The 57,334-nt window shown below is 54.3% G+C and carries 55 protein-coding genes (1 of these 55 cut by a window edge); 25 read left to right on the top strand and 30 right to left on the bottom strand.

What is annotated here, in order from left to right; all coding sequences use genetic code 11:
• The 3 genes from WFN87_RS02395 to clcB all read left to right on the top strand — a co-directional run.
• Positions 1–101 carry the 3' portion of a hypothetical protein gene (locus WFN87_RS02395; RefSeq protein ID WP_008459237.1) on the top strand. Its footprint begins 97 nt before the window's first position, so only the last 101 of its 198 coding nucleotides appear in the window; its start codon lies off the left edge, out of view; its stop codon occupies positions 99–101.
• Positions 102–134: 33 nt separating this feature from the next.
• Complete coding sequence (gene osmV, locus WFN87_RS02390) at positions 135–1,280, top strand: osmoprotectant ABC transporter ATP-binding protein OsmV (RefSeq protein WP_166992781.1); 1,146 nt, start codon at positions 135–137, stop codon at positions 1,278–1,280.
• 96 nt (positions 1,281–1,376) lie between these two features.
• Positions 1,377–2,669, top strand: coding sequence for a voltage-gated ClC-type chloride channel ClcB (clcB, locus tag WFN87_RS02385; RefSeq protein WP_336989460.1), 1,293 nt, complete (start codon positions 1,377–1,379; stop codon positions 2,667–2,669).
• Here the strand turns inward: clcB and bioD are convergent.
• The 3 genes from bioD to WFN87_RS02370 all read right to left on the bottom strand — a co-directional run bounded on the left by bioD (position 2,622) and on the right by WFN87_RS02370 (position 5,686).
• Entirely contained in the window at positions 2,622–3,317 is a 696-nt protein-coding gene (gene bioD / locus WFN87_RS02380) for a dethiobiotin synthase (RefSeq protein ID WP_008459243.1), read from the bottom strand. The two genes, clcB and bioD, sit on opposite strands and share 48 nt — an antisense overlap.
• Before the next feature lie 123 nt (positions 3,318–3,440).
• Positions 3,441–4,658, bottom strand: a complete 1,218-nt coding sequence (mlc, locus tag WFN87_RS02375; protein ID WP_008459245.1) for a sugar metabolism global transcriptional regulator Mlc — start codon at positions 4,656–4,658, stop codon at positions 3,441–3,443.
• Between the two features lie 125 nt (positions 4,659–4,783).
• Positions 4,784–5,686, bottom strand: a complete 903-nt coding sequence (locus tag WFN87_RS02370) for a LysR family transcriptional regulator (RefSeq protein WP_336980983.1) — start codon at positions 5,684–5,686, stop codon at positions 4,784–4,786.
• Positions 5,687–5,785: 99 nt separating this feature from the next.
• Here WFN87_RS02370 and WFN87_RS02365 point away from each other — a divergent pair, with 99 nt between their 5' ends.
• From WFN87_RS02365 to WFN87_RS02350, 4 genes are all read left to right on the top strand, one after another.
• Positions 5,786–7,036, top strand: a complete 1,251-nt coding sequence (locus tag WFN87_RS02365) for an MFS transporter (protein ID WP_008459250.1) — start codon at positions 5,786–5,788, stop codon at positions 7,034–7,036.
• Positions 7,037–7,110: 74 nt separating this feature from the next.
• Positions 7,111–8,595: a carboxypeptidase M32 gene (locus WFN87_RS02360; protein WP_336980981.1), complete on the top strand. Its 1,485-nt coding sequence runs from the start codon at positions 7,111–7,113 to the stop codon at positions 8,593–8,595.
• Positions 8,596–8,747: 152 nt separating this feature from the next.
• Positions 8,748–9,173 carry an acid resistance repetitive basic protein Asr gene (asr, locus tag WFN87_RS02355; RefSeq protein ID WP_008459254.1) on the top strand — a complete coding sequence of 142 codons (426 nt, stop codon included), beginning with the start codon at positions 8,748–8,750 and terminating at the stop codon, positions 9,171–9,173.
• A 294-nt stretch (positions 9,174–9,467) separates the two neighbouring features.
• The gene (locus WFN87_RS02350) at positions 9,468–10,274 is read left to right on the top strand and encodes a trypsin-like serine peptidase (protein ID WP_008459256.1); all 807 of its coding nucleotides are present in this window, start codon (positions 9,468–9,470) and stop codon (positions 10,272–10,274) included.
• A gap of 51 nt (positions 10,275–10,325) precedes the next feature.
• Here the strand turns inward: WFN87_RS02350 and mrdB are convergent, their stop codons facing one another.
• From mrdB to WFN87_RS24125, 6 genes are all read right to left on the bottom strand, one after another.
• Positions 10,326–11,438 carry a peptidoglycan glycosyltransferase MrdB gene (gene mrdB, locus WFN87_RS02345; RefSeq protein WP_336980979.1) on the bottom strand — a complete coding sequence of 371 codons (1,113 nt, stop codon included), beginning with the start codon at positions 11,436–11,438 and terminating at the stop codon, positions 10,326–10,328.
• A gap of 134 nt (positions 11,439–11,572) precedes the next feature.
• Positions 11,573–12,214 carry an ATP-dependent Clp protease proteolytic subunit gene (locus WFN87_RS02340; RefSeq protein WP_336980977.1) on the bottom strand — a complete coding sequence of 214 codons (642 nt, stop codon included), beginning with the start codon at positions 12,212–12,214 and terminating at the stop codon, positions 11,573–11,575.
• A gap of 192 nt (positions 12,215–12,406) precedes the next feature.
• Positions 12,407–14,560: a bifunctional diguanylate cyclase/phosphodiesterase gene (locus tag WFN87_RS02335; protein WP_336980975.1), complete on the bottom strand. Its 2,154-nt coding sequence runs from the start codon at positions 14,558–14,560 to the stop codon at positions 12,407–12,409.
• Positions 14,561–14,694: 134 nt separating this feature from the next.
• Positions 14,695–15,024, bottom strand: a complete 330-nt coding sequence (gene mdtI, locus WFN87_RS02330; protein ID WP_008459264.1) for a multidrug/spermidine efflux SMR transporter subunit MdtI — start codon at positions 15,022–15,024, stop codon at positions 14,695–14,697.
• Positions 15,011–15,388: a multidrug/spermidine efflux SMR transporter subunit MdtJ gene (gene mdtJ / locus WFN87_RS02325; RefSeq protein ID WP_157141423.1), complete on the bottom strand. Its 378-nt coding sequence runs from the start codon at positions 15,386–15,388 to the stop codon at positions 15,011–15,013. Before mdtJ ends, mdtI begins: the two co-directional genes overlap by 14 nt.
• 106 nt (positions 15,389–15,494) lie before the next feature.
• A complete protein-coding gene (locus tag WFN87_RS24125; protein ID WP_442892170.1) occupies positions 15,495–15,593 on the bottom strand; it encodes a protein YdgV in 99 nt (32 codons plus the stop codon).
• 253 nt (positions 15,594–15,846) lie between these two features.
• Between WFN87_RS24125 and WFN87_RS02320 the strand changes: the two genes are divergently transcribed.
• The gene (locus WFN87_RS02320; protein WP_008459267.1) at positions 15,847–16,881 is read left to right on the top strand and encodes an AI-2E family transporter; all 1,035 of its coding nucleotides are present in this window, start codon (positions 15,847–15,849) and stop codon (positions 16,879–16,881) included.
• A gap of 97 nt (positions 16,882–16,978) precedes the next feature.
• Here the strand turns inward: WFN87_RS02320 and WFN87_RS02315 are convergent, their stop codons facing one another.
• Positions 16,979–17,593 carry an alpha/beta hydrolase gene (locus WFN87_RS02315; RefSeq protein ID WP_336980972.1) on the bottom strand — a complete coding sequence of 205 codons (615 nt, stop codon included), beginning with the start codon at positions 17,591–17,593 and terminating at the stop codon, positions 16,979–16,981.
• A 189-nt stretch (positions 17,594–17,782) separates the two neighbouring features.
• Here WFN87_RS02315 and WFN87_RS02310 point away from each other — a divergent pair, with 189 nt between their 5' ends.
• Positions 17,783–19,288, top strand: a complete 1,506-nt coding sequence (locus tag WFN87_RS02310; protein WP_336980970.1) for an MFS transporter — start codon at positions 17,783–17,785, stop codon at positions 19,286–19,288.
• Positions 19,289–19,329: 41 nt separating this feature from the next.
• Entirely contained in the window at positions 19,330–19,911 is a 582-nt protein-coding gene (locus WFN87_RS02305; protein ID WP_008459273.1) for a TetR/AcrR family transcriptional regulator, read from the top strand.
• Here the strand turns inward: WFN87_RS02305 and WFN87_RS02300 are convergent.
• The 4 genes from WFN87_RS02300 to budA form a co-directional block, all read right to left on the bottom strand.
• Complete coding sequence (locus tag WFN87_RS02300; RefSeq protein ID WP_008459275.1) at positions 19,908–21,800, bottom strand: potassium transporter Kup; 1,893 nt, start codon at positions 21,798–21,800, stop codon at positions 19,908–19,910. The two genes, WFN87_RS02305 and WFN87_RS02300, sit on opposite strands and share 4 nt — an antisense overlap.
• Positions 21,801–21,943: 143 nt before the next feature.
• Positions 21,944–22,714: a (S)-acetoin forming diacetyl reductase gene (locus WFN87_RS02295; RefSeq protein ID WP_008459277.1), complete on the bottom strand. Its 771-nt coding sequence runs from the start codon at positions 22,712–22,714 to the stop codon at positions 21,944–21,946.
• 19 nt (positions 22,715–22,733) lie between these two features.
• Positions 22,734–24,413: an acetolactate synthase AlsS gene (gene alsS, locus WFN87_RS02290; protein ID WP_336980967.1), complete on the bottom strand. Its 1,680-nt coding sequence runs from the start codon at positions 24,411–24,413 to the stop codon at positions 22,734–22,736.
• Positions 24,414–24,436: 23 nt separating this feature from the next.
• On the bottom strand, positions 24,437–25,216 hold the full coding sequence (gene budA / locus WFN87_RS02285) for an acetolactate decarboxylase (protein WP_034809472.1): 780 nt from the start codon (positions 25,214–25,216) through the stop codon (positions 24,437–24,439).
• Positions 25,217–25,323: 107 nt separating this feature from the next.
• Here budA and WFN87_RS02280 point away from each other — a divergent pair, with 107 nt between their 5' ends.
• From WFN87_RS02280 to WFN87_RS02245, 8 genes are all read left to right on the top strand, one after another.
• Positions 25,324–26,202 carry a LysR family transcriptional regulator gene (locus WFN87_RS02280; protein WP_008459283.1) on the top strand — a complete coding sequence of 293 codons (879 nt, stop codon included), beginning with the start codon at positions 25,324–25,326 and terminating at the stop codon, positions 26,200–26,202.
• Positions 26,203–26,284: 82 nt separating this feature from the next.
• The gene (locus WFN87_RS02275) at positions 26,285–26,902 is read left to right on the top strand and encodes a TetR/AcrR family transcriptional regulator (RefSeq protein ID WP_008459285.1); all 618 of its coding nucleotides are present in this window, start codon (positions 26,285–26,287) and stop codon (positions 26,900–26,902) included.
• A 78-nt stretch (positions 26,903–26,980) separates the two neighbouring features.
• Complete coding sequence (locus WFN87_RS02270; protein ID WP_336980964.1) at positions 26,981–28,093, top strand: efflux RND transporter periplasmic adaptor subunit; 1,113 nt, start codon at positions 26,981–26,983, stop codon at positions 28,091–28,093.
• Positions 28,093–31,161 (top strand): efflux RND transporter permease subunit, encoded by a 3,069-nt coding sequence (locus WFN87_RS02265; RefSeq protein WP_336980962.1) that lies wholly within the window; start codon positions 28,093–28,095, stop codon positions 31,159–31,161. Before WFN87_RS02270 ends, WFN87_RS02265 begins: the two co-directional genes overlap by 1 nt.
• 243 nt (positions 31,162–31,404) lie before the next feature.
• A complete protein-coding gene (locus tag WFN87_RS02260; protein WP_008459291.1) occupies positions 31,405–32,382 on the top strand; it encodes a DUF1852 domain-containing protein in 978 nt (325 codons plus the stop codon).
• A 25-nt stretch (positions 32,383–32,407) separates the two neighbouring features.
• Positions 32,408–33,439, top strand: coding sequence for a methionine synthase (locus WFN87_RS02255; RefSeq protein WP_008459294.1), 1,032 nt, complete (start codon positions 32,408–32,410; stop codon positions 33,437–33,439).
• A 555-nt stretch (positions 33,440–33,994) separates the two neighbouring features.
• Positions 33,995–35,170 (top strand): hypothetical protein, encoded by a 1,176-nt coding sequence (locus tag WFN87_RS02250; RefSeq protein ID WP_336980959.1) that lies wholly within the window; start codon positions 33,995–33,997, stop codon positions 35,168–35,170.
• Between the two features lie 50 nt (positions 35,171–35,220).
• Positions 35,221–35,454, top strand: a complete 234-nt coding sequence (locus WFN87_RS02245) for a hypothetical protein (RefSeq protein WP_336980957.1) — start codon at positions 35,221–35,223, stop codon at positions 35,452–35,454.
• Between the two features lie 160 nt (positions 35,455–35,614).
• Here WFN87_RS02245 and WFN87_RS02240 read toward each other — a convergent pair whose 3' ends face one another.
• Both WFN87_RS02240 and WFN87_RS02235 read right to left on the bottom strand, forming a co-directional pair.
• Complete coding sequence (locus tag WFN87_RS02240; RefSeq protein ID WP_336980956.1) at positions 35,615–36,097, bottom strand: glutathione peroxidase; 483 nt, start codon at positions 36,095–36,097, stop codon at positions 35,615–35,617.
• 10 nt (positions 36,098–36,107) lie between these two features.
• The gene (locus WFN87_RS02235) at positions 36,108–36,983 is read right to left on the bottom strand and encodes an aminoglycoside phosphotransferase family protein (RefSeq protein ID WP_286180210.1); all 876 of its coding nucleotides are present in this window, start codon (positions 36,981–36,983) and stop codon (positions 36,108–36,110) included.
• Between the two features lie 165 nt (positions 36,984–37,148).
• On the opposite strand from WFN87_RS02235, the gene WFN87_RS02230 reads away from it, so the two are divergent.
• Together WFN87_RS02230 and WFN87_RS02225 are read left to right on the top strand one after the other, a co-directional pair.
• Entirely contained in the window at positions 37,149–37,373 is a 225-nt protein-coding gene (locus WFN87_RS02230; RefSeq protein WP_336981391.1) for a hypothetical protein, read from the top strand.
• Positions 37,279–37,629 carry a GFA family protein gene (locus WFN87_RS02225; protein WP_336981363.1) on the top strand — a complete coding sequence of 117 codons (351 nt, stop codon included), beginning with the start codon at positions 37,279–37,281 and terminating at the stop codon, positions 37,627–37,629. Before WFN87_RS02230 ends, WFN87_RS02225 begins: the two co-directional genes overlap by 95 nt.
• Positions 37,630–37,980: 351 nt before the next feature.
• Here the strand turns inward: WFN87_RS02225 and WFN87_RS02220 are convergent.
• From WFN87_RS02220 to WFN87_RS02200, 5 genes are all read right to left on the bottom strand, one after another.
• Positions 37,981–39,092 (bottom strand): IS3 family transposase gene (locus tag WFN87_RS02220; RefSeq protein ID WP_336980954.1). Its coding sequence is split into 2 segments (ribosomal slippage): positions 37,981–38,831 and positions 38,831–39,092, totalling 1,113 coding nucleotides; the frame shifts between segments, so codons are not numbered across the junction.
• A 74-nt stretch (positions 39,093–39,166) separates the two neighbouring features.
• On the bottom strand, positions 39,167–39,484 hold the full coding sequence (locus WFN87_RS02215; protein WP_336989459.1) for a hypothetical protein: 318 nt from the start codon (positions 39,482–39,484) through the stop codon (positions 39,167–39,169).
• Between the two features lie 360 nt (positions 39,485–39,844).
• A complete protein-coding gene (locus WFN87_RS02210) occupies positions 39,845–40,639 on the bottom strand; it encodes a hypothetical protein (protein WP_014831329.1) in 795 nt (264 codons plus the stop codon).
• 222 nt (positions 40,640–40,861) lie between these two features.
• On the bottom strand, positions 40,862–41,266 hold the full coding sequence (locus WFN87_RS02205) for a cell envelope integrity TolA C-terminal domain-containing protein (RefSeq protein WP_336980952.1): 405 nt from the start codon (positions 41,264–41,266) through the stop codon (positions 40,862–40,864).
• Between the two features lie 100 nt (positions 41,267–41,366).
• Complete coding sequence (locus tag WFN87_RS02200; RefSeq protein ID WP_336980950.1) at positions 41,367–42,275, bottom strand: LysR family transcriptional regulator; 909 nt, start codon at positions 42,273–42,275, stop codon at positions 41,367–41,369.
• A gap of 93 nt (positions 42,276–42,368) precedes the next feature.
• On the opposite strand from WFN87_RS02200, the gene WFN87_RS02195 reads away from it, so the two are divergent.
• The 3 genes from WFN87_RS02195 to WFN87_RS02185 all read left to right on the top strand — a co-directional run bounded on the left by WFN87_RS02195 (position 42,369) and on the right by WFN87_RS02185 (position 44,969).
• A complete protein-coding gene (locus WFN87_RS02195; protein ID WP_336980948.1) occupies positions 42,369–43,508 on the top strand; it encodes a DSD1 family PLP-dependent enzyme in 1,140 nt (379 codons plus the stop codon).
• A gap of 357 nt (positions 43,509–43,865) precedes the next feature.
• The gene (locus tag WFN87_RS02190; protein ID WP_008459313.1) at positions 43,866–44,543 is read left to right on the top strand and encodes a hypothetical protein; all 678 of its coding nucleotides are present in this window, start codon (positions 43,866–43,868) and stop codon (positions 44,541–44,543) included.
• 105 nt (positions 44,544–44,648) lie between these two features.
• Complete coding sequence (locus tag WFN87_RS02185; RefSeq protein WP_336980946.1) at positions 44,649–44,969, top strand: hypothetical protein; 321 nt, start codon at positions 44,649–44,651, stop codon at positions 44,967–44,969.
• 57 nt (positions 44,970–45,026) lie between these two features.
• Here WFN87_RS02185 and WFN87_RS02180 read toward each other — a convergent pair whose 3' ends face one another.
• Entirely contained in the window at positions 45,027–45,659 is a 633-nt protein-coding gene (locus WFN87_RS02180; RefSeq protein WP_336707371.1) for a TetR/AcrR family transcriptional regulator, read from the bottom strand.
• 191 nt (positions 45,660–45,850) lie between these two features.
• Here WFN87_RS02180 and WFN87_RS02175 point away from each other — a divergent pair, with 191 nt between their 5' ends.
• Positions 45,851–46,939 carry an AbrB family transcriptional regulator gene (locus WFN87_RS02175; RefSeq protein WP_336980944.1) on the top strand — a complete coding sequence of 363 codons (1,089 nt, stop codon included), beginning with the start codon at positions 45,851–45,853 and terminating at the stop codon, positions 46,937–46,939.
• 3 nt (positions 46,940–46,942) lie between these two features.
• On the opposite strand, the gene WFN87_RS02170 is transcribed toward WFN87_RS02175, so the two are convergent.
• From WFN87_RS02170 to pgaA, 5 genes are all read right to left on the bottom strand, one after another.
• Positions 46,943–47,329: a hypothetical protein gene (locus tag WFN87_RS02170; protein WP_336980942.1), complete on the bottom strand. Its 387-nt coding sequence runs from the start codon at positions 47,327–47,329 to the stop codon at positions 46,943–46,945.
• A 169-nt stretch (positions 47,330–47,498) separates the two neighbouring features.
• Positions 47,499–47,933: a poly-beta-1,6-N-acetyl-D-glucosamine biosynthesis protein PgaD gene (pgaD, locus tag WFN87_RS02165; protein ID WP_166993004.1), complete on the bottom strand. Its 435-nt coding sequence runs from the start codon at positions 47,931–47,933 to the stop codon at positions 47,499–47,501.
• On the bottom strand, positions 47,933–49,261 hold the full coding sequence (gene pgaC, locus WFN87_RS02160) for a poly-beta-1,6-N-acetyl-D-glucosamine synthase (RefSeq protein ID WP_336980940.1): 1,329 nt from the start codon (positions 49,259–49,261) through the stop codon (positions 47,933–47,935). The genes pgaD and pgaC overlap by 1 nt, the downstream gene beginning before the upstream one ends.
• On the bottom strand, positions 49,254–51,269 hold the full coding sequence (gene pgaB, locus WFN87_RS02155; RefSeq protein WP_336980937.1) for a poly-beta-1,6-N-acetyl-D-glucosamine N-deacetylase PgaB: 2,016 nt from the start codon (positions 51,267–51,269) through the stop codon (positions 49,254–49,256). The genes pgaC and pgaB overlap by 8 nt, the downstream gene beginning before the upstream one ends.
• Before the next feature lie 8 nt (positions 51,270–51,277).
• On the bottom strand, positions 51,278–53,719 hold the full coding sequence (gene pgaA, locus WFN87_RS02150; protein ID WP_442892742.1) for a poly-beta-1,6 N-acetyl-D-glucosamine export porin PgaA: 2,442 nt from the start codon (positions 53,717–53,719) through the stop codon (positions 51,278–51,280).
• A 698-nt stretch (positions 53,720–54,417) separates the two neighbouring features.
• On the opposite strand from pgaA, the gene WFN87_RS02145 reads away from it, so the two are divergent.
• The gene (locus tag WFN87_RS02145) at positions 54,418–54,981 is read left to right on the top strand and encodes a helix-turn-helix transcriptional regulator (protein WP_336707363.1); all 564 of its coding nucleotides are present in this window, start codon (positions 54,418–54,420) and stop codon (positions 54,979–54,981) included.
• A 37-nt stretch (positions 54,982–55,018) separates the two neighbouring features.
• Here the strand turns inward: WFN87_RS02145 and cueP are convergent, their stop codons facing one another.
• The 3 genes from cueP to WFN87_RS02130 all read right to left on the bottom strand — a co-directional run.
• A complete protein-coding gene (cueP, locus tag WFN87_RS02140; protein WP_336980935.1) occupies positions 55,019–55,567 on the bottom strand; it encodes a copper-binding periplasmic metallochaperone CueP in 549 nt (182 codons plus the stop codon).
• A 153-nt stretch (positions 55,568–55,720) separates the two neighbouring features.
• A complete protein-coding gene (locus WFN87_RS02135; protein WP_336980932.1) occupies positions 55,721–56,977 on the bottom strand; it encodes a hypothetical protein in 1,257 nt (418 codons plus the stop codon).
• Positions 56,977–57,334 (bottom strand): CS1-pili formation C-terminal domain-containing protein (locus WFN87_RS02130; RefSeq protein ID WP_336980930.1); only part of this gene is annotated, 358 nt, incomplete at its 5' end. The genes WFN87_RS02130 and WFN87_RS02135, both read right to left, overlap by 1 nt.

The following is a 57,334-nucleotide window of genomic DNA, read 5'->3' as shown; positions in this document are numbered from 1 at the left end:
GCATGAACTATCGCCATATGATGACCGCACCTATGCTGCCGGACGCGGTACAGCGTCTGAAACAAAAGTGTGAAGACTCCCGCCGCAAGCTTATGAATTAAGGCGCTGAGACCAGCGCCAAAGAGGATCCGATAATGATAAAACTTGAAAACCTCACGCGACAATTTGTACAGAAAAACGGGCAGACTTTTAACGCTGTCGATAACGTCAGCCTGAACGTGCCAGAAGGTGAAATGTGCGTGCTGCTCGGCCCTTCCGGCTGCGGTAAAACCACCACCCTGAAAATGATCAACCGCCTGATAAAACCCACCGGCGGCAAGATTTTAATCAACGGCCAGGACACCAACGATCTGGATTCCGTCACACTGCGCCGCAATATCGGCTACGTTATCCAGCAAATCGGCCTGTTCCCGAACATGACAATTGAAGAGAATATCACTGTTGTGCCCCGTATGCTGGGCTGGGACAAAGCGCGCTGTAAAGCACGTGCCCAGGAGTTGATGAGCATGGTCGCCCTCGATCCTAACCGCTTCCTCAACCGCTATCCGCGCGAAATGTCTGGCGGCCAGCAGCAGCGTATCGGGGTGATCCGAGCCCTGGCGGCGGATCCTCCGGTGCTGCTGATGGATGAACCTTTTGGCGCGGTTGACCCGATCAACCGCGAAACCATTCAGAACGAGTTTCTGGAGATGCAGCGCCAGTTGAAGAAAACGGTAATGCTGGTCAGCCACGATATCGACGAGGCGCTGAAGCTTGGCGACCGGATTGCCGTCTTCCGCCAGGGTAAAATTGTGCAGTGCGCCAGCCCTGACGAGCTGCTGGCGAAACCGGCCAATGACTTCGTCGGCTCGTTTGTTGGCCAGGACCGCACGCTGAAGCGCCTCCTGTTGGTGCAGGCCGGAGACGTAACCGACCAGCAGCCGACCATTACGGCTCGTGAATCCACGCCGCTGGCGGAAGCTTTCGCCACCATGGATGACAACGACATGCGTTCCATCACCGTCGTTGACGCCGGAGGTAAACCGCTGGGCTTCGTTAAGCGGCGTGAAGCGCGAGGCGCGACGGGCACTTGCACCGACCTCCTTCACCCGTTCCGCGTCACCGGCCGCGCGGAGGAAAACTTGCGCATCGTGCTTTCTAAGCTCTATGAGCACAACATGGTCTGGATGCCGATAACCGATGAAGATGGCCGCTACAGTGGCGAAATTTCGCAGGATTATATTGCCGATTATCTCAGCTCGGGCCGCACCCGTCGGGCGCTGAATATCCAACAAAGTTAATCAATCCTATGCGCTGCTTTGTGGCGGCGCATTTTCCTTTGAGCTTAGCGACGTTCTCCCCCACAATAGCGCCATTCTTTCGCCATCTTATGCGCTATGCACCGAATACAAGCCTTGCCTGACATCAGAGTGATGCTTCGCCGACTGGTGATTGCGGTCTTCATTGGCCTGGCTTCCGCGCTGGTGGTCTGGCTATTTCGGCAGGCCATGTACCTGCTTGAAAACGTCTTCCTCGGCGATCACGGCGGCAGCCTGGTTGCAGCCGCTGCGGCACTCGAACCCTGGCGACGCGTCCTGACGCCTGCCGCAGGTGGCCTGCTGGCCGGGCTTTTGCTGTGGACCTGGCAACGAGCTACTCGCCAGCGCCCTTCTGCCCCCACCGACTATATGGAAGCCATCGAAACCGGCGATGGTCGTCTGGACGTGCCGTCCAGCCTGGTGAAGTCCGCCGCTTCGCTGATAGTCGTCGCCAGCGGGAGCGCAATAGGACGCGAAGGGGCGATGATTCTGCTGGCAACGGTTTTTGCTTCGCTGTTTGCCCAGCGCTTTACTCCGGACAAAGAGTGGAAGCTGTGGGTCGCCTGCGGCGCGGCTGCGGGGATGGCGAGCGCCTATCATGCACCGCTGGCGGGCAGCCTGTTTATTGCGGAAATTCTGTTTGGCTCACTGATGCTTGCCTCGCTGGGGCCGGTGGTGATTGCCGCCGTCAGCGCCCTATTGATGACGCATTTGCTGAACGGCGGGCAGGCTCCGCTGTATATCGTCACGCTTCTTGATCCCCCTCAGCCTTCGCATTATGGGCTAATGGCGCTGCTCGGCTTAACCGCGGGCGTGCTCGGGCCGCTAATTCTCTGGCTGCTGGCGCGAAGCAGCGCGCTGTTTCGTTCACTTAAGCTGTCGCCGCCGCTGCAGCTGGCGCTCGGCGGGCTGATTGTCGGCCTGCTTTCGCTGGTCACCCCGACGGCATGGGGCAACGGCTACAGCGTGGTGCAGTCGTTTCTTTCCAGCCCGCCTGCGCTGCTGTTTGTCGGTGGCGTGCTGCTGTGCAAACTGCTGGCGGTGATGGCAAGCAGCGGCTCCGGCGCGCCGGGCGGCGTATTTACGCCCACGCTGTTTATGGGGGCGGCACTGGGCATGCTGTTTGGCCAGGTTTGTGGCCTGTGGGGCGGCGGTGAACCGCTGATGATCCTGCTGGGGCTGACGGGAATGGCGTCTTTGCTGGCGGCCACGACGCACGCGCCGATCATGGCGACGCTGATGATTTGTGAAATGACCGGGGAGTTTACGCTGCTCCCCGGCCTGCTGCTGACCTGCGTGATAGCCTCAACGCTTTCGCGCTGGCTACGCCCGCAGTCGGTCTACCGTCAGAGCGCTACGCAGCCGGGTTAGGTCGATATAGGCTCCCAGCTCACGCTGTTCGGCCCGGGGCAGGTACGGCAGTTCACCGACCAGCGGCCCCGGCAGTTTTTTGCTCAACACCTCGATAATTTCCGCGTAGTGCGCAAGGCCTGGGTTGATACGGTTCGCGACCCAACCAATAAACGGCAGCCCGTCGTTGGCAATCGCCTGCGCCGTCAGCAGCGCATGGTTGATGCACCCTTCCTGAATCCCCACCACCAGCAGCACCGGCAGCTGCTCTTGTACCACCCAGTCCGACAGCGGGCGAAGATCGTTCATCAGGCTGCGCCAGCCGCCCGTGCCTTCGACGACGACGTGGTCCATTTGGTCGGCCAGCCTTTGCAGGCCGCTCGACAGCAGCGAGTAGTTAATCGGCCCGTGATGGCTGATGCTGCTCTCTTCTTCGCTGAGCGCGATAGGATTGATCGCTTCATAGGGCAGTTTAATCGTGGAGACGCTTTGCAGTACCAGCGCATCTTTATTGCGCAGCCCGTCTGGCGTCTCTTTACTGCCCTTCGCGACCGGCTTGTAGCCAACGACGCTTTTCCCGCTGGCCGACAGCGCCTGCAGTAAGGCTCGTGACACCACCGTCTTCCCTACGGCAGTATCCGTACCCGTTATAAAGAAACGCTTAAGCATGGCTGTCTCCCGAGGTAATGCTAGCCAGATAAATAAAGAGAAAAACTAACGCGGGAAAGTCTAAAAGAATGGCGCTGTAGCCAGATTGAGATAGCGCAATTTTTGGTGAATCAGGGCCGAAGATTAGCCCTGCAGCAGACGAATTAATAAAGAGCCGTTATACATTGCATCTTTTACCAGCGCCGCGCCGGCCATGGTGCCTCGGTTATCAAACTGCGTCCCTTCAACCACCGTATGACTGCTATAGGCGGGTAATGCCTGCTGGCGAATACAGTCCGTAATCGCAGGGTGAAGGATGGCGGCGGCGCGGTTAAGCGGTGAACCGATAAGAATTTTTTGAGGATTAAACAGATTAACCATGATGGCCAGAATACGCCCCACGTTTTGCCCGACGCCGATAATAATATCTTTTGCCAGCAGATCTCCGCTTAACGCGGCGTCGCACAGGGATTCCACGCTCAGCGGCTGGCCGTGTAACATTGAGCCCATTGACTGGCTCATACGCTGCTGCGCCAGCTCCAGCACGCTTTCGACGCTGGCAATGGTTTCAAGGCAGCCGTGGTTGCCGCAGTAGCAGCGTTTTCCGTAAGGATCGACCTGCGTGTGGCCAATTTCCACCAGGCTGCTGCTGCCCGCGTGAAGCAAACGCCCATCGGTGATAACGCCTGCGCCAACGTTGTGATCAATCACCACCTGAATCACATCTCTTGCGCCCTGAGAAGCACCAAACAGCCCTTCTGCCATGGTCCAGGCGCTGATATCGTGCTGGATAAAGACCGGGACGCCGGTGTGATTGCCCAGCGCCTCGCCCAGCGGCATATCGCAGACATCGTAGAACGGCATGCGATGAATAACACCATGAACGGTATCAATGATGCCCGGTAGCGTAATGGCGATGGCGGTCAGGCGTTCAAGCTTTTGCTGATGGCGAATAAAGAACTGATCGACCTGAAAGATGATGCGTTCCAGTAAAGGCTGCGGGTCGTCCGTCGGCAAGTCTACCGTGTCTTCCACCACCAGTTTGCTGCTAAGGTCGCGCAGTCCCAGTGAAATTTCACCGCGGCTCAGGCGAATTGAGAGGTAATGCCAGGCTTCTGTTTCAAGCATTAAGCCCACCGCGGGGCGACCACGGCTGCCGGGGTCCTGAATCTCCGTTTCCTGTACCAGATGCGCCTCAAGCATTTCCCGCACAATCTTAGTGATACTGGCCGGAGCCAGCTGCGCCAGGCGGGAAAGATCGATTCGCGACACCGGACCGTGGGTATCAATCAAACGATAAACAACGCCGGCATTGGTCTGTTTAATCTGATCGATATGGCCCGGTTGACTATCAGCAACCACGTGGTACTCCCTTTATTTTCGCGCTTCGAAATAAACTTTTAGGCTATGGTGAAACACTTCAAGTGGGGTCGTCAAATATTTACGTAGGGTTGTGATTTACCGCACATATTCCCGCCACATTTGGCCTATTTTAACGCCCATGAGGCCTCAGTCAGCAGCGCCGAGATTCGCTTCGCTGCTTCCGATAATTCCCGATGCTTTGGCCAGACCAGCCACAGCTCAGACTGTGCCTCTGGCTCGTCAATGGGGAGCCAAACCACATCACTCAGGCGAATGCGCTGGAACGAAGCTGGCAGGATGGAAACCCCCAGCCCGGCAGACACCAACCCAATGATCGTCATCGCCTCGCCAACTTCCTGGGTGATGTACGGCACGATGTTATAGCGGCGGAGCAGCCCAACAATGTCGTCGTAAAGCCCGGTGCCTACGTGTGGGTCAAAGAAAACAAACGGCTCCTGAGCAAGCTGTGTCAGCGATATCGAACGGCTGCCTGCCAGCGGATGATCGCGATGCACCATCGCCAGCAGCGGTTCACGCAGGATGAGCGTCCAGTTCAGGGTATCCGGCAGACGCGTATTGCGCATCAATCCCAGCTCAAGCTCGCCCTCATTCAGGGGAGCAATTTGTTCCCGGGTGTTCACTTCCCGCATCTGAAGATGCACGTCAGGGTAGCGCTTGCGAAAGCGAGACAGGCTGTCAGAAACGGCCTTAATAAACGGTGCTGATGAGGTAAAGCCAATGCGCAGCTCGCCGGTTTCGCCCTGATGCAGCCGGGCAGCACGCGCGGCTGCGGCATCCACCTGGCCGAGAATTTGCCTGGCATCAGAGAGAAACTGCTGGCCGGCTGCGGTGAGGTTAACGCTGCGGTTGGTGCGCGCCAGCAGGCGAGCGCCGATTTGCTCTTCAAGGATCTGAATTTGCTGGCTAAGAGGCGGCTGGGAGATCCGCAGCCGTGCCGCCGCCCGGCCAAAATGCAGCTCTTCGGCAACGGCGATGAAATAGCGCAGGTGGCGCAGCTCGATATTCATATGTTTAAAGTATCATTTGAGATTATTAATATATTAGACATAACATTTACACTTTTCTACTCTGTAAAAAATAAGTTAACACCTGCGTAAGGATCTCCCTTGAGTCGTACAACTACCGTCAGCACAGCCCCGACAGAGGATGTTGACGAAAGCCGGTCTGCCCCTTCTGTCAGCTATATCAAACGCGGTACCCCTCAGTTTATGCGCGTCACGCTGGCGCTGTTTTCCGCCGGGCTGGCTACCTTTGCCCTGCTCTATTGCGTCCAGCCTATTTTACCGGTGCTCTCTCATGAATTTGGCGTCAGCCCGGCAAGCAGCAGTATTTCGCTATCGGTTTCTACCGCCATGCTGGCTATCGGGCTGCTGTTTACCGGCCCGCTGTCGGACGCCATTGGCCGTAAACAGGTCATGGTTACGGCTCTGCTGCTGGCTTCCTGCTGTACTTTGTTGTCAACGCTGATGACCAGCTGGCACGGCATTTTGATCATGCGCGCGCTCATCGGCCTTTCCCTTAGCGGCGTTGCTGCCGTGGGCATGACCTACCTCAGCGAGGAGATGCACCCGAGCGTGGTGGCGTTTTCGATGGGCCTGTACATCAGCGGGAACTCAATCGGCGGAATGAGCGGCCGCCTGATCACCGGGGTACTCACCGACTTCTTTACCTGGCGCGTGGCCGTCGCGGCTATCGGCTGTTTTGCCCTTGCCTCAGCGCTGATGTTCTGGAAGATTCTGCCGCAGTCGCAGCATTTTCGCGCCTCCAGCCTTCGCCCTAAAACGCTGTTTATTAACTTCCGCCTGCACTGGCGGGACCAGGGGTTACCGCTGCTGTTTGCGGAAGGCTTCCTGCTGATGGGGGCGTTTGTCACCCTCTTTAACTACATTGGCTACCGCATGATGGAAGCCCCATGGTTTCTGAGTCAGGCGGTGGTGGGCCTGCTGTCCGTCGCCTATCTGACCGGGACATGGAGCTCACCTAAAGCAGGCGCCATGACCGCGAAATATGGCCGCGGCCCCGTGCTGATTGGCTTCACGGCCATTATGTTCCTTGGTTTGACGCTGACCGTTTTCTCCTCGCTTATCGTTATTTTTGCCGGGATGCTGCTGTTCTCCGCCGGTTTCTTTGCCGCCCATTCGGTTGCCAGCAGCTGGATTGGGCCACGCGCACGTCGGGCCAAAGGCCAGGCTTCGTCTCTGTATTTGTTCAGCTATTACCTGGGCTCCAGCCTGGCAGGTACCCTTGGCGGCGTGTTCTGGCACCAGTTTGGCTGGAACGGCGTGGCGGCGTTTATCGGCTCGCTGCTGCTGGTCGCCCTGCTGGTTGCCACTCGTTTGCACCATAAGGCGCACTAACCTGCTGCCGCTCTCGTGTTCAGGCAAGCTTAATGCTATTTTCTTTGGCGTTAACAACCTGTTCACGAGGCCATATGGAAAAGCAAAACTATAATCACCTGACCCGTACCTTCCAGCGTCTGTCCCGGTTTGATCATCTGTCAGCCATTGCCGGCTGGGACATGTCCACCATGATGCCCGCTAACGGTAGCCAGGCGCGCGGCGAGGCTCTCGCTGAACTCAGCGTGCTTAAGCACCAGATCCTGACCGACAAGAAAATTGCCACCCTGCTCCAGGCCGCAGCTCAGGAAGATCTGAACGATGTGGAGCGTGCCAACCTGCGTGAAATGACTCGCCACTACCAGGAAGCAGTGCTGCTTCCGGATGCGTTAGTAGAAGAGAAATCGCTGGTAGGTACGCGCTGTGAGCACGGCTGGCGTACCCAGCGCCCGGCGAACGACTGGCAGGGTTTCTCCGCGAACCTGAAGGAAGTCGTTCGCGTCAGCCGCGAAGAGGCACGTCTGCGCGCAGAGGCAAAAGGCATTTCCCGCTATGATGCGCTGCTGGACATCTATGAACCCGGCATGACCAGCGCCAAGCTCGACGTATTGTTTGGCGATCTGCGCGGCTGGCTGCCGGATCTGCTCCAGAAGGTGGTTGATAAGCAATCCAAAGAAAAAATGCTGACGCCACAGGGCCCTTTCGCCACCGAAACCCAGCGTCAGCTCGGGCTGGATACTATGGCGCTGCTCGGCTTTGACTTTAACGGCGGCCGCCTTGACGTCAGCGCGCATCCCTTCTGCGGCGGCGTGCCTGAAGATGTGCGAATCACGACTCGCTATAACGAAGAAGAGATGTTCAGCTCGCTGTTTGGCGTGATTCATGAAACCGGCCACGCCCGCTATGAGCAAAACCTGCCCCGGGAATGGCTCGGCCAGCCCGTTGCGCTGGCGCGTTCTACCGCCATTCATGAATCCCAAAGCCTGTTCTTTGAAATGCAGCTTGGGCGCAGCGCGCCGTTTCTGAAACTGCTGTTACCCAAAGTGATTGAGCGTTTTGGTCCGCAGCCGGCGTTCGAGCTGAACAATTTTATCAACGTCAACCAGCAGGTAGAACGCGGCTATATTCGCGTCGATGCCGATGAAGTGAGCTACCCGGCGCACGTCGTGCTGCGGTATGAAATTGAACGGGCGCTGATCGACGGTGATATCGAGGTGGATGACATTCCGGCGCTGTGGAATGAGAAGATGCAGTCCTGGCTGGGCCTGTCCACCGAAGGCAATTACCGCCACGGCTGTATGCAGGATATTCACTGGACTGACGGCGCTTTCGGCTACTTCCCGTCCTACACTCTGGGTGCGATGTACGCGGCGCAACTCTTTAGCGCGGCATCACGCGCGCTGCCGGACCTGGAGCAGGCAACCGCCAGCGGGAATTTCACCCCCTTATTTGACTGGTTGAAGCAAAATATCTGGCAGCACGGCAGCCGTTTCACCACCTCACAGCTGATAACCAACGCCACCGGAGAAGATCTTAACCCGTTGTATTTCCGCAAACATTTAGAATCACGTTACCTGTAATCCCCTCACGCCGGGTCGTCTGTACCCGGCGTTGTACATTACGTTACATGCCGATACCAATCACTCACTGAACACTTTGATTCCCCAGCCTATAGTTCATTTCAACGGCCCCGCAGTGGGGTTGACACACAAACAAATTCGAGGATGTCGAAATGAAAAAAGTATTAGCTCTGGTTGTTGCCGCTGCTATGGGTCTGTCTTCTGCCGCTTTCGCTGCTGACACCACCGCTACCGCTCCAGCTGCTGCTCCAGCAACCACCGCTGCTGCTCCTGCTGCTAAAGCGCCAGCTGCAAAAGTAACGCATCACAAGAAACACAAAAAAGCTGCCGCTCAGAAAGCTCAGGCTGCTAAAAAGAAACACAAAAAAGCCGCTAAACCAGCCACCGAGCAGAAAGCTCAGGCTGCTAAAAAGCACCACAAAAAAGCAACCAAACCAGCGGCTCAGAAAGCCCAGGCTGCTAAAAAACACCACAAAAAAGCAGTAAAACCAGCTGCACAGAAAGCTCAGGCTGCTAAAAAACACGTGAAAAAACATCACAAAGCCGCTGCTAAACCAGCTGCACAGCCAGCAGCATAAGTTAAACGGGGCGACCCGTTAGCTTGAAGCGTTTACATAAACACCCGGCTTGCCGGGTGTTTTATTAGGAATAAGGCACAGCCTTTAGCACGTACTTATTTCTGGAGTGCGGATAATGTTGCGACGCTACAGTTTCGAGTTAATCCTCGCCCTGCTGATCATCTGCGGTATTATTACGCTGAGCTTCTGGCTCTGATAGCGTAGTCTGCTGTTTTCACTCCCACTTTCGGTCCGTTCCGACTATAGTTACTGCATCTATAAAAACCATAATTATTAGCCCCTTCAGAGAGAGCTATGCGCAAAAGTGTTGTGTTGTTTTTAGGAGCATTGATCCTTTTACCTCAACTCGTTCACGCGGACGAAGACGACAGCCCGGCGAACGTTAAAACACTGTTCTTCGGCAAAGATGACCGTATTCGCGTGACCAACCCTGAGGACGCCCCCTGGGATGCCATTGGCCAGTTGGAAACCGCCAGCGGCAACTTATGTACCGCCACCCTGATTTCACCGCATCTGGCCTTAACTGCCGGGCACTGCCTGCTGCAGCCACCGCGTGGTAAGGCAGACAAAGCCATCGCCCTGCGCTTTATTTCCCACAAAGGGCAATGGCGCTATGAGATCCATGATATCGAAGGCCGCGTGGACAAGTCCCTCGGTCGCCGCCTTAAGCCGGACGGTGACGGGTGGCTGGTTCCGTCTAACGCAGCGCCTTACGATTTTGGCCTGATTATTATCCGTAATCCGCCTTCAGGTATCACGCCACTGCCGCTGTTTACCGGCGACAAAGACGCGCTAACCGAAGCATTAAAGGCGCAGGATCGCAAAGTGACGCAGTCCGGCTATCCGCTGGATCATCTCGACGACCTGTATACCCACAGCAACTGTCTGGTGACGGGCTGGGCGCAAGCGTCCGTGCTGTCGCACCAGTGCGATACGCTCCCCGGCGATAGCGGTTCACCGCTGTTGCTGAAAACCGATCAGGGCTGGCAACTGATTGCGGTGCAAAGTTCCGCCCCGGCAGCCAAAGACAGATACAGAGCTGACAACCGCGCCATCTCAGTCACCGGCTTCCGCGACAGACTGGAAGCGCTGGCACAATAAGCGCTCAACTCGATACCGTCGGGCACCGTAGCAATAACGGTTGCCCGGCAGCTAAACATTTTTTGACATCATCTTGCGGTGCGTATGTATTGACATAATGATGCCAAACCCGGCCATTAGCACAATCAGCGCCGAGCCTCCGTAGCTTATTAACGGCAGCGGAACACCTACTACCGGCAAGATTCCGCTGACCATACCGATGTTCACAAACACATAAACGAACAAAATCAGTATCAGGCTGCCGACAACCATGCGGCCAAAAAGCGTCTGAGCCTGAGCGGCGATGATCAACCCGCGCATAATCACCAGCAGATACAGCGCCAGCAGCACTAAAATGCCGATAAAGCCCAGTTCTTCCGCCAGAACGGCAAACACAAAGTCGGTGTGCCGCTCCGGTAAAAACTCCAGCTGCGACTGTGTGCCGTGCAGCCAGCCTTTCCCTACCATACCGCCAGAACCAATAGCAATTTTTGACTGAATAATGTGATAGCCCGCCCCACGCGGATCGCGGGTCGGATCCAACAGCATCATGATGCGTTCACGCTGATAGTCATGCATAAGAAAGAACCACAGCACCGGAATGAATACCGCAATCAGCGCGGCAGCGGCGGCGATAATCCGCCAGCTAATGCCGGACAGGAACAACACGAAAAGACCGGATGTGGCCACCAGAACGGCGGTCCCGAGGTCGGGCTGCATCGCAATAAGCAAGGTGGGAACAAAAATCAGCGCCAGGGCGATGGCGGTATGTTTCAGCGATGGAGGACAGGGATTGTGATTGATAAACCGCGCCACCATCAGCGGGACGGCAATCTTTGCGATTTCAGAAGGCTGGAAGCGGATAACGCCGAGATCCAGCCAGCGCTGAGCCCCTTTACTGATTTGCCCGATGCTATCCACCATTAGCAGTAAAATCACGCACAGGGCAAAGAGCCAGGGGGCGGATCTTTCATAAAAGCGAGGAGGGATTTGCGCCATGGCGATCATCACGATGAGCCCCATCGCTATCTGCCCGGCTTTGCGCTCCATCATCCCAGGCTCCTGGCCGCTGGCGCTCCACATCACAAACGCGCTGTAGGCAAGCAGCAGCATAATCAACAGCAGCAGCGAAGCATCAAGATGAATCTTTAGCCAAAACATTCTTTTCTGATGAATATTTTCCATGTAATACCTCTGCCACCACAAGGTAATTCAGGCATGGTTCCTGATATATTCACGGGACAAACTAGCGGATTGCCCTCAGCGTTATTTCCATATCCACATCATGACCCGATAGTTTACCCGGTAATATTTGACTATTAATTTGAGCTGCTGGTGATAGCGTAGCTGTAGTTGGCCGGAATTATTTTTTTATCCACGGAGGATATTAACCCTATGGCCATTGCTTCACTGGGAGAATAGTTTGTAAGGTTATACTCGCTATGCAGTATCTCGGCTATTTTGGCATCATCAAGTTTTGTACATGCCCGATACGTTTTTTTAAACATCTCATTGAAACGACGTGTTTCTTTTTCAAGGTAAGCCACATCTGCTGGCCTGACATCTCCCTGATGTGAGATAGAGGCCGGGTGCAGGAACAGGCTGCCTTCAGGCAATGAGCGCCTGTCGTCTGCGGCGCAAAACATGATCGTTGCTGAAGAGCCGACGGTGGACATAGCCACGGTTGTTACGGGGATAGCAGAGCTTCTGACGGCAGCGGCGGCCATCAAGCCCGCATCCATATCACCGCCATAGCTATTGATGTAGAGATAAATTCTTTCTACATCATTATTTTTATTAACTTCATCAAAAGCGCTGACCAGCCTCGATACGGCGGAAGGTTGCATTTCTCCGGTATAATAAATTTTGGCTATTTTATTTTTATCTTCCACTGGCTGCGCTGCAGCAAATGAAGAATACGAAATTAACACTGTAATGATCAGGTGTATTGCGGCTTTCACATGTCTCTCCTTGATAAACTCAACTTAACATTCCATTTCTTCATAGCTTATAACATGGGATTGCAAAAGCAAGGTGATTTATAACCAGTAATTAAACAAAGAGTTAATATTGAAAAGAAAAAACCCAATAACTTAAAAAATAAAATAACCCTCTGTAATAGCAGGAATATTAACCCATAATTTAATAGACCACTACGCCGGGCGTAGCGCCAAAATGACCTCCAGCGGCTTAGGCGGGCTGAAATAATAGCCCTGCAGCCGGTCGCAGCCTGCCCGGCCAAGCAGCTTGAGCTGCTCTTCGTTTTCCACGCCCTCCGCCGTCACTGCCATCCCCAGCGCGGTGGCAATACGTACCGTTCCATTCACCAGCGCCAGCGCTTGTTCATCGCTGTCCACCAGTCCGGCCAGGGACTTGTCTATTTTGATGGTGTCAAAGTTAAAACGGCGCAAATAGCCGATGCTCGAATAACCGTTGCCGAAATCGTCCAGCGCCACCGCCGTGCCCTGAGACTTAAGATTGCGAATTGCCGTCAGGGCGCGCTCCGGGTTTTCCAGCACATAGCTTTCCGTCACTTCCAGTTCAAGCCTTTGCGCCGGGAACGCCGTTTCCTGTAGCACCCGGGCAACCTTGTCTTCAAATTCCGGGTCGCGGAACTGCGCCGGAGAAATGTTTACCGACAGCCGCAGATCCTCATGGGGAGCTAAATCACAGCACGCCTGGCGGAGCACAAACAATCCGAGCGAATAGATAAGACCGCTCGTTTCAGCCACGGGAATAAACTCATCTGGCAACAGTTCTCCTCCTGGGCGACGCGGCCAGCGTACCAGCGCTTCCACACCGGCCATCGCCTGGCTACGTGCATCCATAATCGGCTGGTACCAAACCTCAAACTCATTCCGTAGAAGGCCCGCGCGAATGTCATTTTCGATGGTTAAACGGCGCTCACGAACGTTATTCAACGCGGCATCATAATAAGTCGTGCGACCTTTTCCGGTAATTTTAGAGTGATACATAGCGATATCGGCCCGGCGGAACAGCTCCGAGCTGCTGCAATCCACCAGCGAGCCCGAAGCTATTCCGATACTGGCGCTAATATGAAGGGTACTTTCTCCCACGGGGACAGGCTGGCTAAGAAAATCCAGGACTGAACCCGCGAAGGCGGCTGAGTGTTCCCCGGCCCTCTCCCCGCCGATCATCATGGCAAATTCATCCCCTCCCATGCGCACCAGCATGCCGTTTGGTGGCACGCGATCGCGAAGAGCATGAGCAATGGTCACGATTAACTGGTCGCCTTTATCGTGCCCGTAAATATCATTCACGTCCTTAAAACCATCGAGATCGATAAATACCACGCTTTTTTCGTCGCTATCTCCCCGTTTACTGATGGTTTCCAGCCGCTCGATGAGCGCTCGTCGGTTAGGTAAATGGCTGAGCCAGTCGGTTAACGCGATATTTCTCGCCTGCTTTTCACCTCGAGCCAGCTTGTACAGCCCCAGGCTGCTGATGACGATAAAGACCAGGATTAGCACCGCCGCAAGCATCGTAATGCGCATAATATCTGCCGAAGCGGCGCGGGCCGCCTCTGCTCCAGGCTGCCGCGGCTGCCAGCTAAGGTATCCCAGCGTTTCACCGGAGGCGCTGTTCAGCGGGACACTTGAAGAATCAGATGGCGTAGGCGTCAGGCGTAGGTTTTCAATCTGAAACGTGTTTCCCAGCTCTTTTAGCATTGAGTTATTAATCTGACGGCCAATCACCAGGTAACGGCGCGTGGCGTCGTGAACCTGAAGCCGCCCCAACATGGGCCGAATCAGCCCAATGCCAATAAACGAAACGCCGCTCTCGGTTTGCGTGATCCCGGCAAAAATTTTTTTGTCGTCTTTAAGCGTTTGCGCGTTCTGGTGGACGAGGGACGCAAACCCCTTCCCAAGTTGAGAAATGTTTTGCCCCGTTACGCGTTGCCCACGAAACGAGCCCCAAAGCACATTGAACCCTTCATCCAGCACGTACACGCCATCATAGAGGTTATTGATTTTGTAACCCGCGCCCCAGGTGTTATACAGCCAGTTAACGTCCAGCTCAGGGCGATAAACTTGATTTACGGCATCGTCCCAGACCGCATTATCAATAACCAACGCCCACACGCGGTTGACCGAAGTCTGTATGGCCCCCTGTACCGACAGGGCGCTTCGGTGTTCATCTATCTCATTGGTTTTACTGCTAATAAGGTGAAGTGAAAGGTAGAGGAGCGCGATAATAGACACGATCAGCCCGATGCCTGCCATAAACACCATGGCAAACAGGGCTCCAGCAACGGGCGTGCTTTTCCAGCTAAGAGGATTACGCAATTTCAGCTCTCTTCTAAGTGAAATAACGTGAAGGTTTTTAGGCTTTTGATTTAGAGAAGTGCTTTTACCGTAAAATAAGCGTAATACACCCTGAGGAAAGCGCTGCCCGAATCATTAACGGGCAGCGTGATGGATCAGGCAATTTTGATAATAACCATCCCTACCAGCAACAAACTTAGTCCAACCCAACCTTTGCGGTTAAGGCGCTGGCCGAAGAGGATCCAGCCCGCGGCCACGGTGGCGGCGATACCAAACCCGCCCCAGAGCGCATAGGCGACGGATAACTCAATGCCTTTAACGGCCTGAGCCAGGGCGCTGAACGCGGCCAGCACGGCCAGCAGAGACAGCACACCGTAAATCGGGCGTTTGAAACCATCAGATTGTTTTAAAAAGATATTGGCGACGATTTCCAGAATAATGGCTAACGTTAGCCACAGGGCGTGTACCCACTCAAACGACTGCATGATGCTCCCCTTTCTCTGATATCACCGGGCGTGATTTTTTCTCTCGCGTACCCGATTTAATCAGCGCAATACCAATAACCAACGTAGTTAAGCCAAGTATTTTTAGCGGTGAAATGGACTCATCAAACAGCATGACGCTGAAGACGGTAATAAACAGAATACCGATGCCTTCCCACATGGCATATGCCACGCCAAGGGCGATTTTTTTCACCGAAAACGCCAGAAAAATATAGGAGATCGCGATCATGACCAGCATGAAAATATACCCCATATTACTTTCGTTTACGCTTGACCATTTCATTGACAAGGTGCCGGTAATTTCGGCAACGATGGCTAATCCCAATAAAACCCAATAAATCATGATTTCTCTCCTGACAGAGAAAATAAAGATACAAAAAACCGACAAGCCACGTCACACGACGAGCAAGCGAAAATTTGAAAACCAGAAAAAAAATGTCAGAAGAAAGGGACTATAGCGCGTTGCGCCAGTGCTGCTCACCAGAAAGTGAAGATGTAGATGTGATAAAAACAGAATGCTGATTGAATGAAGTGCTGAACGTATTGTCCATAATATTTCCAACTTACCCGCGGTGTTGCTTCTCATCAGTTGCGGATAGAAAATTGTCCTCAGTAGTTAAACACGGTGATTTTATACCATAATTCGGTATGTTAGCGGCTGACCTTTACACTCCTTTACGCAAAACGACAGCAAAAACACAATGTATCAAACTGTTTTTAACGTTTAAAATAACGTAATAAAGGGACACCTGTTTTAACGGTGGTGTATTATTCCCCCGCCCGCACATTGGAGAACCCGCCACGATGGCAAAACCAATTATTACACTCAAAGCACTGAAGGCCGTGATCATGCTGGGCATGCTGGTCATTATTTTGGTGGGTATTAAAGCGGCTGCCGACATCATTGTGCCATTTATTCTGGCGCTATTTATTGCCGTTATTCTAAACCCGCTAATTCGTCGTCTTGAACGGCTTCGGGTGCCGCGCGTGCTGGCCATCAGCCTGGTAATTGTCGTCATTATCCTGAGCATGGTGCTGCTGCTGGCCTATCTCGGCACTTCGCTAAACGAACTTGCGCGGACCCTGCCGCAGTACCGCTCTTCATTGGTGGTGCCGTTAAAAACCCTTGAACCCTGGCTGCAGCGCGCGGGAATTTCTGTTTCTGTCGATGAGTTAATGAAGTATGTCGATCCTAATGCCCTGATGACGCTGGTTACCGGTCTGCTGACGCAACTTTCCAACGCGATGACGTCTATCTTTTTACTGCTGCTGACCGTGGTGTTTATGCTGATTGAGGTCCCACAACTGCCGCGCAAGCTGCAGCAGCTGATGGCTCGCCCGGAAGAAGGTATGGGCGCCATTCAGCGTGCGCTGGACAGCGTCAGCCATTATTTGGTGCTAAAAACGGCCATCAGCATCGTCACCGGCCTTGTCGTATGGGGCATGCTTGCCGCCCTTGACGTCCGCTTTGCCTTTATCTGGGGGCTGCTGGCCTTCGCACTCAACTATATTCCAAACATCGGCTCCGTGCTGGCGGCCATCCCGCCGGTGGTGCAGGTTCTGGTATTTAACGGGTTGTACGAGGCCCTGATTGTCGTCGCGGGTTATCTTCTGATTAACCTGGTGTTTGGCAATATCCTGGAGCCGCGCATGATGGGCCGAGGGCTTGGGCTCTCTACGCTGGTGGTATTCCTGTCACTCATCTTCTGGGGCTGGCTGCTCGGTCCGGTCGGTATGCTGCTGTCCGTGCCGCTGACGATTGCGGTGAAGATTGCGCTGGAACAAACGGAAGGCGGGAAAAGTATTGCGGTGCTGCTGAGTGATATGAGCAAGTCCTGAAGATTTTGCCCTCTCCCCAAAAGGAGGGAGAGGTAAGATCACATGCAATATATTTTATCCCCTCTCCCTTTGGGAGAGGGTTAGGGTGAGGGAAAAATCACTCCGGATCTAACTCAAAACGCTCCGCAATATACCCCAGCGCCTGCGACACGCCATCCGCGCTAATGGTATGTACCACGCCGGGTTCAAACAGCGTTTCAACTTCCGCGCCAGCTTCAATTAATGCCGCGGCAGCCGCTTCACTTTCAGCCCACGGAATCACCTGATCCGCCATACCATGAATCAACAGCGCCGACGCATCTGCCGCCACGTGATACGGTTTGGGTGAAGCAAGACGCCCGGAAAATGCCACTACGCCCGCCAGTGGAAAACGGGAGGTGGCCAGAACATCCAGGGCCATGATAGATCCCTGAGAGAAGCCCAGCAGAATGACCTGATCTTTACCCGGCGCCACGTCATGCTGCTTAAAAATAGTTTCCAGCTTCGCATCAAACGCGGACCGGGCCTCTACCACTCGCTGCGGGCGGTTTTGTGCTGTCACGCCATCCAGGCTGAACCACTGCCAGGCATCGCCGCCGCCGTCAAAAGGCTCGCTGCCGTTCGGGGAGGCAAATAGCACTTCAGGCATGACCTGCTGGACGAAAAGCCCCAGCCCTTCGAGATCCGCCCCGGAACTCCCTACCCCATGTAACATCACGATCAGTTTTTTCATTTCCCTGCCCTGTGCTCAAACCTGAATGAATATCCTCGCAGGCGGCTACCTTATCGCGATCCCCCCCTTCACAACAAGTCAACCGCCGCTAAATACGCGGCAATACCGAGCTTGTTTTTGAGCAACCGCTCAAGTATATTTCGCGCTTGAGCAACCGCTCAAATTTGGATTATTTTAGAGGCATTCAACATGCGCTTCACTAACCGCTGGCTGATTCTGGCGATCCTGACCAGCACCCTTTTCCTGATCATTATAGATATGACGGTGCTTTACACGGCACTGCCCAGGCTCACCCAGGCCTTAAACGCTACGGCGTCTGAAAAACTGTGGATCATTAACGCCTACCCGCTGGTGGCGGCGGGCCTGCTACCCGGCGCGGGCATGCTGAGTGACCGCCTGGGCCACAAGCTGCTCTTTATGTCCGGGTTACCTGTTTTCGGCCTCGCTTCGCTCTGCGCGGCCTACTCGCCCACGGCTGAACTGCTGATCGCTTCACGCGTGTTTCTGGCTATAGGTGCCACGATGATGATGCCAGCCACGCTTGCCATCGTGCGTCAGGTCTTTACCAACGAGCGCGAACGGGCGCTGGCCATCGGCATTTGGTCTGCCGTGGCTTCTGCCGCCGCGGCGCTTGGCCCGGTTATTGGCGGCGTGCTGCTGGAGTACTTCTGGTGGGGATCGGTCTTCCTGATTAACGTGCCGGTCGTCTTGCTGGTTATCGTTTTTGCCTGGTTCTTGATCCCACGGGATGCGGGGAACGCCAACCGTCCCTGTGATTTCACCGCTTCACTGCTGATTATGCTTGGCCTTGTAGGCGTGATTTACGCGCTCAAGGAACTCAGCAAGATGGATGCCTCGTGGCTAACCGTAGCCGGCTCTTTGCTGGCTGGCGTCGTCTTTTTAACGCTGTTTGTTCGTCGCCAACAGCGTTCGGCCCAGCCGATGATCGATTTCTCGCTGTTCCGTAACCGCATGTTTGCCAGCGGCATTAGCCTGGCGATTATCACCATGATCGCGCTAACCGGCATTGAGCTGGTGTTGACCCAGCGCCTGCAGCTTGTCCTGGGCCTGACGCCGCTGTTAGCCGGGCTGTCGATTCTGCCTATTCCGATTGGCTCGGCCCTGGCTTCACCGCTGGCCGGCGTCGTGCTGCCACGCTGGGGCGGCGCAAAACTTATGGTCTTCGGCCTGCTGGTGACAGCGATGGGTATGACGAGTATGGCTTTGCTGGCCGATTACAGTCTGACGCCACAGCTCGCCGCGCTGTTTGTCATCGGGCTTGGGCTCGGCGTGGCGTTTACCGCCGCATCAACATCCATCATGCTCAATGCCCCGGAAGAAAAAGCCGGCATGGTCGCCGCGATTGAGGATGTCTCATGGGAAATGGGCGGCGTACTTGGCGTGACGCTGCTGGGCGGCCTGATGACCGCGGTCTACAGCGCAAGCCTGGTGTTGCCTGAAGGCCTGGTGACAGGCAACAGCGCGTACGACAGTCTGGATGAGGCTCTGCACCTTGCAGGCTCGATGAGCACGGCAAGCGCCGCCCTGCTGAAAGAGCTGGCGCGAAACGCCTTCAGCCATGCCTATCTGACGGTGATTATCTGCGCCGCCGTGCTGGTCGCCGTCAGCACCGCGATCTTGAAATATGTGCTGCGCCAGCCGGAAAAGCTGTCCAGCCAGCGAGTTAAAAACTGATAAGATGCTCCATCAGCGATTTAGATAACCGTGGAAACGTCATGAAAGAAGCACCGGACACGCTAAGAAGCAAAATCCTGAGCGGGGCCATTGAGCTGTTCATTGAGAAAGGCATTGAAAAGGTGACCACCCGCGAACTCACCGAGCGGGTGGGTATTTCACGGAGCCACATTTACCACTACTTCAGCGACTGGCAAACGCTTTGCATTGAAGCGATGACCGCGTTTTTGATGGCCGATCTGCACAAGTTTACCGCTGAAACCAACACGTTTTCCCCGGAAGATAAGCTGCAACGCTTGATCCACACGTATCTCCCTCACGCGCCGGACGCTGTCTGGCAGCTTTACGGCGCGCTGTGGCACCAGGCAGCGCACAGCAGCGTATGGGCCGAGCTCGCGCTGGTGATGACGCAAAAATGGGAAAAAGTGCTGGCCGATATCGTCGATGACGGCATTGCGGCCGGCGTGTTTAAAGCGGTGGATGCCGCCAGAGCTACGCGCCAGTTTAGCGCCCTGCTCAACGGTTATGCCGACAAACTGCTGGTCGCCTCAGCCCCTGCCGACAGGCAGCTGGCGCTGGACGATATCGACAGTTTTATTCGCCTGGTCCTGCGGGCGGGTTAAATTGCTATCCGCCGGCTGATCTCTACCACGCTGTCGCTCGGCAGGCGGTAATAGTGCGTCACGTGCGTGGCGTTTCTCACCATGAACGCGAAGCACTTACGCTGCCAGGCTGGCATCCCCTGCCCGTCCTCACGGGCCACGATGGTTTCATGGCCCAGATAGTAGGTCACGTCCTCCACGCGGAAGGCACACGCCATCTCTCCCAGTCTCGCCATAAGCTCAGGAATATGCGGTCTTTCCATAAAGCCGTACTGGGCGATACCGCGCCAGTAATTCGGTGCCTGCTCCACAATTACCAGCCGTTCTCCAGCCGGTACGCGCGGGACGTTCATGATAGAAATGGTCAGCGAAAGTACCTGCTCCTGCAGCGCGTGGTTGCGCGCCACATGCCACCGCATCACCGGCGGAATACCGTTGCGCGTTTTGGTCAGAAACACCGCTGAACCCTGCACGCGCGGCACGCCACGCTCTTTCAGCGCGGCGAAGAAGGTGTTCACATCGATCACCTTTTCGTTCACCGCCCTGGACGCCGCCGCCGCGCCACGGTGCCAGACCAGCATCGTCGTGCAGACAATCGCCGCCAGCAGCAGTGGAATATAACCGCCCTCCAGTACCTTGATCAGATTAGCGATCAGGAAGCAGGTATCGACGATCAAAAAGCCCCCCGCCACCAGCGCGCTGGTCAGCCGCCGCCACTGCCAGATGTGACGCATCGCCACGTACAGCAGCCCGGAGGTCATCAGCATGGTGAGAGATACCGCAATCCCGTAAGCCGCCGCCAGGTTCTCAGACGACCTGAAGAACACCGTCAGGAACAGCGTGACGCCCATCAGCAGCCAGTTGATCACGCCGATATAAATTTGCCCGTAGCTCTCCGCCGCCGTCTGGCGAATGCGCAGGCGCGGTAGCCAGCCCAATTGAATCGCCTGCCGGGTCATCGAAAATGCCCCGGTGATAATCGCCTGACTGGCAATAATGGTGGCCAGCGTGGCAAGGATCACCAGCGGGATCAGCAGTGCCGGCGGGCAAAGGCGGAAGAAGATATTCTGGGTGATATCGGCCCCGGAAAGGATCAGCGCCGACTGCCCCGCATAGTTCAGCAGCAGGCTCGGGAAGACCACGCCGTACCACGCCATCCAGATAGGTTTTTTCCCGAAATGCCCCATGTCGGCATACAGCGCTTCCGCCCCGGTGACGCACAGAAACACGCCGCCCAGCACCATAAAACTGACAAAACCGTTAGAGACGAGAAACTGCAGGCCGTACAAGGGATTGATAGCCAGCAGCACGGCCGGATGCTGCGCGATACCCCAAATCCCAAGCCCGGCGATAGCAATAAACCACAGCGCCATAATCGGCCCGAAAACTTTACCTATCTTAGCCGTGCCGAAAGGCTGCACTGCAAACAGCAGTACCAGAATCGTCACCGCAATTGGCAGCACCCAGGTTTCGGCCTCCGGCAGGATAATATTCAGCCCTTCAATGGCGGAGAGCACTGAAATTGCGGGCGTAATCGCTCCGTCACCGTAGATCAGCGCCGCGCCCAATAAAGCCGCCAGCACCACCCAACGCGAGCCTTTGTCTCTCGCCACCAGCAGCGACATCAGCGCCATAATGCCGCCTTCCCCGTGGTTGTCGATGCGCATCGCAAACATCGCATACTTCACCGAGGTGATGAGGATCAGCGTCCAGATAATCAGCGACAGCAGACCCAGGATAACCGACGGGGTCGGATCGTTGCCGGATAACAGCAGCACCGTTTTCAGGGTATAAAGCGGGCTGGTGCCGATATCGCCAAATACCACGCCGAGGGCGCTTCCCGCGAGGATAAATTTATGCGGCGTTGTCCCGGAGGCTTCCGCGCCGTCCGTCTGCGACAGGTTTGTCATGTCCAGTCCTTTCTGTGATTTTTCTGGCTGTTGCCATCACAAAGTATAGAGGTGGATAAAAAACTTAAGATAAACAGTGGCAAATAAAAAAGGCCCAACGGTTCCCCGCCAGGCCAAAAGGTACTCCACATTAAAACCTTTTTTTAATTAAAGACCATCCCGCCGTCGATGAGCAGCGACTGCCCGGTCATATAGTCAGAGTCCGCGCTGGCCAGGTAAGACACACAGGCAGCCACATCTTCCGGCTCGGACAAACGTCCCAGAGTGATGCGTTTGGCGAATTCTGCGGTGCCATAACCCAGCGGTTTACCCGCTGCTTCAGACACCTGACGGTCGATTTCGGCCCACATTGGGGTTTTGACGATCCCTGGGCAGTAGCCATTCACTGTGATGCCCAGCGGGGCCAGGTCGCGCGCCGCGGTCTGGGTCAGGCCGCGCACGGCAAATTTGCTGGAGCTGTAAACCGCCAGCTCGGGGTTACCCACGTGCCCAGCCTGGGAACAGGCGTTAATGATTTTCCCGCCGTGCCCTTCGGCTTTAAAGGCTTTAACCGCGGCCTGAATACCCCAAATTACGCCCTTCACGTTGATGTTATAGACCTTATCGACGATTTCCGGGGTGATGTCCTCGATAGGCGTGGAAGGGGCTACGCCAGCGTTGTTGACGATGACATCAAACCCGCCCAGTCCTTTGCGGGCAGCCTCAACGGCGGCGAAGACCTGATCGCGGTCAGACACGTCCGCAGTCACTTCCAGCGCGCGGCCGCCATTGCGGTTAATTTCGTCCGCCACTTCTTTTGCGGTTTTGGCGTTGTAGTCCGCCACGGCGACGGCAAAGCCGTCTTTAGCCAGACGCAGCGCGATAGCTTTCCCGATCCCCTGACCGGCCCCGGTAACCAATGCTACTTTTTTCATCACAATATCCTTCTGTAGTTTAAAGAATTTGGCTGAGGTGCAGCTGACTCATCAGCAAATGGTTGTCGCTGTAATCAACCGGAATGGCGACCACCGCCGGACCCTTCACATCCATGGCGGCGCGTAAAGTCGGCTCCAGCGCTTCCGCGCTTTCCACCGCAAAGCCTCGAGCGCCAAAGGCATCCGCGTAAGCCTTGAAGTCCACCGGCCCGAAGTTCACGCCGGACAGACGCTGGTATTTTTTCTCTTCCTGAATCGCCACCATGTTGTAGGCGTTATCCACCCAAATGATGTGCAGCACGTTAGCGCCCAGGCGTACCGCCGTTTCCAGCTCCATGCTGGACTGCAGGAACCCGCCGTCGCCGGACACCGAAACCACCTTGCGGCCCGGATTCACCAGCCACGCGCCAATGGCCCACGGCAGCGCTACGCCCATGGTTTGCTGGCCGTTGGAGATCATCAGCTGACGGGCGCGGAAGCTATAAAGATAGCGGGCGATCCAGATGTGGAAACTGCCCATATCGACGGTCAGGGTCACGTCGTCGTTCACGATGTCCTGCATCGCCCGGACGATGCGCAACGGGTGGAGTGCAAACTGATTCAGCTGTGCGCCCCTGCGGCTCAGCAGTTCACGCTGATGCTGCCTGTCAACAAGGATTTCTGACGCACGTGGGCTAAGGACCAGCGGTTTTTCTATACGGGCGGTGAGCTTGTCCAGCGTGCTGGCGATATCGCCCACCAGCTCGACGTCCGGCACGTAGTTACGTTCTTCATAGGCGGGCAGAACGTCGATATGCACCAGCGTGGCATCACCGGTATTCCACATCGCCGGCTCATACTCCACCGGGCTGTAGCCGATACAAACCACCAGGTCCGCAAGCTGTAACAGGCGGTCACCGGCCTGGTTATTAAAAAGCCCCACGCGCCCGGCAAAACGAGCAAAGTGCTGCTGATTCACCGCGCCTGCGGCCTGATAGGTGCTGGTGACCGGGATATGGCTTTTTTCCAGCAGATGGAACAGCGCCGCGCTGTTTTCCTGCTGGCTTGCCATCAGCCCAAGCAGGAATACAGGATTTTTAGCCTGCGAGATAAGTTTCGCCACATCGTTAATAGCGGCGTCAGGCGCTGCACCGGCTTTCACCGCCCCGTTGGCTGGCAAAATATTCCCGGTTGCCGGGCCGTCGCTGATGTCCTGCGGCAGGCTGACAAAGGCACTACCGGGGCGACCATGCTCGGCGGCGCGGAAGGCGTTTGAAACCACCTCAGCAATGGCGTCCGAAGAAGGGACTTCCACCGAGTATTTCGTCACCGGGCTGAACATCGCCACGGTGTCCATGCTTTGATGTACCAGTTTGGCTTTATCTGAACGTTTTACCGCGCCACCCAGCGCCACAACCGGGTCACCTTCGCTGTTGGCTGTTGCCATGCCGGTGATCAGGTTTGAGCAACCTGGGCCGGAGGTCACCAGCGCCACGCCCGCTTTCCCGGTGATGCGCCCCACCGCCGCCGCCATAAAGGCTGCATTGGCTTCGTGGCGGACCGGAATCAGTTCAATCGGCGAGTCGTTCAGCGAATCAAAGACCTTATCGATCTTCGCCCCGGGGATCCCAAAGACGTGCTTCACGCCCTGAGCTTCAAGCTGGCTGACCACCATGTCAGCGCCGTGCGCCCACTCGCGCAAAGGTTTTTTATTATTCATGGCTCACATCTCCTCAGGGAACGCTAGTTTTCAACCGCGCGGATAGCCGCGTCGAGATTTTCGGGGTGCAGGTTGGCGTTAAGAAATGCACTGTCTGCCGGAAGATCGATCATCAGCTTGTGGATCTCACCGAAGGTCAGCTCGCCTTGCTCCAGCTGATAATCGAGCAGATGCCCGCCGCCCTGGCGGTCATCGGTAATAAAGTGTTCGTGATAGCCCGCCACGTTGATGCCCTGCATATGCTGTGGGGTGCGGAACCCCACCAGCACGCCTTTACGGCCGTTAAAGCGGAACACCGGCTGGTCGTCCAGCACGTCTGTCATCGCGCGATATGGCGGCTTCTGGCGCGGTACCGTGCGGGTATGTGCGTGGTGGAAATGACCGTCGATGCGCAGCGCACAAAACAGGTTATCGGAGGGAATTTTTGCGTCGATAATCTCGTGCAGTTTCTGACGGCTGGTCAGGCTATTGATGCGCAAGCGGTACTGAGGTTTAAACCAGGTCATCACCGCAAACGGGGTTTTCTGCTGCGGGCTGGCCGCCCTGGCGCTGCCGTCTGACCGTAATTGATACACGTTGCTGTTGAAGGCAATCATCTCGCCGTCCAGCTCGTTAAAGGTCCCCAGGCCAAAGTCACCGTGCTTAAGCAGGTCGGCCATGGTGGTTTCCCCTTCATAGACGCCGCTCAATAATGCGCTCATCAATGAAGTCTGATATATCATGTTTTCTTTATTGGCTGCGGCGAAGGTCTCGACCATCTCTAAAAGACTTTCTTCGCAGGAACATAGAGTTAGATCGCTCATGGCGTCTGTCACCTCGGGCTGAAGGTTAAGAAACATTAATTAAATGTTGACGTGATCCAGCTCACAGTTCCAATATAAAAGCCCTTCTGGTTTGAGACGTTTTCGATATGGAACTTCGCTATCTCCGCTATTTTGTCGCCGTTGCCCAGACGCATAATTTCACCCGGGCAGCCGAGCTGTTGGGTATTTCGCAGCCTCCTCTTAGCCAGCAGATTCAGCGCCTGGAGCGTGAAGTGGGCACGCCCCTGCTGCACCGCTTGACCAGAGGTGTAGAGCTGACGGATGCGGGAGAAGCGTTTTATCAGGATGCCTGCCAGATTCTGGCCCACAGCGATGCCGCGCTGGAGAAAGCCCGCGGGATCGCCCGCGGTATTAACGGCAAGCTGTCGCTCGGGATAACCAGTTCAAACGCGTTCAATCCAAAGATTTTTTCCCTGCTGCGCCAGTTTCAGGCGCACTATCCGGCCATCGAACTGCGCCAGCGAGAAACCAATATGGCGGGCCTGATGCAGGAGCTGGATGATGGCTTGCTGGACGTGGCGTTTGTGCGCCTGCCCTGTGAAAGCAGCAAGCGGTTTACGCTCAAGCTAATTGACGAAGAGCCGATGATGATTGCCCTGCACAAGGACCATCCTCTTTCCGGCGAGAAAGAGCTGGCCCTGCAGGCGCTGGCCGATGTGCCGCCAGTGCTGTTCCCGGAAGAAGTGGCCCCCGGATTATATGAACTGATGTATAACGCCTGCCTGCGAGCGGGCATCGATCTGAAAAGTGCCTGCCAGGCTTCGCAAATTTCTTCCTCGTTAAGCATGGTCTCGGCAGGCTTCGGGTTCGCCTTAGTTCCCCAATCGATGACCTGCATCGCCTGCCCGAACGTCACCTTCCACGCGATTCGCGGTGACCAGGTGAAAACGGACATTGCGCTGGCCTGGCGGCAGTTTGAACGCTCTCCGACGGTGAAACGCTTTATCCAGCTGTTCGCCCACTGAGCCTGGCCGCAACGACATCGCTCCCTGAGTGACCCAATGCTACAATAGTCACCATTCACAAATCCGAACACAGGGAGAAAATATGTCTGAAACTCACGTTCAGGGCGGGGAAACCAGAGGGCCTGCGGAACACAGCGTCAGGGAACAGATCATCGAGGCAGCGACCGAATTCTTTGGCCACTACGGGTTTGAAAAAACGACGGTATCCGATCTCGCCAAAGCCATCGGCTATTCCAAGGCTTATATCTACAAGTTCTTCAAATCCAAGCAGGAAATCGGCGAAGTTATCTGCGACAACCGCCTGACAAAGATGATGGCAATCGTCAGTCAGTCGGTGGATGACGCCCCCGGTGCGTCGGCTAAGCTGCGGGCGATGTTCAGCGCACTCATTGCCGCAGGCAGCGATCTGTTTTTCTACGACCGTAAGCTCCACGACATCGCCATTGTTTCCTGCCTGGAAAACTGGCCCTCGGCCGAACGCTACAAGCTGCAGCTGCGGGAAGTGCTTACCGCCATTATTCATGCCGGCCGCCAGTCCGGTGAATTTGAGCGCCGCAGCCCGATGGATGAAACCGTTAACGCCGTTTTTCTCGTCATGCTGCCGTATATCAGCCCGATACAGCTGCAATACAACCTCGAACTGGCTAAGCAAGCCGAACAGCTTTTGCCCGCGCTGATCCTGAAAAGTTTAATGCCCTGATCGCATCTTGTGACCATTGACTAAATTGGTCACTTGAATAATTATCTGCGTTCCTGCTCCGCGTTTATAAGGGAACGTATGTTGCGTCTTCAGCCTTTTACAGCCGCCGTGGCGCTGCTGTGCTCGGCGCTCACCGCCTGCGGTGACTCATCTCAGCCAGAGGATCCGCGTACCGATCCTCCGCTGGTTCGCGTTGTCGCGGTTCAGTCCGCCAATGATGACGCCCGGGCTTTTACCGGCATTGTCGCCTCGCGAATCCAAAGCGACCTCGGTTTTCGCGTTCCGGGAAAAATTCTTGAGCGCCTGGTGGACAAAGGCCAGACGGTAAAAAACGGCCAGCCCCTGCTCCGACTCGATCCTCAGGATTTAAGCCTGCAGGCTAAAGCGCAGGATCAGGCCGTCGCCGCTGCCAAAGCCCGCGCTAAACAGGCCGCCGCCGATGAGGCCCGCTACAGAAGCATTGTCGGCAGCGGCGCGATTTCAGCCTCGCAGTACGATCAAATCAAAGCCCAGGCCGACAGCGCCAGAGCGGATCTGCAGGCGGCCATTGCCCAGGCCAATGTGGCTAAAAACGCCATGAATTATGCGGTGCTGACGGCTGATTCTGACGGCGTGATCGTGGATACGCTGGCCGAGCCAGGCCAGGTTGTCGCCGCCGGGCAAGGGGTGATTCGTCTCGCCCGGGCGGGCCAGCGTGAAGCGGTCGTCGATTTGCCGGAAACGCTGCGCCCGGCGCTGGGCACCGTAGCTCAGGCTCATCTTTACGGTTCAGATAGCGCTCCCGTGGCCGCTACCTTACGTCAGCTTTCCGACGCCGCCGACCCACAAACCCGCACATTTGAAGCGAAGTTTGTGCTCGCTGGCGCACTTGCCCAGGCGCCGCTCGGCAGCACGGTGACCGTCACCATTCCTGACGCAGGCACTCCCTCACAAAACGTGATTGTGCCTTTGGCCTCGCTCTATGACGCCGGGAAAGAGAAAGGCACCGGCATTTGGGTGGTAAGCGGTAAACCGGCCAAAGTGAGCTGGCACCCGGTGAGCATCCGCCGCATCACCGATGAATCCGCCATTGTTGCCACCCAAATCGACAGCCACGCCAGCATCGTTGCCCTCGGCGCACATCTGCTGCATGACGGCGAAGAAGTCAGACTGCTTGCACAGGGCGCCACCGATCTGGCGGGAGCACCGTAATGAGCGACTCTCGCTTTAACCTTTCCGCCCTCGCGGTACGTGAAAAATCAGTCACTCTGTTCCTGATCCTGCTCATTACGCTGGCCGGGATCATCGCGTTCTTTAAACTGGGCCGAGCCGAGGATCCGCCTTTTACGGTGAAACAGCTGACCGTGATCACCGCCTGGCCGGGGGCCACCGCGCAGCAAATGCAGGATCTGGTGGCCGAGCCGCTGGAAAAGAGAATGCAGGAGCTGGACGATTATGACCGCACGGAAACCTATACCCGTCCGGGTCTTGCCTACAGCGTTGTCTCCCTAAAAGACAGCACGCTGCCCGCCAACGTGCCGGAGGCGTTTTACCAGGCGCGGAAAAAAATCAGCGATGAGGCCAAAAATCTGCCGGATGGCGTTATAGGCCCGCTGGTAAATGACGAATTTTCGGACGTCACCTTCGCGCTGTTTGCCCTGAAAGCAAAAGGCGAGCCGCAGCGCCTGCTGGTGCGCGATGCCGAGAACCTGCGCCAGCAATTGCTGCACGTCCCCGGCGTGAAAAAGGTGAATATTATCGGTGAACAGGCGGAACGCATTTTTGTTTCGTTCTCTCATGACAGGCTTGCCACGCTTGGTGTTTCGCCGCTGGACATCTTTCAGGCGCTGAGTAACCAGAACCTGCTTACCCCCGCAGGCTCAATAGAAACTGCCGGCCCGCAGGTGTTTATCCGCGTGGATGGCGCGCTGGATCAGCTCTCAAAAATCCGCGATACCCCCATTGTGGCCCAGGGGAAAACGCTGAAACTGTCCGACGTAGCTGACGTCGAGCGCGGGTATGAAGACCCGGCTACGTTCCTCGTCAGAAACAACGGCGAGCCGGCCCTGCTGCTCGGCGTGGTCATGCGCGACGGCTGGAACGGGCTTGATTTGGGCAAAGCCCTGGATCAGGAAACCCGTAAAATCAACGACACGATGCCGCTCGGCATGAGCTTCAGTAAAGTCAGCGATCAGTCAGTGAACATCAGTTCCGCCGTGGATGAGTTTATGGTGAAGTTTTTTGTCGCCCTGCTGGTGGTGATGGTGGTCTGCTTTATCAGCATGGGCTGGCGAGTGGGCATCGTGGTTGCCGCCGCCGTGCCGCTAACGCTGGCAGTGGTATTTATCGTCATGGCCGCCACAGATAAAAACTTCGACAGGATAACCTTAGGCTCACTCATTCTGGCGCTGGGCCTGCTGGTGGACGACGCTATCATCGCCATTGAAATGATGGTGGTGAAAATGGAGGAAGGCTACAGCCGTGTTAAGGCCTCCGCCTACGCCTGGAGCCACACCGCCGCGCCCATGCTGGCGGGCACGCTGGTAACCGCCATCGGCTTTATGCCGAACGGCTTTGCCCACTCCACCGCCGGGGAGTACACCAGCAACATGTTCTGGATCGTCGGTATCGCGCTGATAGCATCCTGGCTGGTGGCCGTGGTATTCACGCCCTATCTCGGCGTGAAATTGCTACCCGATATGCACAAAGCCGCGCTGGCGGAACACGCGCTATACACCAGCAAAAATTACAATCGCTTCCGGGCATTGCTGAAAAAAGTCATCGTCCGCAAGTGGCTGACCGCCGGTTCAGTCGTCGGCCTGTTTGTGCTGGCGATAGCCGGAATGGCCGTGGTGAAAAAGCAGTTCTTCCCCATCTCAGATCGCCCGGAAGTGCTGGTAGAAGTTCAGCTGCCTTACGGGACGTCTATCGAGCAAACGACGAAGACTACCGAGCGCATTGAGCAATGGCTCAGCGCGCAGAAAGAGTCAAAAATCGTCACCTCCTACATTGGCCAGGGCGCGCCGCGTTTCTACCTGGCCATGGCTCCGGAGCTGCCCGACCCTTCGTTCGCAAAAATCGTGATTCTCACGCCCGATCCTGATGCGCGAGAAGCGTTGAAAATGCGGCTGCGGCAGGCCATCAGCAACGGCCTGGCACCGGAGGCTCAGGTGCGCGTCACCCAACTTGTCTTCGGGCCTTATACGCCCTACCCGGTAGCGTTTCGCGTGATGGGGCCAGACCCGGACGTGCTCAGAACGATTTCGTTACGGGTTGAAAAAGTGATGAATCAAAGCGGGCTGATGCGCACCGTGAACATCGACTGGGGCTCCCGGGTGCCTACGCTACATTTCACCCTGAACCAGGACCGGCTTTACGCCGTGGGCTTAACCACCGCCTCCGTCTCGCAGCAATTGCAATTCCTGCTTTCCGGCGCGCCGTTGACCGAAGTGCGGGAAGATATTCGCTCCGTGCAGGTCACGGGCCGGGCGCGCGGCAGCGTGCGGGACGACCCGGCACAGCTCGCCGCGCTAACGCTCATTGGCGCGAACGGGCAAAAAGTGCCGCTCTCGCAAATCGGTAAGGTTGAAGTTGTGATGGAAGATCCGGTGCTCCGACGTCGCGACAGAACGCCAACCATTACCGTGCGGGGCGATGTCGCCGATGGCCTTCAGCCGCCGGATGTGTCGACGGCGATCGTGAAACAAATTCAACCTATTGTGGCAGAGCTTCCGGCGGGGTACCGCATCGAAGAAGCGGGCGCCATTGAAGAATCCGGCAAGGCCACGGCGGCAATGGCTCCGCTGTTCCCGATCATGATCGCGCTAACGCTGCTGGTGATTATTCTTCAGGTTAGGTCGATCTCAGCCATGCTGATGGTGTTCGCCACCAGCCCGCTGGGGCTTATCGGCGTGGTACCGACGCTGCTGATTTTCAACCAGCCGTTCGGCATCAACGCCCTGGTGGGGCTGATTGCGCTTTCAGGGATTTTGATGCGCAACACGCTGATCCTCATCGGCCAGATTAAGCATAACGAGCAGGCCGGGCTGACGCCTTTTGATGCCGTGGTTGAGGCGACGATCCAACGTTCGCGCCCGGTGCTGTTGACCGCCCTGGCGGCGATTCTGGCGTTTATTCCTCTGACCCATTCCGTGTTCTGGGGAGCGCTGGCCTACACGCTTATCGGCGGGACGTTTGGCGGCACCTTTATGACGCTGCTGTTCCTGCCCGCCATGTATGCGATCTGGTTCAAAATTCGCCCGCCAAAGGTTGATAACTGACCGATTCATCAGGCCCGGAGGACTCCTCTCCGGGCCATATTCCAAATCATGAACACCGCTCATGTTCTAATGAAATTAAATCACTTTTACTAAAACTGTGACTCAGGCATAAAAGATGCAATATTGTTAACGACATGCAATGTGAAGATTACTGACAGGTAAAACCACAGCTAACCAAAGGTTATATGTGAGAAATCAAGCAGTAGATACAGGCAAAAAACAGAACTAAGGTGCCGGATTACCATGACTAAAGCGTTTACTTTTACTCTTAAGAGCATTGTTTTTGATGAGAATTACAACCCGTCAGGGAATACGCGCATCACAACCAATTTTGCTAACCTGGCCCGCGGCGAGAAGCGTCAGGAGAACCTGCGTAACGCGTTGATCATGATTGATAACCGCTTCAACTCCCTGGCGAACTGGGACAACCCCACCTCCGACCGCTACGGCGTTGAACTTGAAATTATTTCCGTTGAGCTGGATGTTGAAGGCAACGGCAAGACCTTCCCGGCGATTGAGATTTTAAAAACTCACGTGCTGGATAAGAAAACCGGCCAGCGCATCGAAGGCATTGTCGGGAACAATTTCTCTTCCTACGTTCGCGACTATGATTTCAGCGTTCTGCTGCCAGCGTACAACCAGGATCGCGCAGAATTCACCATCCCGGAAGATTACGGCGTGCTGCACGGGAACTTGTTCAGACACTTCGTTGGGTCAGACACCTACAAAGAAAATTTCAATAAAGCGCCGGTGATTTGCCTGAGCGTTTCCAGCAAAAACGTTTACCGCCAGACCGGAAACCGCCACCCGGTGCTCGGCATTGAATATGAACAAGATTCATCTTCCCTGACCGATCTCTACTTCAACAAAATGGGGCTGAAGGCTCGCTATTTCATGCCGCCCAACAGCGTGGCGCCGTTTGCCTTCTACCACACGGGCGACCTGGTGAATGACTACTCGAACCTCGAGCTTATCAGCACCATCAGCACCATGGAGACGTTCCAGAAGATCTACCGCCCTGAGATTTACAACGCGAATTCTCCGGCCGGGCTGTGCTTCCAGCCAAGCCTGAACCACCAGGATCATTCATTTACTCAAATTGTTTACGATCGTGAAGAACGCAGCCGTTTGGCCATCGAACAAGGGAAGTTTACTGAAGAGCACTTCATCAAACCGTACCAAACAATTTTAGAGCAGTGGTCTGCTAACTACCCTCTTTGAGACACCAAACACAAGGTTATTCGACATGAAAAGATTATTGCCTACGTCCACTGCCGGCAGCCTGCCAAAACCGTCCTGGCTGGCCCAGCCTGAAACGCTGTGGTCGCCGTGGAAGCTGCAGGATCAGGAACTTATTGAGGGTAAACAGGACGCCCTGCGCCTGGCGCTGCACGAACAACAGCTGGCGGATATCGACATCGTCAGCGACGGCGAGCAGACTCGCCAGCACTTCGTGACCACCTTTATCGAACACCTGGACGGCGTGGATTTCGAGAAACGCGAAACCGTGCGCATTCGTAACCGCTACGATGCCAGCGTCCCGACCGTGGTCGGTGCCGTGGCTCGTCAAAAACCGGTGTTTGTGGAAGATGCGAAGTTCCTTCGCAAACAGACCGATCGGCCAATCAAATGGGCGCTGCCTGGCCCGATGACCATGATCGACACGCTGTATGACAACCACTACAAAAGCCGTGAAAAACTGGCCTGGGAATTCGCCAAAATCCTGAACCAGGAAGCGAAAGAGCTGGAGGCCGCCGGCGTGGACATCATTCAGTTCGATGAGCCAGCCTTCAACGTGTTCTTCGACGAAGTTAACGAATGGGGCATCGCCACGCTGGAACGCGCCATCGAAGGCCTGAAGTGCGAAACCGCCGTGCATATTTGCTACGGCTACGGCATCAAAGCCAACACCGACTGGAAGAAAACGCTGGGCTCGGAGTGGCGCCAGTACGAAGAGGCGTTTCCAAAGCTGCAGACCTCAAACATCGACATCATCTCGCTGGAGTGCCACAACTCCCACGTGCCGATGGACCTGCTCGAGCTGATTCGTGGCAAGAAAGTGATGGTGGGCGCCATCGACGTGGCCAACCACGCCATTGAAACCCCGGAAGAAGTGGCCAATACCCTGCGCAAAGCGCTGCAGTTCGTTGATGCCGAAAATCTCTACCCTTCTACCAACTGCGGTATGGCTCCGCTGCCGCGCCATGTGGCCAGAGGCAAACTGCACGCGTTGAGCGCTGGGGCAGAGATCGTCCGCAGAGAGATTCTGGGTAAATAACCTAAAGTCTTTGCAACCCGCCTGGCGATTGAGAGATCGCCAGGTTTTATTCCCTGTGCCGATAGCTAATCCCTCCTTTAATGGCAGTCATTTCCTGGTCACTCAACGCACTAATACTGGGCCCATCGAATTAATCATAAGTTTATTATTAACCTGCTAATATATAGCCTTGCCTTCATGAATATATTGCGAACTAAGCAAGCAGATATTCAAAATATGATGCACTCTATATTTCGAATATTTTCCGCATTATTAAATAATAAACACCACCACCTCAAAATAAGACAAATATTATTTTTGTTTTATTAATGTCAGCATAAAAAATCAGCCAAAAATAATTTATCCCTACAAGTAGATTGCCCTGCCCACTAACGCTGTATGTCAGCATAAACTGCCCCTTGTGTTTTATAAGGAATATATTCCCACACCAAAAATGGTGGTTTTGACAAAAAAACAGCGCCACTCTAATTTTTCAACTCACACAGCAATTTTCTCACTTTTGTTATTTGCTCTGCTCGCTATTCAGTTAGCTGGCTTTTAATGAGGAGTTTAAATATGGCCTGGACTTTTTATCTGACGATAACGAATGCCACGGACAGGGTGCTTGAGGTAGACAGCAGTTCAATTGAATGGGGAACCTGGTATCGGAACTCCGTTGACGGTCGTGGCCCCATCAGCATTGAACCTAATGCAACCGTTCAGGCTTTGGGCATCCGTGCTGCAAGGGGAACCTGGACCGGCTATGAATGCCACGCGCAATGGAAAGACAAAGTGCCCCCGGGCCAAAAAGGCTACGGTGCCGTCTCTCTGATGATCGATGTCCCTTTCAGCGGATCTAACGACTCAAGTCTGTCTGCAGGCGGCGCCTTGACCGCAAGCGGATGGACAAACTTGCCGAGCGGCGGGCATGACTTTAGCCGTTCCATCACGATCCGGGCCGGGCGAGATAAAAAGCTGCTGGTTCTGGATGAGGGGATAATCCCGGTGAAAGTTAAAGAGAATGATGCGGTCGAAGAGGAGTACCGGGCCTGGCTACTCGAAGTGGCCGCCAAAAACCCGGACGTGCGCAACTGGAGCGACGTCGAAAAAGATTTACAGGCCATTGATGACTTCAACCCATTGCAGTACATCCCTGACGGCCCTTACCTGACGAAGCGCCTGCTCGCTCGCTCAGAACCCCTGGTAGTGGAACCTGCGCTTTGGGAAGGTATTGGCGATGTGGATTATCCCACGCCGTACGCGCAGGATTTGTTCATTGACGAATATTTTGCTGTGGCAATTTACAGCGTAGGTAATAACCCTCGTACCTTTATTAACGTCCCGGCCGGGTCAACGCGCAGCACCAGCGAGAAAGTCACCGTCACTTCGGCCATTAAAAACGTCCTGACGGTCAACTGGTCACTCAAAACCTCGCTGTCCGAAAAAGCCGCCGACCCAATCACCGGTTCAGAAGTGGCTTCCAGTATGGATATGGAGTTTGGCGTCACCAATGTGCTGGAAGTCAGCCGTGAGTCCGTGACTGAAAAAATTGTTGAAGAGTCCTTCACCGCGCCGCAGGACAGCGATGTGCTGATTGTTCCCTGGGTATTTAGTACGGCGGTAGTCATTTATCGCCGGACCAAAAAAGGTAACGTCAGCCTGGTCGCCGTTTCCGAATGGGCGCAAATGCAGTTCTTTAAAAGTTACAGAGTACAAACCCTGTTCAAACTTGAATCTGGAGATGCGTCATGAAAACACTCGTTATCGCAATTCTTACCGCTGTTCTGTGCCAGGGCATGGCGATGGCCGAAACGCAGCAACCGGCATCCGGGGCTTTGCCTGCCAATGAAAAGCCGCCCCTGTTGCTGACGGCCGACGAAAAAAAAGCGAGTGAGGCTAATGCCGACAGGAATGAATGCTGGTCGGCCAGAAATTGTAGCGGGAAAATCCTTAATAATAAGGATGCGCATAACTGCAAAAATTCCGGGGGTAAATCCTGGCGGGGTAAAAATTCCAGCCAGTGCACCAATCTTTAAACTTTAGACGCCAAAGCAACTATCCTGCCCGTGGTATAACGGGCGGATAGTTTCTTACGGGCGCCAGGGAAGCATCGCGAACTGAATATTCGATGAATGCCGGTAATTCCCGCGGCTTTACCTCTGACCAGGTATCGTTATGGGTAACTTCCGGGCGCACTCAGATTTTAAGTGCAGCCACAATTGCGGCTTCCATTTTCTCCGGGGTAGTGAACGGTGCAAAACGCTTCAGCGGTTTCCCGTCCCGGCCAATCAGGAACTTTGTGAAGTTCCACTTGATCCGCCTGCCCAGCACGCCAGGCAATTCTTTCTTCAGATAACGAAACACAGGATGCGCTGCGGTTCCATTGACCTCGACCTTTGCAAACATCGGAAAACTCACGCCGTAGTTAATATGGCACGTCCGGGCAATTTCGTCGGCGTCACCGGGCTCCTGCTTACCAAACTGATTGCAGGGGAAACCAAGCACCACCAACCCCTGCGCGGCGTACTTCTTATAGAGCGCCTCGAGGCCTGCGTACTGCGGCGTGAAGCCACACTGGCTGGCGGTATTGACCACCAGCACCAGCTTATCGGCGTAATCGGACAGAGCGATCTGCTGGCCAGTCAGGCTCGTGGCCGTCAGTTGATGAAAAGGCTGCATGTTGGGTTCCTCAGTGCACGTCAAAATGGCCACGCAGCGCGGGCCGTAATTCTTCTATCGCTAGCTTAGCAACGCATAATGCAGTGGGGTTAGTGCTTTCACTTTCCAATGACCACGCTGCGGACAGTCCGCCCCAGGCAATGATCCATTTGAGAAGCCGCTCTCTGTCCAGATTTGCTATCTCACTCACGGCACGCAGCCTGCGCTTAAAAATCTCCGGCACGGTAGCGACCGGCGGAGCTGGGTTATCCAAATCCGGGTTGGTGAAAATATTAGCAAAATCGAATCCTCGCTCCCCTATGACGCCTTTAGGATCGATCGCCCGCCAGCCCGATGATGCAAAATCAAGCACATTGCCGTGGTGTAAATCACCATGTAAGGCCACAACATCCTGCGGAGTGGTAAGCAGTTCTTGGGAGATATCTGAACAAAATGCCAGCAAGCCGCCCCGCTGCTGCGCCACTATTTTTAGCGAAGCAAACCAATCATCCAGCGAAGGCAACTGGGGCAAAGGCTTTTGCCGAACGCGATGCAGCCTGTTTGCCGTAGCACATAATATACGGCAGGCTTCGAGATCCTGACCTTCTCTGGACATTGTGGCTAATGACGCGGAGCCGGTGGCCCGGGCGAGAAGAATGGCTTCATCTTCATGGGCAATAACCTGCGCCGCGCCCCTGCCTGCCCACCAGACCAGCAGCGAGTTCCCCGTTTGTTCATCCCTGTCGGCAGTCACTTTCAGCATAGCCTCAGCGCCATCAGCTGCGGTTTTCACCGGCAGCAGCTGCGACGTATGGGTCTGAAAGGGAGTGCCGTCCGGAATCAGATCCCAGCGTTTCAGCCAGCAGCTTAGTTTGTCTTTATCCATAGGGCGGTTTTTATCTCCCATCATGCCAGATTGCCAGACTGGTGTTTGTCGCTAGCACAGCCAAGAAATTGCCAAACGAATATTAGGCTGCTTTGAGCGAGAGATGAAATCCTTATGCTGTCGGATTGAACTGGCGACACTGTTCATGACGCTTAATGGTTTGCAGGTTAAGCGAGGTACTGGCACATGGTGGACACCTTGCCTGAGCTGACGGTCCGCTACGAGCGAGAAGCGGTCGATGCTATCTTTGTTTCTCTGAACATTCTACAAGGGCTCGATGGATATGAAATTGTCAGGTGGATGTTTATGTGGATTCATCAGATTCACAGCGATAAATCCTTCTTCCCCTCATTCCTGTTCCTGCGATATGTGCCAGAAACATACTGGCTGTCACACCGCAGTATGGATTGAATTTGATTCCGCAGATGTTGAATGGACTGCCGAAGGGGGGGCACCATCGCTGTTCCGCTCATCAGCAGCTTCATCCAGAGCATTTTGCGCCCGGTGTGGCACCTCGGTCGGTGCTATTGATGACTCTCACGTAACTGCTTTGCTAAGCGGTATATTTGACAACAACCAACGCGACTTGTTTTCGCCATCATCCCACTCATTTCAAGATATGAAACCTGAATGGTGGAGAATAATCATGCCTGATATCGCTCAATAAACACTCAAGTCTTACATGTAGCCATCATGATGCCACTCAAAGTTGAAGGTGAATATTAATTATGGTCTTTAGCTGTCCGTAAGGAGCGAACTACGGATATTCTTTTATAGCGGCAGAAAATTTACACAATATCAGGCCTGGCGTTTCTTAAATGAAAAGTGTACTAAACTCTGTTTGATTCACTCAAATTTTAACCAGGGTATACATATGATAAATAGAGAAAAACGTACCATTAGCAGAGGCATAAATCATGTGGGGCTAACGGTTCCAAACCTGCAGCAGGCAACAGAATTTTTGCAAAAGGCATTGGATGCCAGGTTTGTTTATGACGGCCTTGTAAGCACACCCGTTTTAGTTCCACGCACTTTTTGAGATTTCCGGGTTTTCAGCCATCAGCCGGTACTCTTCTGGCGTCAGGTTATTCAGGGATTCATGGGGCCGCTCACTGTTATATTCAGCCAGCCATCGCTCAGTGATTTCCCGTGCTTCATTCAGGGTCCTGAAGAGATAAAAATCCAGAATTTCTGTCCGGTACGTCCGGTTAAACCGTTCGATAAAGGCATTCTGCGTCGGTTTACCCGGCCTGATAAACTCCAGCATCACCCCGTGTTCTTCCGCCCATTGTGCCAGCGCCAGCGACACCAGTTCTGGCCCGTTATCCATTCGCATCTTCAGTGGATATCCGCGGTTTGCTACTATCCTGTCCAGTACCCGGACTACACGCTGGGCCGGGATATTCAGGTCAATTTCTATCGCCAGCGCTTCCCGGTTAAAATCGTCCACCACATTGAAGGTACTGAAGCGTCTGCCACACGCCAGCGCGTCGTGCATAAAATCGATGGACCAGCTCTGATTAAGTGCCTCAGGGCTTGCCAGTGGCGCAGGGTTTCGTACCGGCAGACGCTGCTTGCCTTTGCGGCGAAAATTCAGCTTCAGTACGCAGTATATCCGGTGAACACGCTTATGATTCCAGGCGTTACCCTGCCTGCGCAGCACCTGAAACAGCTTCTTAAAACCGTATCGCGGATAGCGTTCTGCCAGTTCAGTCAACGCAAGGATCACCGGTTCATCACGCCGGGTATCGGGCTGATAAAAATACACCGTCCTGCTCAGCGATAATGTCCTGCACGCCTGGCGGATGCTCATGGCAAACTGTGCCGTCAGATAGCTGACGAGCTCCCGCTTTATCGCTGGTTTTAAAGCTTTTTTTCGATAACGTCTTTCAGTGCCCGACATTCAAGGCTGAGATCGGCAAACATCTGCTTCAGACGACGATTTTCGTCCTCAAGGTCTTTAATTTTTTTGATATCAGCAGCTTCCATCCCGCCATATTTCGCCTTCCAGTTGTAGTAGCTGGCTTCGGAAATAGCGGCCTCACGACACACATCTTTGACGGTCCTGCCCGCTTCGACGGACTTCAGGACGGCGATAATCTGGTGCTCGGTGAATCGGATCTTACGCATAGCGATCTCCTCAGGGGACATAATCAGTATGTCGGAAGATCTCTAAAAGTGAATGGGCCGTTTTGCAGGGATACTTACACAATCACCACTGGAGCACACTGTAATGGGTTAGAAGAAACCTTTGCTTGATTAAAAGTAATGCGCGCTGCTCTAGGGTTTCCCGCTGGGTAATGGATGATCATTACGTCACATAATTCACAACGTGGGGTTGGTCGCCCTGTACCTCGGTTAGCACTAAAATTCACTTGGTAACGATTACCATGATATTCTTGCGCCAGTGCGTTTGTACCGAGTGAATTGAAAGCGCGGATAAATGCACGGAATAGTGCAATTTCACCGCGAGCAGCCAATGACTCTATGCGAAAGGCATTTTGAAGAACTGATCCAATCATTATACTTATAGTCCCCTTATTTATGAAACGCTTAAAGATGGTAAAAATACTGTAACTAATCAGTGAGTCATTAAATGTTAACCATTGGTCTTTAGCTAATTTTAATCTTACTCCTTAGGTATCATTACAATAGCCCTGTCACACTTCCGTTTTCTCAGAGCATCGAAGAAATAGACTAATGAAGAGCCCTTAAATGAAATCCAAAAAAGGAACTACTCATCCAATATGTTTAATTGAAGAATATCCGCTTCTGGCACAGAGCATGCAGGCTCGCTGGGTAAATCCGCTATTAGCGGACATTAATGACTGAATTACGCCGCTCCACTAAGCAACTTCGGCTTGAATGAATTGTTAGACAATTCACTCTTCGGCCCAAAATTCATCTCCAGCCTCGGGGCCATCTCTTAAGCCTACAAGGCCAAGGTAGAGCATTATTGGTATCGTCTTTCGATTTGCGGCACCCTGTAAATCAAAAGCAAGCCAACTGAGACTAAGCCCCCAGACAATCGGGCCGAGCCAATTGCTCCACCAAGGAAACTTTGTTGCTAATTGTTCGATAAGCTTTTTTGCGGCTTCCTTTCCTATAAATTGAGAAATAGCTAAAACAGCTAACCCCTGAACTAAACGTGCTGTAATTTCCGGGCCAAGTACCGACATTAACAATGGTAAAAGTGCGGCCTTGTTATCTTTTAGTCTAATGAAAAATTCATTTTGTTGTTCGCAACCAATGCCAGATTCTTCGAATAGTTTTCTTTGTTGCTCTGGGCTCATGCTAAGGAATGTTTTTTCCGCTGCAAGTCTGACAAGACGCTCTAGCCTTGCTTCAATGCCTCCAAGTTGTTTTTGCTTCACCTTCAGTTTAACACTTACGTCGTCAATTATTTCTCTTATACTCACTCCCGCAGGATCTTCTTCTTTGAAGATTTTGCGGAACATATAGGCAACATCTGCACTGCCTACATAACGAATTTCTCGCTCTAAGGCTTTTGCGAGGCGAACTTTGTTGCTTGTGTTAGGATCGCTTCTATAGCAGGTCAAGAGTTCTTTGAGCTCTTTGTCAGATGAGAAGTTGACATAACTGTCAATTTGCGAAATAAGCATCGCATAATCATCTGCATCACACTTTAACAGAAGCTCGGTTGCTTCGTATCCCAAAATATTCCCCTTAATGATCTAACGCCGTGCTCAACGGCAGTTTGTTATTTGATTACCATATTAATTCCGTTCAGGTTTATAAGGCAACGCCATTTTAAAACGGGAATCTTTGAACTTCATTCATAACAGTGCTCTGCTCCATTAGTATAGGCAGAAGTTAAGAACGGCAGCACATGGCACAAACCGGACGCATAGAAACCAGTCCCATAAAAAATCAAAAACTCAGGGCTGCCCTTCCATATTCCAACGAGCCGATCCCATAACGTCGTAAACGTGTTGATCGGTAAATGCCGGGAATTTTGCGTGCCTGGAGGCTGCCAGCAAAGCGTCACAGTAGTTCTGGTCTCCACCTTTCACGATGAAATTTTGCAAGGTTCCATCTATTTTAAAATCAAGGTGCACATTGCACCTTTTTCCATTCCAGGCATGAGGCTCAGCAAGCGCGGCATCAAGTGCTTTCTTTATCCCCGAAGCCTGTTGACCATAAATATCCGTATCGGAAACTTTTCCCGTGCGATCGTAGGTGCAACTATCAAGCGCACTCTTTTTTATACACTCTTTCGGGGTTAATGGAGCACATCCTGAAAGCATTATTGCGAGCATGACCAGCATCGATACTTTAATCATCCATAAATCCTTTTATGAAGCATTGCATTACGTGGCTTTTGCCACCGCTGGATTATGCCACTTCACCCAACTTAACGATTCACTTTTTGACCTACCAATATTAATACTCAGCCCAAGGCCTCCCCGCCAGCCGCGCCTTAAGCAGCTCGATAAACTTTTGCGCCCTCGGGCTTCGTTCTGCCTGCGGAGTGCCGCTCAGCGCCACGATATCGGCATCCGGCAGCGTGTATTCCGGCAGAAGTCTCACCAGCTCGCCGCGGTGAATCTGCGGTAACACATCCCATTCGGACCGCATAATGATCCCCCTGCCCGCCAGCGCCCACTCTTTTACCACTCGCCCTTCGTTGCTCGACAATTTGGGCGAGATCCGCTGCGGGCAGTCCCCTTTGGGGCCGGAGAAGCGCCACAGCGTCACGTCTTCGCGGTTTTCCCGCAGTGCAATGCAGTCGTGATCCACCAGCTGTTCCGGCGTCAGCGGGGTGCCTTTTCGGTTCAGGTAGTCCGGGGAAGCGCAGATAAAGCGTTGGTTAGGCGCAAGCTTGATGCAGTGCATGCTGGAATCGCGTAGCTCGCCGATGAAAATCACCAGATCCCATTTGTGTAGCCTGGCCCAATGTGGGTCGTCGGAAAGTGTCAACTCCACCTCAAGGTTTTCATGCTGCGCGGCGTATTCCCCCAGCAGCGGCGCAATATAGTCGTTACCAAACCCCAGCGGGGCCAGCACGCGCAGCTTGCCTCTGACCTGTTGCCGCCTGTCGTCCAGGGCAGACTGCAGGCCAGCCAGCTCGGTGAGGATCTTCTCCGCCCGGCTCAGCAGCAGCGATCCTTCATCGGTGAGTGAAACCTGCCGCGAGGGCCGCAGAATAAGGTCGACGCCAAGCTTTTGTTCCAGCCCGCGCAGCCGCTGCGTAACGGAGGGCGGCGTGACATTCATCGCCCTTGCGCCGGCGGCCAGCGTATCGTGAGTAGCGATAGTACGGAAGAAAGCCAGATCGTCGCTGTTTATCATTAAGCCTGAACCTAATCATTAATTGATTTTATATTAATTTATACCTAATTAGCCGGATGACAAGATACAGCCTCACCCCACAGGAGACCCGCTATGTCCGCCGAATGGCTCACCACCCGTGATACCCCCTTTTTGCTGATCGAGAAAAGCAAATATTTGCGCAACATTGAGCGCCTGTACTCGCGCGTTCACGCCCTGGGCAGCGAGGTCCGGCCACATCTGAAAACCCTGCGCTCCATTGAGGCCGCCCGCTACCTGCTTAAACAAAGTGATTCCCCGGCCACGGTATCCACGCTCGCCGAAGCGGAAGCCTTTGCCGCTGCGGGTTACACCAACCTGCTTTACGCCGTCGGCATCGCGCCCCATAAACTTCCCCGCGTGGCGGCGCTGATGGCTAAAGGCGTGAACCTCCACATTCTGCTCGACAGCGAACCACAGGCTAGCGCCGTGGCCGAATATAGCCGGGCGCACGGCCTCAAGTTTTCGGTATTTATTGAGGTGGATTGCGACGGCCACCGGGGCGGATTGCCGCCGCACAGTGACGCTCTTTTGACCCTGGCCCGCATCATTGAGGCAAGCGGCTCGACGCTGACCGGACTGCTGGCTCACGCCGGAGAATCCTATAGCTGCCGCACGGACGAAGCTATTCTCGCGGCCGCCAGAGCCGAATGTGCCGCTATTAAAACCGCCGGAAGCCGCCTGCGCGCGCAGGGCTATGCCTGTCCCGTATTAAGCGTAGGAGCCACGCCGACAGCCCATTTTGCGGACGATCTCACGGACATCAGTGAAGTCAGAGCCGGGGTGTTTACCACCTTCGACCTGGTGATGAAAAACGTCGGCGTCTGCCGCCTGGAGGATATTGCGCTTAGCGTTGTCGCCACGGTGATTGGCCACAACAGGGAGAAAGGCTGGATATTTATTGATGCCGGCTGGATGGCACTTTCTCGCGACAGGGGCACGGCGGCGCAAAGCCAGGACTACGGTTACGGTCAGGTGTGCAGCCTGAGCGGAGAGCCCTACGAAAACCTGCTGGTCACCACGACCAACCAGGAGCACGGCATCGTTGCCCTGCCGGACAGTTCAACTTTGACCGTCGATGATTTCCCCGTCGGCAGCCGGGTGCGCATTCTGCCCAACCACGCCTGCGCCACCGCCGCCATGCATCAGCACTATCAGGTTCTGAGCGAAGATGGCGAGGGGCACGAGGTCTGGTCGCGGATCGTGGGCTGGTAAGCGTCAGTCAGGCTAATCAACGGCGGGGGATACCGAAAGGTTCCCTTTTTTGCCATGCCTTTGTGCTCCCACGCCCGAAGGTTTGAACATATATTTCACAACTAAATCTTATATGTTGTTGAAAACGACCTCTGATTTATGGTGTCAATTGTAACGATCTATAAATTAGTTTGTTTTATGTTTTGCCAGTGATATTAATTTGAATACGACAGAAATTATTTTTATTTATTTCTCTGACCTCAATCGCCCCCTAATATATCGGGAGGACTGCCTATGGCATAACAACAACACAAATATATTATGCATTACTTAATTCAGGTTGTAATTATTACATTCACTCAGCAAAAGGTATATATCATGAGCACAATGATTAAATTTAATCTGACTAATCAGAGCAGCACTCAGCAGGACTTTTTCTTCTTTCAAAAACCCGCTATATACAGTGGTGGAAGTAATGTCTACTCAAATAGTATCCAGAGTATTGTACTGGCACCTTATTCGACCAGCAGCAGCACTTATACTTTTCTGATTAATATGCAATTTTATGCCGGAGTTCAACAGGCAAATACGCCTCCTGTGGTAGGAAAACAATCAGGATTTTTATCCGCTATCCGTCCTATCGACCTGACGCCGGCCACCGGCACCCCGTCGAAAGGAAACTCCACCAGCCTGTCGCTGAATCCCTTTGGGTTAAGCTCGCCAGTGACAGACGCGGAGGCGGAACCGGGATCGTTTCGCATAGTCTCGCCGGTCTTTAGCCCTAATCTAAACCACGTCAACGGCGGCTCTGCCGTTATGCTGGGCGATGGCAGCGTCGTACTGTCAAACTTCACCACGGTGTTACCAAACCAAAACCTGGACTGCCAGCCAATTCTGAAATACTACATCCAGACAGGGTCATACCAGTCCGGCACTGTAATGAACTTCACCAGCTCATCCAACAGCGCTGCGCTTTGTGACGCCACCGAAGGAGAGTCAATTTTTGACGTTACTTATAATGCCGACGGTACCTGGACCGTGGTATCGAGCTGTTAAACATAAATATTGAGCTTCTGCACGGATTTATTACCCCTGCAGAAGCTCTTTATTTTTATGGCCTGTTGCTTATCATCAAACAATAGCATTTAAATGAGGTGTTCAATGTTAAAAGAAAATGATCTTGTCAATGCCGACGACCTTACATCCTGGGCTAAGAAACATGATTGTAAAGTAATAGAAAATAATGGCGATACTTATATAGGCAACCCACCAACCGCCACCAAATACCCTCACTTTCATATTTTTTCTAATGGAAAAACTAATCTGAGTGTCGGATCATCTAAAAATGAAACCGTGGGTACCAACCAGACAATCGACCCGGAAAAGCTGCGGCAGGCCTGCGAGCGATTTAGCCAGTGGCCTATTGTCGCCCCACTCAAACTGGCCATTGAGTGGGTATTAAACCCTGAAAGGAATAATTAATCTTGTTTGAAAAAAACCTTATAAGGATGGCGGTTTATTCCGCCATTTTTTAACGACTCAGCGCATCGGCTTCGACGCGGCGCCCTTTGTTTTTTCCGTCGTCAGGTACAGCTCCAGCAGCGTCTGCGCTTCGTTGAGCACCGCTTTACGCTCTGCGTCATTCTGCAGATTGGCCGCCGCCGCACCTTTGAGCATTTGCAGGATAACAATGGTCATCAGGCCGGCACGTTCGGCGGATAAACTGGGGATCACAACCTGCAGCGCGGTGGAGAACCCGCCGCGCATGGCATCCCTGAACTGAAGGCGGGCCGCTTCATGCTCGCCACGCTCTTCCACCAGCCTCAGGGCAAAGGTTCGCTGTGACTGCAGCGAAAGCACAAAGCGAGTGAACAGATCCGCTGCGGTGGGAATGTCTACCCCGGTAACGCTGGCCTCCAGCACTTCCAGCCGGTCGATCACTTCGCGGGTGTACTCCAGCAGCAGCGCGTCGGCCAGCGACTCTTTGTTGGGGAAAAACCGGTACAGCGAGCCAATGGCCGTGCCGGAGCTGGCGGCGATCTCGGTCATGGTTACGGCGTCAAATCCCTTCTCGCCGAAGAGTCGTGTGGCCGCTTCGGTTATCGCCGCCACACGAAGATGGCCACGCAGGCGTTTAGGCTGGTTTGCCGCTAAGGGCGCTGGTTTCGTCATAAAATATTTCGTATCAATCCGCTAACATTTATTCGCATAACGCCCATTGAGATATGCGAGGGCATCCTCTAGAATCTGAGTTAGGCGAGAACATCCTCGCATAACTTAACTCTCCCAGAGTGTAAGCCACGACTCCGGCGTGAGCCAGCTTAAACCGAATATTCTTCCGCGCTGCGGGCGGCTATACAACGATGAAGAAACAAGATCCTGCCACACCTAACGGTTATCGCCTGCTGTCACCGCAGCGTATGCAGTGGAGCACGCTGATTATTGCCACCGCGCTTTTCGGCGGGCTGCTTACCTGGCTGAATATTCCTGCCGCCCTGCTGCTCGGGCCGATGGCCGCCGGGATTGTGGTCTCGCTGAACGGCGCAAAAATTCAGCCCAACGGCACGCTGTTTCTCATCGCCCAGGGCATCATCGGCTGCATGATTGCCAGCAAAATGCCCCGCAGCCTCGCCGACACCTTCGGCTCTCACTGGCTGCTGTTTATTGTCTGCGTCTTTTCGGTGATTTTTATCTGCATGCTGCTCGGCTGGATAATGACCCGCATGCGCATCCTGCCCGGAACCACCGCGCTCTGGGGATTAAGCCCCGGCGCAGCCACGGCCATGACGCTGATGGCCGAAGCCAACGGCGCAGACACACAGCTTGTCGCCGCCATGCAATATCTGCGGGTGATTATGGTAGCAAGCGTCGCTTCCGTGCTGATGAAAGTCTCAGGTGAGCACGTCCCGGCCACATCTGCGACGATCGATCTTTTTGCACACGGCTCTTACGTTGCGCTGGCTGAAACTTTCGGGCTTATTGCCTTCGGCTGTATTGCGGCCAAACTTCTGCGTTTGCCTGCCGGCGCGCTGTTGATCACGCTGGTCGCTGGCGTGGTGCTGTCGCAAAATAACTGGATTGAGATCGCGCTTCCGCAGTGGGTGCTGGTGCTGGCATACACCATCGTCGGCTGGCGCATTGGGCTGAAATTTACGCGTCCGCTGTTAAAACATGCCGCCCAGGTACTGCCGCGCATCGCGGTCAGCATTGTGATTTTGATTGCCCTTTGCGGCCTGATGGCGGCGGGATTGGTGGTCGTGGCCGATATCGACCCGCTCACCGCTTATTTAGCCATGAGCCCCGGCGGGGCCGATTCCGTGGCAATTATCGCCGCCTCCAGCAAGCACATCGACATCGCCTTTGTGATGTCGATGCAGATGACCCGTTTTATTATTCTGGTCGCCTTCGGGCCGATCATCGGTAATATCATGCAGCGGCAGGCGAAGAGGTGAAACTCAGTTTCTGGCTGAACGCCGTTTCATCGTCTCTTCAATATAACTTTCGATATGAATGTTGTGCTCCCTGTTCACTCGCGCAATAAATACCGGGAGGAAGTCGGACGAAGTGTGAAGCGTATTCGCGACAAGGCAGTCAAAATCACGCTGAGTGAAACGAAGATTTCCCCTCAATGTCGAATGCTGCAGCAAAGTGTGTGCAATCACCTCAAGGGCGGCGCGCCTGTAATCATCCGTACGCAGAACATCCAAATCAGTTGGGAGAATCTCAAAGTCGAAAGAGTGGCTTATAAACCCTGATTCAACGGGTTGCGAGTAAATCAGTCGCTCCCCCTCCTGATTCACATGAGGTTCCCACCCATCACCCAATAATCGAACTGATTGCACGACTCCCCCTCTTTTTTGATTCTTTTTCACCCGTACAAGAGATGCTAAAACCTCTCCAGCCACCCACAATTTTTATCTGACTCAGCGAACAATTAAGATTATCGGCCACCCGAACCCATTATTGAGTCCGGGTATTGCCGCTGTTCAGAATACTGACGGGAAACCGGGGTTAATCCGCTTCGCTCTCTGCACGATTATTTTTAAGATCGATTATCTGCCCAATCTGGTCGTGATAAACCGTTAACTGGTTATAGCGGCTCATCTCGGACACCAGCTGCGTCGGCAGGTTAAAGCTGCGGGCCAGGTCGCCAGGCTGAAACGGTTTGTGTTCATCGAGGTATCGGTCGCTGTACCTGCGCAGGCTGTACTGATACCAGAGGATCAGCAACCAACCGTTGATGGCCGCAATCAGCAGGTACAGCAGCACGGAATTGAGCGACTGCGCGACGATTTCCCCGCGCTGGTCGGGCAATAACATCAGCTGCAGCAGCAAGTTTTTCCATACAAAGTACAAAAAACCAGCCCAGGCAATAGCGGTTATCAGGCCATCGAACAGGCGCGGTCCCAGTCGATCTTCGGTCAAAATCAGCGTGTTGGTCTGCATCATATTCTTCCTTTTCCACGGTCAGGACTTATCCAGCGCGCGCGGGCGCGGCGGCGTTTAAGCATCACTTTCGGGAACGACACCAGAGTGGTAAACAGGCCTATCATCCAGTACATCAGCGGGAACCAGACGATCCAGAACAGCGACCCGGCGATCTGCTTTTCATAGCGCCGCTCAATGAACAGGCTGATCAGGAACTGCATCAGGCACATTACGCCCAGCAGCAGCCCGGTAAACGCCGGCGGAAAGAGCGTTTCAACCACTAGGTTTGCCGGCAGCGTGGTCAGGTGGCTGGCAATAAACAGCAGGATGGTGATCGCGTAGGCGAAGGCCCACACCGTCGACAACACGTACTCCATAAACAGCGGCCACATCCGGCGGTGTTCCCAGCGGAACAGGCGACGCAGGTTGACCAGAAACACTTCCGCCCCGCCCTGCGCCCAGCGCAGTCGCTGTTTCCAAAGCCCTTTGAGCGTTTCCGGCATCAGGATCCAACACAGCGCACGCGGCTCAAAATAGAGCGTCCAGTGATGCAGCTGCAGTTTCCAGCTGATATCAATGTCCTCGGTGATCATATCCGGGCTCCAGTAGCCGACGTCCGCCAGCGCCTGGCGGCGAAAGGCGGCTATCACGCCGGAAACGGTAAAGACACGGCCATAAATACGCTGGGTACGTTTAATCAGCCCAATTATCGAAGAAAACTCACCGACCTGGATCCGGCCAATCAGGTTCGAGCGGGTGCGGATCCTTGGGTTTCCGGTCACGGCGCCCACATTGGGATGCCGAATCAGCGGCATCACAAGGTAAGCCGCCGTGTCCCGCTCGAGTAAGGCATCCCCGTCGATGCACACCAGCAGATCTCCGCGTGCGGCGGCGGCCCCGGCCTTTAGCGCTACGGCTTTTCCCTGATTCGCCGCCAGATGAATCACTCGTAGTTTTGGGTATTCCACCGCGAGCTGGTTCAGGATCTCGGCGGTGTTATCCCGAGAGCCGTCGTTGATGGCGATAACCTCGATGTTGGTGTAGCGCTGGGCCAGCGCGGCCTCTATCGTTTCCCGGGCGTTTTTGCCTTCGTTAAAGCACGGGATCAGAATAGAAATCAGCGGATTACCTTCCAGCTGCGGCGGCGGCACATCTTTGCCCCACGGCCAGTGGCGCTCCAGCCGGTACCAGAAATAGAGCCCGCCGGTCATCCACAGTACCGACATAAACAGTGGCCAGAAGAACACAAAATCCAGCAGGATTTTCCCGGTAAATACCGCCGCCATACCGAGCGGCAGCCCAAAGACCAGGCCCAGAATCAGCAAGGAAAGAAGACGATCAGTCATTGTTTGGGTACCAGTAAGAGGACATTTCAGGTCTGATATGTGAAATATCAGGCTGGTTATTGATGAAGTCGTCCGGGTAATAGCCGTAGTGTTTCACCCCATTCAGCTGCAGCAGCTGCATCCATTCTACCAGCTGTTTATCCGCGATGCCTTTCTGCGTCTTGTGGTTCCAGTCGCGCGCCTGAAGCTCAAAAATGGTTTTATTCATTCCCGAAGGCTTCGCCGCGACGGCTTTAATTAGCCGTTCCAGCCAGCTATTGCTCTCTTCCGGCGGCACGGACTCCATCAGCGGCATCGCCATCGGCACCGTCCAGTCGTAAGCGGCCAGGAAATCGTCAATGTTCTGGGCGAACCACGTCTCGCTCTCTGGCTCCAGAATCGGCAGTGCAAAGATATTTCGGGCGGTCTTTATCTGCGGGCCACGAATATTCCGCACCGCGTCGGTCAGCGTGCGCGTGAATGAGATCAGCGTCTGGCTTTTAAAGCGCGTCCAGCTTCGCAGTTCGGCAGGGTTTTGATGAATGTCGCCGATGCTGCCCTGGAACCCTGCCTGCCGGTAGGCGGCCATGGCGTCCGGCCCGGCATCTTCAAAGTCCGTGAGGAGCGCGTCGTCGTGAAAAAGAATGCCGTCAAATACCGCATGTCGGGCGAGATCTTCGTAGATGTCGATTATCTGGTGACGAACCTGTCGGTTCCATGGGGAAAGCCGTAGATAAGGGCTGGTGGCCCGCTGCGTCTTCCCGCTGGCGGCGTCCCAGCGTTGCACCCTGGGCAGCGCGGCGTTCAGATCAAAAGAGAGCACCGGCAGCCAGGCGAAGACTTTGGCATCGCCCCTGGTGCGTAACTGCCAGGCGACAAAGTTAAACAGGTCAGCGCGTACGGGCAGCCAACGGTTGGGAAAATAGAGCGACTTGATATTGCCGTCGCCAAGCGGGTCTGAGAACGCCTGCAAAAAGACATGGCTGATTTTCATGTCATACACCCGCTGCACCAGCGCATCGATATTCTTCGCCTGCTGCACCGGGTTCGGGTCGTAGACGTAGTCGAGATCCACATGCATAACGCGCACCGGATCGGGCTCCCGGACGCGGCTCACCATGCTGGCGAACGCTTTGAGCGTCGGGTTACCCGAGATCAGCACGCGCGGGATATTGTCCAGGTCGCGGGCGTCAGCGAGACCATCATTGAGCGTGAACGCCAGCTGGTAGCCCTGCTTTTTGAGCACGCTAAGCGAGGTGCCGTTGGCCGCGCCATAGGGCCAGACCCAGGCGCGAGGGGCCTTCCCGCTGAGCTGTTGAATTTTGCGACTGATTTGGCGCACGTCGTCGTCAATACGGCGGGTGAATTGCTCGTCACTTTCATACTGACCGGTGACTTTATTCCACGCCCGGTTGGCCACCGCAGGCTCACGGCTTCCCTGGGGATTCGCCTGAATACCGTAATGTGAAGCCCAGGTGTGCGCCCCTATTTCAACCAGCGGGGACTGGCTAAGCTCGCGCACCATATCCCAGGTGGCAAACTTATCGCGGGCGGTCATCAGCCCGCCAAAATCCACCTTCTTCCCCGGCGGGGTGTCTACCCAACTGCCCACGGGCGCCCAGAGTGCGGGCACATTGTATGCTTTAAGCAGCGGCCACACGCGGGTGTAGAAGCTGCTGTAACCGTCATCGAAGGTGAGCAAAAATGCCTTTGGCGGCAGCGGCGTGCCGCCCCGGTGAGCGTCCAGAATCGACTGCACGCTTACCGCGCGGTAGCCGTTTTGCAGCAGCCAGCTGATTTGCTCGTTAAGGGCGCTGGTGCGCACCGCCAGATAACGCTGATCGGGATCGCGGTCTTCAACGTCATGGTACGCCAGCACCAGAAAATGGTTCTTCGGCCAGGGCTGGTTGGCTTCAGGCAGCGGCCGCGCTTTTGGCGGCAGAAAATGAATCTCCTGCGCGCCCAGGCCAGAAAAGGTCAATAACCAGCCAAAAACGATCAGGCCGAGGCGAAAACTGTTGGTCAGCATGTTTGTCCTTAAAATCGTAAATTTGCATCAAAAGCGACGGCGAGATGCGTTTCCCGCTTGCCGTCCCAGGGGCGCTTTTCCCAGTTCAGCATGGCCCCGGTGTCAAGGACGTTGTTCCACCGGATACGCTGGCCATATCCCAGGGTTGTCATCGCCCCCGCCCCATAATTTTTTTGCCGGTAAATACCCGCTCCGGCGCTAATCTGCTGGCTCCAGACGGTGTCATAGCGCTGGTACAGCACGTGATTAGCGGCGAGCGTCGGCGCGGCGGATAAGTCCCATTTCGGGCTGTAATAGGCGGTGTCGGTCTTGCTGTTGGTGCTGTATGCCACGCCGGGCTGCAGGTCGAGCGTGATCCGCGCCGTCTGCCATAGCCGTTCTTTGCCCTGGAAGGTGTATTCCTGCCGGTGGTTATGGTCCGAAAACCAGCTGGTCGCGGTCGCGAGCTGATATTCACGCCGTTCATTTTGATGCCAGCGCACCCACAGGTTGGCCTGATTCGCACTTACCCCGTTGCGTAAAGCCCGCAGCGGCGTTGCCCGGGCCAGGCGTTCCACTTCACCTCCTACTCGCCAGCTGTCGTTGAAGCTGTGCCAGGCCGAAACCCGCCCGCCAGGCTTATTGCCACCGTTGAAGTTATTGTTCGCCAGTTCAAGCTCGACCCAACTATTGCGCGGCCGCCACTCTATCCCCCCAAACACGCTGCGGCTTAAGCCCTTACCTTCTTCAAAACGACCGCGCTCAAAGCGATGACCGCCAAACAGCCTCCAGCTGTCGGCTACCGGTGGGCCGTAAATCGCCATATCCCAGCTAAAATCGTGCGCCCCGCTGACGGGCGTATCAGAGTGGATCCCCTGCTGACCGTTAAGACGCAGTTCGGACATTCGGTGAATTTCGCGCGTTCGGTTCAGCCGCTGAGAAGCGATATCCAGCGGAGCGCGCAGCATCACATCGTCGGTTAGCAAATCCATTTGCCGCCACTCGTGCAGATCCTCCGCGACATAAGCCTGCTGCCGCTCCAGCTCAAGGTTGGATGGCTCAAGCACCTCCGCCTTTTTTAACTCTCGTTCAGCGGCCAGCGGCAGCCCGCGCGCCTGCAACACCCTGGCATAATCAATACGTAACCCCTGGTTGCCCGGCGCGGTACTGGCCAGGCGCTGGGACAACGTTTCTGCTGCTGGCAGCGCATTGGTTGACAGGAGGTATTGCAGCGAGAGCGTTTTAGCCTCCAGCCAGCGATCGTTTGGTTCGGGATTCGGGGAACCCGGCACGTAGCGACGATAAGGCGTTGTCTGAGTCAGGTTTTGCAGATAACGAGCGGCAGCGTCGTACTGTCCGCTGTCCAGCAAGGCATAAAACATCGCCTGCTCATTCTCATTCGTCGCGCCGCTGAACAGCTGCGGCGTTAGCGCCTGCGCCCTTTCTACCTGCTTTACCGCGAGGTAAGACGCAATAACCCAGCGTAAAGCCCAGGGTGGAACGCGCACGCCTTTTGAGGCCAGGGCTTCATATTCCTGAATGACCTTTGGGTAATGATTGTGGGCATAAAGTGCACCAAGCCGGTCTATTCGCGCTCTGGTAACGTCCTGCTGAGCCTGCGGATTACCACGCCATGCGGCGAGCAAAACGTCGTAACGATCCAACGCCCGCTGCGCGACGGTAAAACGAGCTTTTTCCTCTCCTGGAGGGATCTCAGCCATGCGCACCCTTTCGGCCAACGCGTTAAGTTCCAGACTTCTGCGCTCATTTGCCGGAAGGTTCGCTTGCCTGGCAAACGCCAGCGCTGGCGTATTCACCCTGTTCACGGTCAGGCTGGATATCAGGTTTTGCAGCGCCGTTTTATCCCCTGGAGCAAGCGCGATGGCTTGTGTGTCGCTTAGCAACTGGTCCCAGGTTTTTCCCTGCCGAAGATAGACATAAGAGAGCGTCTGCCAATGCGCCAGCGTCGGCTTTTCCCCGATCAAACGCAGGGCTTCATCTCTGGCCTGCCAGGCTTTTTGCCCGTCGGCCAGCGTTTTAATTTGCCCTATACGATAGTCATCGTTTCCAGGCGAGAGCTGAAGCACCCGCTCCCAGAGGGAAAGTGATTCCGTCCAGCGATGAAGGTTACGCAGGGATTGCGCCGTGGCGGCGACCCCACGAGCCGGGATAGCAGTACGCTCCTGATAACGCTGCCACACGCTGACCACTTCATCATCACGCCCGGCCCAGGAGGCGACCTGCAACCAGTCGGCCACCTGTTCCGGGTGCAATGCTCTTTGTTGTGCCTTATGTTTTAAGGCGTCAAGCAGGGGTTGATAATCCCCATTTCGTGCCTGTAATACCTGACTGTCATAGCGTGATGTTGCCCCCACCCCTTGCGCTGAAAGCAGCCCTGGCATGATTAAAAATAACGACAGCTTCACGCCACGATAAAAGAATAACTTATTGATACTCAGCCGCTGTTCCATAAATATCTATTATTCCATTATGAATGAGCATAGTTTATCCGCCGCGTTAAATGCCGGATATCGGCACTAGCGGATGTAATTCACACGGTAAAACACTCTTTTGATATGCAGAGTATTTATTTAAACGGGCACACCTCACTTAACGTCTTTTTCTGCATCTGGCTTTAGGAACAAACTCAAAATAGCGGAGATTACACATTAGGTCAGACAGCAAGAATGATAAGTCACCATGAATAATTTTGTGAACACTTCCCGACGACCAAAAACATGCTTTTAAGAATACTCTGCACCGACTTTTCAATGAATAATTTTCAATACAAAACAAAAACACAAGCAACTGATTTTAAATGAAAAAAAACCACATCAAAAATATAAAAATGATATGGGAGATGTTTTTATCAATATGTTTAAGTGAAAATCAACGTATTAATCAGGACATTTCCTGGCAAAGATTCCTAATTTCCACACCACAGACTTCTCTCTTATTTCATTTTATTTATAATTTCCCACATCAGGAATGAAGAAGGATATCTCTTTGACCCTAACGCTTTACCAACAATTAATATCAACCCCAACACTTACCTAAAGGTTAGTTAGCTCATTTTTAAAGAAATAATAGTGACACGCTGTGAATACGCATACCCCTAGCTTCAATGGCCAGGCATTTGGATTGTATGATATTAAAGGAATACACTGCGGTGAATGCGACAATTTTGATCACACAAGATCGCTATCTTTACCAGGGAATAAAAAACTATTTTCCTGATGTTATTCGGCTGTACTCCGTCGACAGAAGAAGCTTCAGCTATGGCTACAAAGAGTACGCTGTCCTGGTCGATAGCCGGTTACCACTGGAGCAGTGGGAAAACATCATCACCAGCGCAGAGAAAGCGGAGGCACCGGTACGTTGCATCATGCTGGATATGCGCCACAGTGAACTCTCCCCACTGAGACTTAAGTGGAGCCTCGATATGTCGATGCCGTACCGGGACATTGAAGGACTGTTCTGGCTGCTGCAAAAAGTGAAGCTAGACCGCCAGGCCGGGGAATGGTTTTATGCCATGCGCCTGAGTCAGGAGGAGCGGAAGATGATGATGTGGCTAAGAAAGGGTTTACCTATGGAAGCCGTGGCGGAAAAGCTCTGCACGTCACTGAAAAGTCTTTATCGCCGACGGAATGAACTTTACGAGAGATTGGGACTGGCCAACTTTAATGAGGCCTGCCTGCTCATTTATACCGACGAAGAGCAACAGTACCCCTAGTTTGGGCAGTGTGCCATGAGGCCGCCGCCCGTCGGGCTTATGATTGCTGCAATGGCAAGGTGGTCATACAAGTTTGACTGTCGTCGAAGGTGGCAAACGCGGATTGCGCGGTGCGGCCCTGATAGCTGACGCTGACCGTCCCTTCGGTATTGCGCGGCAGCCACACGCCGATGAAGCCATTTTGCTGGCTGGTCAGCGTTTTATTCAGGATAACGTTGCCCGATTTATCGGTAATTTTGACCTCAAAGGGCGTATTGACCATCTCACCCTGGCAGCCGGAAAGGCTGTGATTGAAGCAGGGATGCGTTTGCTGCAGGTATGGCGCAAACGACAGATAGAACTTATCCCCCAGCGGGTAGCTAAACTTCTGCTGCCTGTCCGAAAGCACCAGCGCACGGCTGGTCACACCGGCGCTAAAACCCAGCGGGCGAGCCTGCGGGGACTGGTCAATAGCCTCAACCACTTGCTCGGTAGTTTTTCCCGCCAGCCCGTGTTTCGCCAGAAAGGCATTTGCCTCAGGTGTGGCCGCCAGTGCAGACCCGCTAAGGGCCAGCGCCAGCCACGCCGTCATGATACGTATTTTCATCCTGTTTCCTTTTCCAGAGTAAGGTTTAACAACCACTGACGCGGACGTTACACCTTCCCCCAGGGGGAAGGTCAAAGGCATGGCAGTAAAGAACGGCAAGATTCTGTATTTATAAAGTTTTAATTGATCTCAATCAGCTATTTTTCGACATTTCTAGTCCGCCTGAGCATCAAGCACTAGCGTCACGACTCCCTTCCAGGTTGAACCTGGGGATTTCACCATCGTTTCAACCCCGGGTTTCCGGACTTTAAAATCAACCTGTGAGCGACGATGAACAACAAACTCGCCGGGAGGTAAAATAACATGGCCAGCCGGTAACGAATTCAACAGCAAATTTCTGGCTTCTCTTCCGTTTTCCGTTTTATAACCCGGTAAGGTGAGAGAAACCTCCAGCGGTATTTTTTCTCCGGTGGGGGATGTTGTTTCGCGTAACGCACAGGCCCCCTCCAAATCATACTCACAGCGCATATTGACAGTGAAGCCGGAGGTAGACGACAGGGTGAAGGGGACTTCCTGACTCAGGGAGTCAGGGACACGCCCACCGTTTGTCCACTGGCTCCAGCCGCCTTTCGGGGCCAGACTGACCTTGATCAATTCCGCGTCGGAGGGAAACTTCACCTGGAAGGCATGACGTACGTTCGCCTTTATTTTTATTCTAATTTCAGTGTCAGAGGTCGTTTCGGCATGAAAGTCAATATCTTCGCCTTCACCAACGGTATAAACCACTTCACCTTCGTACTCACCGCTATAAACACCTAATGGATCGGGTGTTTCTAACGTATAGCCAAAGCTAAAATCGGCAATACTAACATCACCTTGAAAAGAGCCACCAAGCTCCTTGTAGCAGGTCAGCTTTTTTTCTGGCACTCCCCATCCATATCTGTACCAATGTATATAACCAACGCCAACCCGCCCTGAGCACCCGCCCTGAGGAGAACGGCCCGCGCCGTTCATTACACTAGCTATGTTAGATCCATCTATCGACGTGTGTTGCACACCAAAAAAAGCCAGACGAAATATCCCTGCAATTTGATTCCCTGTTTTATCATCTCTTAAAACAATATTCCTTGTCGTGCCATCAAGGGATATTGATGTATAATTGCGTACGTTATTGCTCGTAGAGTCAAAATACTTTTCCGCCGATAACCCAGGAACCAAAATACTGAACTCCCCCACATTACAAAGCGTAGAGTGCTGAGAACAAAACCCAGAGACCGGGGTAGTATTCACAAACGCATTCTTCTGCGGCTGCTGCAGGTCGGCGATAAACTCCGTAGTGACGTTCACCGTTGCAGCGTTGACTGTGGATATCATCGCCAATAAAAGCAGCGCGGACAGTGCGGCCGTATTTCTTCTGCGGAACAGGGCGTTATTAATGAAGTCGATAATATACATCTGTCGGGTAAACATTATATGTCCTTATTCCTGGCTGCTTTGCTGGCCGCATAGCCTGCGTTCCCCGCCAGCGGTAATTCGTCACAGGTCAGATTGCCGAGGAAAATAATCTCATCGGCCGTTTTCTGCGTGGTGGGATTCAGGCGTATTTCACACTGGTTCATTGCGCGGTACTCCACCGCCAGCACCGGGTTGTTTTCATGCACTTCGAGGGTGAACAGCCCGTCGGATTCGGTGACCGTCCTGCCGGCATGATTCACCACCTGAGCACCGCCCAGGGCGTGGCCATCGCCGTCCACCAGGCGCCCCATCACCGTCACCGTTTTCATCACTTTCACGGAATACGCACTGACGCCCCCGCGAATATGCTGG

The organism is Cedecea sp. AS113 (assembly GCF_037152415.1).
GTDB lineage: Bacteria > Pseudomonadota > Gammaproteobacteria > Enterobacterales > Enterobacteriaceae > Cedecea.
The sequence above is the reverse complement of the archived record's forward strand: the minus strand, read 5'-3'. Positions and strand labels throughout refer to the sequence as shown.

What these genes read in the sequence shown, in the direction of transcription:
- WFN87_RS02265 (WP_336980962.1), top strand. Translation starts at nt 28,093, where the DNA reads ATGAGCGACTCTCGCTTTAACCTTTCCGCCCTCGCGGTACGTGAAAAA.
- WFN87_RS02315 (WP_336980972.1), bottom strand. Translation starts at nt 17,593, where the DNA reads ATGAAAAAACTGATCGTGATGTTACATGGGGTAGGGAGTTCCGGGGCG.
- WFN87_RS02185 (WP_336980946.1), top strand. Translation starts at nt 44,649, where the DNA reads ATGTTAAAAGAAAATGATCTTGTCAATGCCGACGACCTTACATCCTGG.
- pgaD (WP_166993004.1), bottom strand. Translation starts at nt 47,933, where the DNA reads ATGCAGACCAACACGCTGATTTTGACCGAAGATCGACTGGGACCGCGC.
- WFN87_RS02205 (WP_336980952.1), bottom strand. Translation starts at nt 41,266, where the DNA reads ATGATTAAAGTATCGATGCTGGTCATGCTCGCAATAATGCTTTCAGGA.
- budA (WP_034809472.1), bottom strand. Translation starts at nt 25,216, where the DNA reads ATGAGCGATCTAACTCTATGTTCCTGCGAAGAAAGTCTTTTAGAGATG.
- WFN87_RS02240 (WP_336980956.1), bottom strand. Translation starts at nt 36,097, where the DNA reads ATGCAGCCTTTTCATCAACTGACGGCCACGAGCCTGACTGGCCAGCAG.
- osmV (WP_166992781.1), top strand. Translation starts at nt 135, where the DNA reads ATGATAAAACTTGAAAACCTCACGCGACAATTTGTACAGAAAAACGGG.
- WFN87_RS02135 (WP_336980932.1), bottom strand. Translation starts at nt 56,977, where the DNA reads ATGTTTACCCGACAGATGTATATTATCGACTTCATTAATAACGCCCTG.
- mrdB (WP_336980979.1), bottom strand. Translation starts at nt 11,438, where the DNA reads ATGGAAAATATTCATCAGAAAAGAATGTTTTGGCTAAAGATTCATCTT.
- WFN87_RS02200 (WP_336980950.1), bottom strand. Translation starts at nt 42,275, where the DNA reads ATGATAAACAGCGACGATCTGGCTTTCTTCCGTACTATCGCTACTCAC.
- cueP (WP_336980935.1), bottom strand. Translation starts at nt 55,567, where the DNA reads ATGAAAATACGTATCATGACGGCGTGGCTGGCGCTGGCCCTTAGCGGG.
- pgaB (WP_336980937.1), bottom strand. Translation starts at nt 51,269, where the DNA reads ATGCTGACCAACAGTTTTCGCCTCGGCCTGATCGTTTTTGGCTGGTTA.
- WFN87_RS02215 (WP_336989459.1), bottom strand. Translation starts at nt 39,484, where the DNA reads ATGATTGGATCAGTTCTTCAAAATGCCTTTCGCATAGAGTCATTGGCT.
- WFN87_RS02295 (WP_008459277.1), bottom strand. Translation starts at nt 22,714, where the DNA reads ATGAAAAAAGTAGCATTGGTTACCGGGGCCGGTCAGGGGATCGGGAAA.
- clcB (WP_336989460.1), top strand. Translation starts at nt 1,377, where the DNA reads ATGCACCGAATACAAGCCTTGCCTGACATCAGAGTGATGCTTCGCCGA.
- WFN87_RS02250 (WP_336980959.1), top strand. Translation starts at nt 33,995, where the DNA reads ATGGCCTGGACTTTTTATCTGACGATAACGAATGCCACGGACAGGGTG.
- asr (WP_008459254.1), top strand. Translation starts at nt 8,748, where the DNA reads ATGAAAAAAGTATTAGCTCTGGTTGTTGCCGCTGCTATGGGTCTGTCT.
- WFN87_RS02190 (WP_008459313.1), top strand. Translation starts at nt 43,866, where the DNA reads ATGAGCACAATGATTAAATTTAATCTGACTAATCAGAGCAGCACTCAG.
- WFN87_RS02305 (WP_008459273.1), top strand. Translation starts at nt 19,330, where the DNA reads ATGAAAGAAGCACCGGACACGCTAAGAAGCAAAATCCTGAGCGGGGCC.
- WFN87_RS24125 (WP_442892170.1), bottom strand. Translation starts at nt 15,593, where the DNA reads ATGGACAATACGTTCAGCACTTCATTCAATCAGCATTCTGTTTTTATC.
- WFN87_RS02260 (WP_008459291.1), top strand. Translation starts at nt 31,405, where the DNA reads ATGACTAAAGCGTTTACTTTTACTCTTAAGAGCATTGTTTTTGATGAG.
- WFN87_RS02300 (WP_008459275.1), bottom strand. Translation starts at nt 21,800, where the DNA reads ATGACAAACCTGTCGCAGACGGACGGCGCGGAAGCCTCCGGGACAACG.
- WFN87_RS02370 (WP_336980983.1), bottom strand. Translation starts at nt 5,686, where the DNA reads ATGAATATCGAGCTGCGCCACCTGCGCTATTTCATCGCCGTTGCCGAA.
- WFN87_RS02280 (WP_008459283.1), top strand. Translation starts at nt 25,324, where the DNA reads ATGGAACTTCGCTATCTCCGCTATTTTGTCGCCGTTGCCCAGACGCAT.
- WFN87_RS02230 (WP_336981391.1), top strand. Translation starts at nt 37,149, where the DNA reads ATGGTGGACACCTTGCCTGAGCTGACGGTCCGCTACGAGCGAGAAGCG.
- WFN87_RS02360 (WP_336980981.1), top strand. Translation starts at nt 7,111, where the DNA reads ATGGAAAAGCAAAACTATAATCACCTGACCCGTACCTTCCAGCGTCTG.
- WFN87_RS02175 (WP_336980944.1), top strand. Translation starts at nt 45,851, where the DNA reads ATGAAGAAACAAGATCCTGCCACACCTAACGGTTATCGCCTGCTGTCA.
- WFN87_RS02270 (WP_336980964.1), top strand. Translation starts at nt 26,981, where the DNA reads ATGTTGCGTCTTCAGCCTTTTACAGCCGCCGTGGCGCTGCTGTGCTCG.
- WFN87_RS02180 (WP_336707371.1), bottom strand. Translation starts at nt 45,659, where the DNA reads ATGACGAAACCAGCGCCCTTAGCGGCAAACCAGCCTAAACGCCTGCGT.
- alsS (WP_336980967.1), bottom strand. Translation starts at nt 24,413, where the DNA reads ATGAATAATAAAAAACCTTTGCGCGAGTGGGCGCACGGCGCTGACATG.
- WFN87_RS02350 (WP_008459256.1), top strand. Translation starts at nt 9,468, where the DNA reads ATGCGCAAAAGTGTTGTGTTGTTTTTAGGAGCATTGATCCTTTTACCT.
- pgaA (WP_442892742.1), bottom strand. Translation starts at nt 53,719, where the DNA reads ATGGAACAGCGGCTGAGTATCAATAAGTTATTCTTTTATCGTGGCGTG.
- WFN87_RS02320 (WP_008459267.1), top strand. Translation starts at nt 15,847, where the DNA reads ATGGCAAAACCAATTATTACACTCAAAGCACTGAAGGCCGTGATCATG.
- bioD (WP_008459243.1), bottom strand. Translation starts at nt 3,317, where the DNA reads ATGCTTAAGCGTTTCTTTATAACGGGTACGGATACTGCCGTAGGGAAG.
- WFN87_RS02275 (WP_008459285.1), top strand. Translation starts at nt 26,285, where the DNA reads ATGTCTGAAACTCACGTTCAGGGCGGGGAAACCAGAGGGCCTGCGGAA.
- WFN87_RS02195 (WP_336980948.1), top strand. Translation starts at nt 42,369, where the DNA reads ATGTCCGCCGAATGGCTCACCACCCGTGATACCCCCTTTTTGCTGATC.
- mdtI (WP_008459264.1), bottom strand. Translation starts at nt 15,024, where the DNA reads ATGCAGTCGTTTGAGTGGGTACACGCCCTGTGGCTAACGTTAGCCATT.
- WFN87_RS02235 (WP_286180210.1), bottom strand. Translation starts at nt 36,983, where the DNA reads ATGGGAGATAAAAACCGCCCTATGGATAAAGACAAACTAAGCTGCTGG.
- WFN87_RS02310 (WP_336980970.1), top strand. Translation starts at nt 17,783, where the DNA reads ATGCGCTTCACTAACCGCTGGCTGATTCTGGCGATCCTGACCAGCACC.
- WFN87_RS02245 (WP_336980957.1), top strand. Translation starts at nt 35,221, where the DNA reads ATGGCCGAAACGCAGCAACCGGCATCCGGGGCTTTGCCTGCCAATGAA.
- pgaC (WP_336980940.1), bottom strand. Translation starts at nt 49,261, where the DNA reads ATGACTGATCGTCTTCTTTCCTTGCTGATTCTGGGCCTGGTCTTTGGG.
- WFN87_RS02255 (WP_008459294.1), top strand. Translation starts at nt 32,408, where the DNA reads ATGAAAAGATTATTGCCTACGTCCACTGCCGGCAGCCTGCCAAAACCG.